Origin of the sequence: Ralstonia edaphi (assembly GCF_958350185.1) — a bacterium.
Lineage (GTDB): Bacteria > Pseudomonadota > Gammaproteobacteria > Burkholderiales > Burkholderiaceae > Ralstonia > Ralstonia edaphi.
The window spans coordinates 510370-568040 of the sequence record NZ_CATWHI010000004.1; the positions used below are offsets into that span (position 1 = coordinate 510370).

Genomic DNA, 57671 nt, shown 5'->3' on the forward strand with positions numbered 1-57671 from the left:
ACCCCTTTGGAATGGAAGGCCCCGTTGCTGGGGTGTGGGCCTACAAATCGCAGAGCAACTACGTCATTTCCCATCTGGCAATGTGGGGGGCAAGCAGCATGGCGCTGTGGGCATTGCTGGCCGAGCGGACAAGCCTGGTTTCCAGGTGGCTGTGGTCCATACCGTTTTTAACGATCTGGGCGCTCAACGTATTCGAGGGGAGCCCATATTTGGAATAACAACGAACAAAAAGAAAACGGGGCACATGGCCCCGTTTCTTTTCGCCCATCGCCGCTTAGACGATTTCCCGCGTTTCCATGAACTGGATGTCCGGAAAGCGCTCCTGCGTCAGGCGCAGGTTCACCTGGCTCGGCGCCAGGTACACGTAGTCGCCGGCACCATCCAGCGCCACGTTGTGGCCGGCCTTGTCGATCAGCTTGTCGATATCTTCCTGCTTGCCGCGCAGCCAGCGGGCGGTGGAGCATTCGTGCGGTTCGAAGATGGCATCGACGCCGTACTCGTGCTCCAGGCGGTGCGCAACCACGTCGAACTGCAGGATACCGACAGCGCCCAGCACCAGGTCATTCGATGCCAGCGGGCGGAACATCTGCGTGGCGCCCTCTTCGGCCAGTTGCTGCAAACCCTTCTGCAGCTGCTTCAGGCGCAGCGGGTTGTTCAGGCGCGCGCGACGGAAGAACTCCGGCGCAAACGACGGGATACCCGTGAACTTCAGCGCCTCGCCTTCCGTGAAGGCATCGCCCAGCCGGATCGTGCCGTGGTTGGGCACGCCGATGATGTCGCCGGCGAAGGCCTCTTCCGTGGTGTTGCGGTCCTGCGCCATGAAGGTGATGGCGTTGTTGATGGCGACCGTCTTGCCCGTCGACACCTGCAGCAGCTTCATGCCGCGCTCGAAGCGGCCCGAGCACACGCGCACAAACGCGATGCGGTCACGGTGCTTCGGGTCCATGTTCGCCTGGATCTTGAAGACGAAGCCGGTGAACTTCTCTTCCATCGGCTTGACTTCGCGCGTTTCGGTGGGGCGTGGCAGCGGCTCGGGGGACTGGTCGACCAGTGCATCGAGCAGCGACTGCACGCCGAAGTTGTTCACCGCCGAACCGAAGTACACCGGGCACTGCTTGCCGGCCAGGAACGCCTCTTTGTCGAACGTGTGCGATGCGCCGCGCACGAGTTCGATGTCGATGCGCAGTTCTTCCGCCTGCGAGCCCAACACGCGATCCAGCTCCGGGTTGTCCAGACCTTGAATCAGGCCGGCCGTGGCGCCCTTCTCGCTGTCGGCGTTCGGGTCGAACAGCTGCACCGTGTCGTTAACGAGGTGATACACGCCCTTGAACGACTTGCCCATGCCGATCGGCCACGTCATCGGCGCGCACTGGATCTGCAGCACGCTTTCGATTTCATCGAGCAGCTCGATGGGCGCACGGCCTTCGCGGTCGAGCTTGTTGATGAACGTGAGGATGGGCGTGCTGCGCAGGCGGCAGACGTTGAGCAGCTTGATGGTCTGCGCTTCCACGCCGTTGACGGAGTCGATCACCATCACGGCGGAGTCGACGGCCGTGAGCGTGCGGTACGTGTCTTCCGAGAAGTCTTCGTGGCCCGGGGTGTCGAGCAGGTTGACGATGTAGTCGCCGCCTTCGTTCCGGTACGGAAACTGCATCACCGACGACGTGACCGAGATGCCGCGCTGCTTTTCCATCTCCATCCAGTCGGAGGTGGCGTGGCGGTTGGCTTTACGTGCGCGCACGGCGCCGGCCATCTGGATGGCGCCGCCGAACCACAGCAGTTTCTCGGTCAACGTGGTTTTACCCGCATCCGGGTGGGCAATGATGGCGAACGTCCGGCGGCGCCGGATCTCCTGCTGCAGCGTACTCACGGGCAAAAACCGAAAGGGAAGGAGTGAAAAATGCGGATGGTTGCGCACGTGGCAAGTGCGCTGGCTGCGGGGTCATCCCGGCGGCCGATGGACTGCCCGAGCGGCGTTGTCAATCCGGGGCAGCCGAGATTGTACGCGATCGGCGCCCTTGCTTAGGATCAACTGATCCGGGCCGCAAGCGCGGGAAACTCCCTAGGAACCGTCCCCCGGACGGAGGAGACCAACCCGTTGTGGGAATGCACTGACAACCCTTTCGGAGGCGGTGTTATCGAAGTTGTCATGAAGCTCCCGTATCGTGGAGTCCGTCGCGAAACCCGCCTTTGGGTACGCCGCGACATTGAAAGAAGCAAAGAAGCAAGGAGTCCAACATCGTGCGTAGTCGAATCCCTGTCGATCCGGCAGTGCAACGCATCATCGAGACCACCCGCAAGGCGTGGCAACTCGATGAACAAAGCGTGCGCGCGGCGCGTCAGCAGCGTGCCGCCAATCGCCGCAAGCGGATCAAGGCCCTGCCGCAGGACAGCCTGCAGGCACTCGCCGCATTGGCCCTGCAAGCTGAAATCTGGGCCGTGCGCAAGACCGTGGTGACGGTCGGCTAGCCGCGCAGTTCCTCACCGTGTCGAGGGCCACAGTCGTGGCCCTTTTCTATTGGCGGCGCGCAACGATCGGGGCATGACGGTTGCTTGTGACTGACTGACACGACCCAGCTCAGGAGGCCGATATGACCGAACTGTCCCCCAAGCCGCCCACCACCAGCAATGGCACCAACGGTACGAACGGCGCCAACGGCGCGACCGTCACCACGCTGCATCCGCAGATCGACCACACCGCGCAGCGCGTGAAAGATGCCACGGCCGAGGGCATCGATCGGCTGGCGAGCGTCCTCTCCACGGCGCTCACGCAATTCGACAAGCGCACCGAACAGTTGAAAAACCTGCATGCCAATGTCTCGGAGCAGGCGAGCGGCTCCGTACGTCAGCACCCGGTTATTACCATCGGTCTGGCATTTGTGGCGGGGATGCTGCTGGAGCAACTGACACGCGATTGATGCGGGTGTCTTAGCGGCTGTTGCGGGCTGCGCTTGCGTGGCCCCCGGCAACCCCATTGGAGAGCGTGGCCGCGATCGCCGGGTTCAGCAACGCCGCTTGCGCGGCAGCCCCGGCACCTGACGCTTCGTGCTGGCGGCTGCCGAATCGCAGCGCATATTGCCGGGTGACCAGCGCGCCAAAGAAGAAGATCTGCGCCGAGTAGTAAATCCACAGCATCAGCGCCACGACCGAGCCCGCTGCCCCGTAGGACGACGCGACGGCGCTGTTGCCCAGATACAGGCCGATGAGGTGTTTGCCCAGCGTGAAGAGCAGCGCCGTCACGATGGCGCCCAGGGCAACGTCGCGCCAGGCCACGCGCGTTTCGGGCAGCATCTTGAAGATGGTGCCAAACAGCAGCGCCACGACCGCAAACGAAAACGCCGACGACAGCGCCTCGGCCACCAGCAGCGCAATGCCCGAAGTGGAGCCCGACCACAAGGCGCCCCAGAAACGCTCCACCACCGCCAGCGCCGCGTTGATGGTGAGCGACACCAGCAGCAGAAACGCCAGCACGAGGATCAGGCTGAACGACAGCAACCGCGAGCGCAGCAAGCCCCACAGCCCGGGCTGCTGGCGCGGCGGCACCTCCCAGAGTTCGTCGAGGCTGTCCTTGAGTTCGGAGAAGGCCGTGGTGGCGCCCACCAATAACAGGACGACGGCGGTGACCGCCGCGAACAGGCCGTTGCCGGAGCGCCGCGTTGCCGCAAGCACGGCTTCCACCGCAGAAGCGCCCTGCGTGCCGACCAGCCCTTCGATCTGCCCGAAGATTTCGCCGCGTGCGGCCTGTTCGCCAAAGAACAAGCCGGCAATGGAGATGACGAGCACCAGCACCGGCGCCATCGAGAACAGCGTGTAGAACGACAACGCCGCGCCCTTGCTCGCGGCGCGATGCGCAGACCACTGCTGCACAGCCCCGATCAACACCTGGGCGGAACGCTTGAGCAGGGCCCGGTCGAAGTAGGCAGCCAGGCGCATGGAGATTCCTTGCAAAGCGACGAGGCCAGCGCGGTGCCGGCCTCAACCTTGACCTTGAGCCTAGTCAGCACACGGCACACGCGCAAGCGCGGCCGTGGCTGGCAGTAAAACGCGAGGGTCTGAGCCCTCAGTCGTTGCTGCTCCCCAGCAGGCGGCTGATGAGAAACCCTGCGCCGAACGCCAGACCGATCGTCGCAAGCGGATGCGACCGCATGCATTCGGCCGCATCGCTCATAAGCCGCTGCTGTGAAGCGCGCAGTTGTTCGCGCTTGGCGGCGGCCTCGTCGAGTGCGGTGGCCGCAGCGTCGGCGGTGCGGTCGATGGCCTGTGCCGTGGTCGCCTTCACACGTTCGGCGGCTTGTGCGACGTCGCCGCGGATGAGGTTGCCGTTGGCATCGGATTTGGGAAAAGGATTGGTTTGAGACGGTTCCATCAGTCAGCGCTCCTGGAGTTGCATGGCATCGCGAGGGCCGGGTTGAAAGCTGTGCGCTTCATCCCGGCGTCATCCTCTGCCCGCGACCAGGCCCCAGATGAGGCTGACCACAAACAGCACCACAAAAATCATGAACAGGATCTTGGCGATGCTCGCTGCGCCGGCAGCGATGCCGCCAAACCCGAGCACGGCCGCAATCAGGGCGATGATGAAAAAGACGACTGCATAACGCAGCATGGTGACCTCCTGTGCAGTTGAGTGAGCTTGCCGCCATGGGGCGGATACCCCCCCGGGATCAGCAAGCCGCGTACCGCACGAGGAAGTCGGGTTATGCCTCGGTGGCATGCGCGCGGCCGGAACCGGCGCTGTTGCCCTCGCCGCCGTCCTCGCCGCCGCTGTTGCCATATTCCTCAAGCCGGTTGTAAAGCGTCTTCAGGCTGATACCAAGCAGCTCGGCCGCACGCTTCTTCACACCCCCGCATTGCTCGAGCGTGGCAAGAATGAGCTTCTTGTCGGCGCTCGCCAGTGACGTTCCGACCGAAATCGTCAACGTGGAACCGGACGAAACCTGCGTGCTCGACACTTGCAGCGGTACGTTGGCCGTATCGATGCCGGCGTCGTCCGACAGGATGTACGCGCGCTGCACGTAGTTGCGCAATTCGCGCACATTGCCCGGCCAGTGATAGCCGCGCAGCGTCTCCATGGCCGAAGGCAGGAATGCCTTCTTGGTGTTGCTTTGCGCGTTGAGCTGATCGAGGAAATGCTGTGCCAGCAGCTCGACATCCTTGCCGCGCTCGCGCAGCGGCGGCAATTGCAGCGGAAACACGTTCAGGCGGTGATACAGGTCGGCACGCAGCTTGCCGTCTGCCACGGCTTCTTCGGGGTCGCGGTTGGTGGCGGCAATCACGCGCACGTCGGAATCGATCTCGCGGTTGGTGCCCACGCGCATGAACACGCCGGTTTCCAGCACGCGCAGCAGTTTCACCTGCAGCTCGATCGGCATCTCGGTAATTTCATCGAGGAACAGCGTGCCGCCGTTGGCGCGTTCGAAGTAGCCCTTGTGCTGGCGATCGGCGCCCGTGAAGCTGCCGCGCTCGTGGCCGAACATTTCCGACTCGATCAGGTTGGGCGAAATGGCGCCGCAGTTGACCGGCAGGAACGGCTGCTTGCGACGCAGGCTCAGGTCGTGGATGGTCTGTGCGGCCAGTTCCTTGCCTGTGCCCGATTCGCCGATCAACAGCACGGTCGCCTCGGTGGGCGCCACGCGGCTGACCTGGTCATACAACGTCTGCATCACCGCGGAGTTGCCGAGCATCTGGCCGAACAGGCCCAGGCGCCGCAACTCACCGCGCAGGTTGCCGATCTCGGCTTTGAGATCGCCCGGGCGTGGAATCCGCGCCAGGACCGATTTCAACCGTTGGAAGTTGACCGGCTTGACGAGGTAGTCGGCCGCGCCCATGCGCAGCGCCTCGACGGCGGTTTCCACGCTGGCGTGGCCCGTCATGACGATGATCTCGGTGCCGGAGTGCGGCGCGATGTCTTCCATCAGATCCATGCCATTGCCGTCGGGCAGGACAAGATCGATGAGCACGGCATCGGGGCTGTGACGCGACATCTGAATGCGCGCATCGCGCAGCGACCCGGCCAGCGCGGTGGTGAAGCCTTCGGCACCCACCAGCTCACCTAGAGCAGCGCGTGCGTTGGCATCGTCTTCGACAATCAGGATATGTGGCATCTCGATTTGGTTGGATGAGCCGGCATGTGCCGGCAATCATGCATGGCGCAACGGTGCGCTTGGCGGCAGAACCGGCGGCAGGTGCAAAAAGTATTCCATCCAATACAACCTCCTCCAGGGCGCGCCAAACCCATCTCGGCGAGAAGGGTGCCGGTAATTTTTACACGCACGCATGCAAGAAATGGATCGAATACATCACACCGGGCGAACCTGCCCGTACTACGCAGCAGTCAGCATAGTTGAGAAGGTCAGCGCTTCGCCACCTGCGGGACGAAATGGACACGTTACGCCGCTTGGTAATGTGAAACCCGCGCTGCATCTGCATCTCAGGCCCGATTCTTGTCAGCGTTTGGCCGACAGGATGGAAGAAACGTCAGCGCACGACCGACATACAACGCGCTTGGGCGGCGCTGATAATGGCTCAACTTTTCAACACAATGTGACGGGATGACGACGTACCCTGCCTTCGGAAGACTGCATCGCTGACGATGCAGCCACTCGCCAGGACGTCCCCGTCGCAACCAACCACGAGGGAGCCATGTCCTTGAGCGAAGCCTTCGCCGACGAACGTGCAGTGACCGTTGGGCGCCTGAGCTATCCCCCTGCCCTGGCCGACTTTGACGACACCGACCGCGTGCCGTCGGACGCAGAATCATCCCCCGCCCAATCGATTGCCGAGCCGGATTTCGGCCACCTCTACGGCCGCTCGTCCGTGATGCGGGCGCTGTACGACCAGATCGGCAAGGTGTCAGGCACGCTGGCCACCGTGTTGATCATGGGCGAATCGGGTACCGGCAAGGAGCTGATTGCGCGCACCGTGCATGACATGAGCCCGCGCGCAGACCAGGCCTTCATCGCCGTGAACTGCGGCGCCATTTCGCCCAACCTGATCGAATCCGAACTGTTCGGCCACGAAAAGGGCAGCTTTACCGGGGCCGCCCAGCGCCATATCGGCTACTTCGAACACGCCTGCGGCGGCACGATCTTTCTCGATGAAATCACGGAAATGCCGGTCGAGATGCAGGTCAAGCTGCTGCGTGTGCTGGAGACCGGCGTGTTCATGCGCGTGGGCGGTACCGAGCCCATCCAGACGCGCGCGCGCATCATCGCGGCCACGAACCGCAACCTGCTGGAAGCGGTGAAGGAAGGCGCCTTCCGCGAAGATCTGATGTATCGCCTGGCTGTGGTGCCGCTGCAGGTTCCGCCGCTGCGCGATCGTGGCGACGACATCGAAGAGCTGGCCCTGCACTTCCTTGCGCAGTTCAACGCGGCCCACCAGACCGACAAGGTGTTTTCGCGCCAGTCCCTGGCGGCGCTGCGCAGCCAGCCGTGGCCCGGCAATGTGCGCGAGTTGCGCAACGCCGTGCAACGCGGGTACATCCTCGGCGAGAAAACGGTCGAACTGGCTGCGCCCCTGGCACCGGCCCGCGGCCCCGCACGTCCGACCGTCAAGGAAGGCGTGCTGAGCCTGACCGTGGGCGTGACGCTGGCCGACGCACAGCGCGCAATGATCCTGGCCACGCTGGAGCATTTTCATGGCGACAAGCGCCAAGCCGCGAAGACGCTCGGCGTGAGCCTGAAAACGCTGTATAACCGCCTCGACCTTTACCAAAGCACCGCCGCCGCCGCCATGGCGGCCTGACAGCGGCGCGTCCCACTCTGTGAATCCCGCAGCATCCCCGCTGACGTTTTAGCGCGGATGCGCGTGCGCACGCTCGCCCGGATGCTCGTGGCGGCGGCGTTCCTGCGGTTCGGGCGCAGGCCGGCGCGGTGCCGGTTCGGTTTCCGCGCGGGCGCGCGGGCCCGTGCGGACGGCGGTGGTGAGTGTCATCGGCATGGCGAGCCCTTTCCTTTCAACGTTACTGACCTTGCTTGGAACTGCCGGGGTAGGAATTACCGGTCGTCGTGGCGGCGTCGTTGCCGCCGGCCTGCACGCCCGAGTGCGACATGTCGCCCGCGCTGTTCGTGCCGCCCGGCACGGTCGAGCCGGACTTCTTGTGATGGCGATGCTTCTTGTGCGCCGGCTTGCTGGTATCGCTGCCGCCCGCCGCCGGCGCCGCCTCGCTGCCGGCCATCGGTGTATTGGCCGTGCGATCGGCCGTCGACGACGGCGGATCGGTGCGCTTGCCCGGCGCCTTGGTCGGGTTGCTCGACTCCTGGTTGTCGACCGGCGCGGTCGTCGTCTGGGCCACGGCGGCACCCATACCGAGGCTAAAGATCGCGCTGACAAGCGCAGCGCTCAGGAAACGTGTTCGCATGTGGTTTCTCCTGGAATGTGATGCTCGATAAGAAGGCGATGGAAGCGCACTGCGGCGCGTCTCCCGCCTCCTCCCGCAGCAACGCATGTACCTGCGGTGCCACCCATCCACGTATGCCGACGCCGTCCGCAACCGCCGGCAGCGCTGTCATGTGCCGGCAACAATGGGCATATAAAAACGACATGACCATGTAGAAACGGCGTGCCAGCCGCCCGTAAAGCCTTGCGGCGACTGGCTTTGCTGACATGGCATACCCTTTGCATCGATGCGGTGACCGGTCGACGGAAATGTCGACGCCCACTCACCAAAGGAGGCAAGGCGAATGGTCAAGGCCGCTCTGGAAATGCGTGCGAAGCAGCATCTCGCGCTGACGCCGCGACTGCAGCAATCCGTCAAGCTGCTGCAGTTGTCTGCAACCGAATTTGCGCAGGAAATGCAAGAAGCGCTCGCAAGCAATCCATTCCTGGAAGAAGTCGAGCAAGAAGCAGGTGCGCAGCCTGACGTCGCGCGCACCGGCGACATTGCCGCCTCTGCCGATCTGGACGGCGCCGCGGCCGACCACGCACCTGTCGACGATGCTCCGCTGGAAACCACCACCAGCGCCATCGAAACCGACGCAACGCTGGCCGCATCGGAAGACTTCCCCACCGACTTCAGCACCTACTACAGCCACGGCGGCGCCCACCACGGCGACGGTGAAGACAGCGACATCGGCGAATGGGTGCACTCCACGCCGAGCCTGCGCGAGCATCTGCATCAGGAGCTGCGCAGCTACCGCCTGTCTGAGCGCGACTGCCTGCTCGCACAGACGCTGATCGAAGCGCTCGACGACGACGGCTACCTGCGCCAGCTGCTTTCCGAACTGATCCCGCTGGCGCCCGTGGAACCGCCGCCGACCGAGAAGGAAATGCAGATTGCGCTGGCGCTCGTGCAGAGCCTCGATCCGCCCGGCGTGGCCGCGCGCGACCTTGCCGAATGCCTGCGCCTGCAGATCGAAGCGCGCCCCGCTGACACCGAAGCTGAGGAGCGCATCCAGGAGATCGCACAGGACATCGTGCGCAGCCACCTGCCGCGTCTGGCCAAGCGCGAATTCACGCAGATGCGTCGTGCGCTGGGCTGTACGGAAGACGAGCTGCGCGATGCCTGCGCGCTGATCCGCATGCTGGACCCGCGCCCGGGGCTGCGCTTCTCGCAGGCGCATGCCGGCTACATCGTGCCGGACGTGATCGTCACCAAGATCAAGGGCAAGTGGATTGCGCTGACGAACCCGGCGGTGGCGCCATGCGCACGGATCAACAAGGTCTACGCGGAACTGTTTGCGCAGACGCGCGGCCACCACCGCACGCCGCTGGCGCATCAGCTGCAGGAGGCGCGCTGGCTGATCCGCAACGCGCAGCAACGCTTTGCCACCATCCAGCGCGTGGCCGAGGCGATCGTCGCGCACCAGAAGCACTTCCTCGAATACGGCGAGGTCGCCATGAAGCCGCTGGTGCTGCGCGACGTGGCCGAAGAACTGGGCCTGCATGAATCGACCATCTCCCGCGCCACAGGCAACAAGTACATGGCCACGCCGCGCGGCATCTTCGAGTTCAAGTATTTCTTCTCGCGCCAGTTGGCGACGGACACGGGTGGTGCATGCTCGGCGGCTTCCGTGCGGGCGCTGCTCAAGGAAATGATCGAAGCCGAAGATGCGGACGCACCGCTCTCCGATGTCTCGCTCGCGAAGATGCTGGCCGAGCAGGGCGTGATCGTTGCGCGACGCACCGTCGCCAAGTACCGCGGGCTGATGCGCATTGCACCCGCCGAAATGCGGCGCCAGGTCTGACCGCCGTGCGCAAGCTGCCCACCGATCGCTACCCGCATCGCCACGACGGCGATGCCACGGCCGCCTCGTTGCATCTGGCGGACGTGACGATGTTCTGGGCGGCGGAAAGCGGTGGCGTCAAACGCTACCTGCGCGCCAAGCACGACTTTCTGCGCTCAACACACTGGCGGCACACGCTGGTCGTGCCGGGCACGGCCGACGACGCGAGCAACGAGATCGCCGTGGTGCCGGGCGTGCCGCTGCCGCTCTCACACGGCTACCGCGTTCCGCTGCGGACCGGGCCTGCGGTCCGTGCACTGTGTGCGCTGTCGCCGGACCTGATCGAAGCGGGCGACCCTTATCGGCTGTCATGGGCGGCGGTGCAGGCGGGCGCGCGGCTGAACGTGCCGGTGGCGGCGTTCTATCACTCCGATCTGCCAGCGTTTTTCCGCCGGCTGGGCGGGCCGCCTGCCGAGCTGGCAGCTGCGGCGTACGCTCGCAAGCTGTATCCACACTTCGATACGGTCTTCGTGCCGAGCCGCTACATCGCGCAGAAGGTGGCCGACCTGGGCGTGCAGCGCATTGAACTGCAGCCGCTGGGCGTCGACACGCGCCTGTTCCACCCAGCGCGGCGCTCGCTGCGCTGGCGCGAGCAGCTGGACCTGCCGCGCGATGCCCGCGTGCTGCTCTACGTCGGGCGCTATGCGCCGGAGAAAAACCTGCACGTGCTGTGCGACGCGGTGGACAAGCTCGACGACGGCAGCGTGCTCGTCACCATCGGCTCGGGCCCGACGCCTCCGCGTGGCAAGAACGTTCGCGCGCTCGCTTATGAAGGCGACGCGCAGCACCTGGCTGCCGCCATGGCAAGCGCAGACGTGTTTGTGCATGCAGGCGATCAGGAAACGTTCGGCCTCGTCGCGTTGGAAGCGATGGCCAGTGGCGTGCCCGTCGTCACGTGCGCAGCCGGCGGCTTGAGCGAGCTGGTGGATGAGCACGTCGGGTATGCCGTGCCACGTTGCGTCGCTGACGATTTTGCGCAGGCGCTCCAGGCGCTGCGCCAACGGGACCCGGTGACACTCGCGCACGCCGCGCGCCGCCACGCCATGCAATACGACTGGCGGGCGGTGCTGCCGCAACTGCTGCAACGCTATCTCGCTCTGCTCGGCCGTCAAACCGGCATCGCCGCGGAAACAACACTCCCGCCGGCTCGCGAACGCGTGCGTGCGTCGCGCGGCCGGTAGTCCAGACCGATCTGTCCATCATGTCGCGCTATCTCATCCTTGCCATGCACGATGTCACGCCGGCCACCTGGCCTGCGTGCAAGGTATTGCTCTCCGCATTGGATGAAGTGGCGCGCGTACCCAAGTCGCTGCTCGTCATTCCGAACTTCTATCGCGGCCCGACCGCACGCAACAGCGAACGCTTTTGCCGCGTGATGAGCGAATGCCTGGCCGAAGGCGATGAACTTGTGCTGCACGGCTATGCGCATCTGGACGACCAGCCCCCTGGCGGCCTGATCCAGCAGCTGATCCGCACGCGCTATACCGCCGGTGAAGGCGAGTTCTCTGCGATTCCGCTGGCGGCGGCGCGTGCGCGCATCGAAGCCGGTGCCGCGTGGTTTGCCGCAAACGGCTGGCCGCTGCATGGCTTCGTCGCTCCGGCCTGGCTGATGAACCCGGCCACCTGGGAAGCGCTCGACGGGCTGCCGCTGCGCTACACGACCACGCTGCAGCGCTTTTATCTGCTGCACCCGCGCCGCCCGCTCAAGGCACCTTGCCTGACGTATAGCGTTCGCTCGCCGGCGCGCCGGCTGGTGTCGCGGTATTACCTGCGCTGGCTGGCGCAGCGGCACGCCGAGGCACCGCTGCTGCGCCTGGGCCTGCATCCGGCTGACGCGGCGCATCCCGATGTCATCCGCCATTGGCAGGAACTGCTCGCCACATGCCTGGAGACGCGCACGCCCGTCACCAAGAATGGCTTTGCGCAGGTGTTGGCGCAGGCCTGGATGGGCGGCCCGGAGACGACCGTCACCGGGCAGGCGCAAACGTCGTACTGAGCGCGGGCGTTAAAACAGCCACACCGACAATCCGCCGATCAGCATCCCAAGCCCGGCGCCTGCGAGCACGTCGCTCGGGTAATGCAGGCCGAGCACGACGCGAGAGAGGGCGACCATGAGCGTGAATGGCACCAGCGCCAGCGCCATGCGCGGGTAGTACGCCGCCATCACGATGCTGAACGACACCGCATGCAGCGTGTGGCCCGACGGAAAGCTGAACTGGTCGAGCACGCGCCCGCACAGGTGGATCTCTTCGCAGGAAAGGTACGGTCGCGGCCGGCACACACCACGCTTGAGCACGATGTAGATGATGAGCGAGAGCAGCCCCGTAAGGCCCATCTGCTTGGCGCATTCCCAACCGGTGTCACCGCCGACCACGGGCAGCGCCGCCATCAATGCGTACCACAGCATGCCGTCGCCCAGGCGGCTCACACCGCGATAGAAGCGCATGGCGGACGCATTGCCCGCTACATGGTTGAGCGCCACGGCGAGCTGCCGATCACGCTCGCGCCAGCGCTTCCAGTCAGGCCAGACGTGCGTCGCCATGGTACGCCTCCCCGTTGGTGGCGGCATCGTGCACGGCGATGAGCGCAGCTTCAAAGCGTTCTAGCACGCGCGGCCAATCCAGGCTCTGCGCCGTCAGCCGCGCTGCCTGGCCCAGCCGCTGCCGCAGGCCGGCGTCAGTGGCGAGCGCGACGGCCGCCTGCGTGAACGATGCAGCGTCCCCGACGGGCGCAAGCCAGCCGTTCTCGCGGCTGCGCACGTGCATGCCGGCAGCGGCGGTATCGAACGCCACCACGGGCAAGCCGCTGGCCATGGCCTCGACCACCACGTTGCCGAAGGTCTCCGTCAAGCTGGGAAAGAGAAACAGGTCCGCAGATGCGTAGTGCGCCGCCAGTGCTTCGCCATGCTGGGTGCCGGCAAAGATGGCATCGGGGCAGCGCCTGCGCAGTGCGTTGCGCTGCGGGCCATCGCCCACCATGACGAGACGCGTATCTGGCACGCGCTCCCGCACGGCAGCGAACGCATCGAGCGCGACACCCAGGTTCTTTTCCAATGCCAGACGTCCGACCGTCAGGACCACCGGTGTATCTGCCGCGACGCCCCATTGCGCGCGCAACGCTTCGCTGCGGGCCTGCGGCGTGAATCGGTGTGCATCGACGCCGCGCGTGCTGACGGTCAGGCGTTCGAAATCGAGTTCGCTCAACTGCCGCTGCAGTTCGCGCGTGGGAACGAAGGTGCGGTCGGTGCGATTGTGAAACGCGCGCAGATACGCGCGCACCAACGTCACGGCGCCCTCCCACGCGTAGTGGCGGCCGTATTCGTCAAAGCGGGTTCTGAAATCCGACGTGACCGGCAGGCCGAGTTGGCGCGCGGCCCGAATAGCAGACCAGCCAAGTGGTCCCTCCGTCGCGACATGCACGAGGTCGGGCCGATAGACGCCCCACGCGCGAAGCAGCCGTCGGCGTGCGGGCAAGCCCATGCGCAAATCCGGATACAACGGAATCGGCACGCCGGGCACGCGCAACGTGTCGTCCGCCAATGCGGGCTTGCCGGCGTCGATGGCGCTTTGGCGCGGGCGCACCAGCATCACGTCGTGCCCGCGCGTCTGCAGGAACGCCACGGTGCGTGCAGCCGTGAGCGACACGCCGTTCAGTTCCGGCGGCCAGGTTTCGGTCACATAAGCAATGCGCATGGATCGATCAACCTTTGTTTTCGTCGCGGCGGTGCGAGGGGGCGCTCGTCTGCCCCCGCTTGTGCGCGAGGTCGTCTGCGCTGCGGTGAGCGACCTGGCGATCGCCATCATCGCGATTGGCCGGATGGCGGTCGCGCACGACGCGCTCTACCCCAGGGGTGTCGTGCAGATCGGTGTCGAGCTGCCCGCTTTCGATGTCGCGCGCGGCCTGTTTGGCACTGCTGCGCGGTTCGGAATGCTGCTCTTCAAGATGCTGGTCGCGCTCGTGCGGCAGCCGCTCGGCCGCGCTCGACGCGGGCTCGTCGTGCTCGGCGTCGCCATGCATCTTGTCGATGCTTTGGAAGTTTTGGCCCGCGCCGGGCGCACGCGGCGGGGTCGTGCCCGCGGGACGTTCGCCGCGCTGATGGGGGCCGCATAAGGCGGGGCGGAGTCGGTTCATGGCGCTCTCCTGCGAACGTGATCTGGTTGCCTTGCGCACCGCAACCGACGTGCCCACCGCACCCGTCTCCGCCATCCAGCCGACAAGACCTGCACCACCACTGCACCGCAACGCGGCGCAAACGAGGCGGGGTAGCAATGCCTCTGCTCCCGCCGTGGCGCGGTCGTTGCGTAAGGGTTACACGCGCTTGTAACGCTTGCTGCGCAAGGTGACCCAGGCGTCGTCAGCGGGGGTGGTGCGCACGTTCGCGCCGCCGCGTGGGACGGCCGCGCAGTCGGTCCAGCAGACGCTGCGACACGCCGGCCGGCGCATCGGCGGTGCCGAGCAGCGTGCCGAGCGGGCGGAGGCGCTCGACGTGATCACATACCACCTTGATCATCGCCGTGATGGACGTGCCCAGCAGCAAGCCCCACAGGCCCCACAGCCAGCCCCACAGCAGCAGGCCGATGTAGACCACGCACGGGTCGAGCTTGGACGCCCGGCTTTGCAGCCATGTCACGAGCAGCGTGCCGACCAGCGTGGCAAGCAGCAGCGTCACCCCTGCCACGACAAGCGCATCCGACCACGCGCCCATCTGCAGGTATGCCCCGATACCACTGGCCACGGCAATGACCACCGAACCCAGATACGGCACGAAATGCAGCACGGCGGTCGCCAGACCCCAGACCGCCGCGTCCTCCATGCCGAGCAGCACAAAGGCCACCGTGGTGAGGATGCCCAGCACGATGTTGGTCGCGAACAGCACCAGCAGGGAATACTGGATCTGCGTGCCGATGACCGCCATCATGCGCACCGCGCGCTTCTTCTCGCTCAGCGTGTTGCCCACTGCGCGCACCCATTTGCGCTTGAGCGCCTGACCCGATGCAAGCAGGAAGTAGACGAGAAACGAGACCACCACGAGCTGCCCGGCAAGCGCGAAGAGATTGGCGGAGCCGGTCCATAGAAACTCGCGCACCGGCAGCACCGGCTGCGCGGAAGCTGCCTCGGCAGGCGCCGCGGCCGCAGGCGAACGCTTGGCAGGCGCTGGCGCCGGCTTGCCCTGCACGCCTTCGGCGGCGTGCTCAAGCGCGACGGTCACATCGCGCATCTTGTCGAACGCGCCGCCCATGTGCCCGCGCATTCCGTCGATGGCCTGTGCCATGCGCTCCGCGGCGACCGGCAACCGGTTCGCCATGGCCGAGACGCCGTCTTGCATCCCGAACGCCAGTACCGCACCGGCGATCCACAAGCCGAGCACGACGATAGCGGCAGCAATCGGGCGCGGGACATAGCAGCGCCGCAACCACACCACCACCGGGTTCAAGGCAAACGCGAGTACCACGCCGAGGGTGAACGGCACCAGAAACGCTCGCGCCCATTGCAGAAACACCAACGTGCCGCCAATGGCCACCAGCACCATCGCCACGCGCCAAGCCGGCTGCCGCAGCCCATCGAGGAGGCTGCCGTGCAAGGGTTCGGGCGGCGAGGTGGAGGGAGTGGGTTCGGCTGGCATGACAGAGAAAGTGGTTCAACCTTCTCTGCGCAAAACTCGTGCCCTCGCCGACTAGGTTGGTGCGGAGACCCGCATGGCAAGCGTGCGCAACGCGCGCACCAGATCGTACGGCGACACAGGCTTGATCAGATGTTCCTGAAAGCCCGTGGCCAGCGCCCGAGCGCGATCGTGCGGCTGCGCAAATGCGGTCAGCGCGATGGCGGCCATGGGCGTAGCCCCGGCGGGCAGGTGCTCGCGTTCCCACGTGCGGATTCTCTGCAGGATTGCGTAGCCGTCCTCATCGGGCAGCGCGATGTCGCACACCACGGCCTGCGGGTGGCCCGCTTCGCCCCGTGCACCCCAGACGTCGAGCAGCGCCATCGTCTCGTGGCCCGAGCCCACGCTGCCGACTTCCGCGCCGACCTGCGTCAGCAACGTCGCCAGCGCGTCGCGCGCGTCCTGCTGATCGTCGACCAGCAGTACGCGCAGTCCTGCCAGTGAAGGCAGCGGCCCGGTGCGTTCCGGATCTTCCGCCAGCGGCGTGATCAGATCAGCCCCGGCATGCAACGGCAGGTACACGGTAAACGTGGCGCCATGCTGGTCGCCTTCGCTGCGCGCATACACGCGCCCGCCGTGCAACTCGGTCAGACGCTTGACCAGCGCCAGCCCAAGCCCCAGGCCACCCGTGCGCCGCGTGTGCGCGCCGTCAGCCTGGCGGAATGGATCAAACAGATACGGCAGGAATGCCGGTGCAATGCCGCGGCCGTTGTCGCGCACGACAATGCGCGCCACCTCGCCCAACAGATCGGCCGACAGCCAGACATCGCCGCCTTCCTGCGTGAACTTGATGGCGTTGGTCAGCAGGTTCCAGACGATCTGCTCGACGCGATCGGCATCGCCGTCGATCTCGTGATCGTTCAGGTCGATGGTGGTATGCAGGGCGACGCGGCGTTCCGTAGCCAGGGTGTGCACGCTGTTGAGCGCGCGTTCCAGCGCCGTGCGCAGCACGAACGGTTCGCGCGTCAGGCGCAGCTTGCCGCTCATCACGCGCGTGGCGTCCAGGAGGTCTTCGATCAGGCGTACCTGCTGCTCGACGCCGGTCTTGATGCCCGCCAGCGCGCGCTGCATGAGCGGCGCCCCGCCGGCCACCTGGCTCTCCAATACGTACGCCCAGTTCTGGATGCCATTGAGCGGCGACCGCAGTTCGTGCGACACCACCGCCAGGAACTGATCGCGGGCCAGCGCTGCAGCCTCCGCCTGTGCACGCGCGGCTTGTTCGCGCAGCAACAACGCATCGCGCTCGCGCTCGGCCTCCGTGCGCTCAGTCACGTCGTAAATGATCAGCAGCGCCGATTCGATGGCGCCATTCCGGTCCGCTTCCGGAATGACGCGCGCGTTGTAGTGGGCCCCGCGCGGGCGACCGTCCTGCACGTCGAGATGCAACGTCAGCGTCTGTTCTGCGCCAAGGTCGAACGCGCGGCGCGCAGCGTCCTCCAGCGGCTCCGTGACCTCGACGGAAAGGGGCGATGCCACCAGCGTCTTGCCAATCATCACGGCGGGGGCCACCCCAAACGCGTCGTTCACCGCGCGGTTCACATACACGCAGCGCAGTTCGCGATCGAGCCGTGCGATCACGTCGGGCGCGTTTTCCACCAGCGTGACGAATTCGCGCTGATGTCGAAAACGCTCGTGCTCGGCCGCCTTGCGCTCGGTGATGTCTTCGACCACGCACACGAGCGCCTGCACTTGGCCGTCCGACCCGTGCTGCGGCGAATACGCAGCGTGCACGAACCGGCGGCCAACGCCGGCCGGGTACTGCAGTTCCATTTCAAACTCGACGCGTTGCCCCGCGAATGCATCGTTCAGATGCGACAGGACCCGCGCATAGGCGGCCTCGCCCATCAGTTCACGCAGATGGCGCCCGAGCACGTCCTCGTGCCGAAAGCCCAAGCGCTGCGCGTACGCGCGGTTGGCGAAGCGCACGCGGTGCTGCGGGTCGATCTGTACCAGCGGAAACGGCACGCTTTCGGTCAGCCATTGCAACTGGAATTCCGACTCGGTGAGCGCGGCAAGGGTCTGATGGCCGTGCGTCACGTCTTCGACCACGCCCACGGCGTGCGCCGATGCACCGTCGACGCTTGGCATGAGGTAGCCCCGTTCGCGAACGCGATATTCGCGGGCTTCGCCGTGGTCATCTCCGAGCCATCGGTATTCGAGCACGAACTCCTGCCCCCGTGCCAAGCCGTCCCAGGCAGCACGCAATGCCATGTGATCATCTGGATGCACATGGGCGAGCCAGCGGTCGCGAGCGCCGCACAGGGAATCGGGCTGCACGCCCCACGTCTGCGCTCCGGCGCTTACGTGCAGACGCGTGCCCGTCAAAGGATCGTCTACCCAGAACACGTCAGCCTGCTTCCTGACGGCCGGTGCAGCACGCGCCGCGCACGGTGCGCGCACGGCTGCCGACCAGCCCGTTACGGATTCACTCATTGCGCCCTTCGTTAGCAGTTTTCATTCCCGGCACGCCCTCAAAAAAAATGCGGTGCCGCAGCACCGCATCATAGGGCGTGAAGCCGGCTTACTGCGAGGGCAGCTCAGAAGCCGTCTGCGAAGCGCCGTTGGCCTGTGCCACCAGCACGCGAATCGCGTTCGGTGTGACGGCGCCCACGCCGCCCGCGGGCAGCGTGGTAATCAGCCAGTCGGCGTTGTTGGCCAGGCTGAACGGCTGCGACGTGAAGATGACGTTCTTCGTACCCGCCGTCGCCACCCGCACCTGGTACGTGCCGCCGTCGACGTAGATCGAATCCTGGGTGCTGGCCGGCGCCGCGCCGCCGTACGATGCACCGCTCATGGTCGGCGCGATGGCAGCCAGGTCCACATTGGGCGCGGTCACATACACGTCCACATTCGGAGCGTTGTACGAAGCGTTGAAGGTCCGCACGCGCGCCTTGTCTGACAGGATCGACTTGTTATACGGGTCATCGATCAGCGCCAGGCTCGTCGCCGAACCGTTGGCGCCCACGATGGCCAGCGCGGTATAGCGGTGGCCGTTTGCCGGCGTGAACCCCGTCGAGGCGAGCGGCGTGCTGCTGCCCGTGTTGGACACGGTGGCCGTGCTGGCCGTGGCGTCAATGCCGAAGTAGTTGCTGACGTTCTTGAAACCAACATTGCTGATCTTCGTGGTGCCGTTCACACCAAAGTCAACGTTGCCGATGAATGGGTTGGCGTGCACCGTGCGGTACTGCGGCGAACTGGTGCCGATGATCTGCCCGATGTCGTCGTCACCGCCGCCGCATCCAGCGATCACGCCCAACGAACCCAGCGCCAGCACGGCGACGATCTTCCTGATCTGTATCTTCATCTTCCACCTCGGAGGGAGAGTCCTGTCATGAACCGGGCCGCATGCATCGCGGGCCCATGTACGTTGTTGTCGACTTGTGGAGCCGAAGATAAACGCGCACATTCGGCGCGCCTATCGAACCGGTTCCGATCGTTTTGTCGGAAGCGTCCGACATACGAAGCGACGTTCCCGCATTGAGCATGGCGCGTGCCCATCGCACTTGAATGCGGCCTCCAATCGCTGCAGGCTGCGGGGCGTGAATGCAGATCGCTATACTTGCGCGATCCGTTTTGTCTTCGTGTTCCACACACGCTCCGCATGCTTGAACCGCGCCCGGCCGACGCCGTGCCCCTTCCCGATAACGCCGCTTCCGAGGCCGATTTGCAGGCCTTCGCACACGAGCGCGAACGCGTGCAGGCGTGGCTCGCCGCGCGCGCTTCCGGCGCTCGTGCGGTGAGCGCTTCCACGCTGTCGCAGTACCGCGTGGAAGCCGAGCGCGTGTGCTGGTACGCGCGCACCTTCGGTAAGCCGATCGCAAGCTGGCAGCGCGACGACGCGTCGACCTATCTGCGCTTTTTGCAAGAACCGCCTGCATGGGCGATCAGTGCGCGCGGCATCGAACGCAACGATGCGAACTGGACGCCGCTGCGCGGCCCGCTTTCGGCACGCTCCACACGCCAGAGCAGCATCATCGCGGCGAACCTCTGCGGCTGGCTGCTGCGCATGGGCTATCTGCGCGCGAACCCGTTTCTCGATGACGATGCGATTGTCATTACCGTGCCGGCGCCGGGCACGCCCGCGCCCCGGTCCGTCGCAGCGGCCGAACCGGACACCGCACTGGGCGCGTCCGACATGGCATTGATCATCGATGCCGTGCGGGCGCGCGTCGCGCTCGGCCGGGAGGCTCGCCTGCGTCAGGCGCGTGACCACTTTCTCGCCGTGCTGCTCGCCCAGGCGGGCATGCGCGTATCGGAGCTGATGTGCGCGCGAATGGGCGACGTGGCGCTGCACGCCGTTCCGGCCTCGCACGCAACAGCCGACGCACAGCTGCCGGCATCGGTCTGGCTGCTGGAGGTCGGCACAGGCCGTTCGCAGCGCTGGCTGCCCTGCGATGCGCTGATGTCTGCGCTGCGCGAGTACCGCACGGCCTTCGGCCTCTCGCCGCTGCCCCTGCCGAATGAAGCCACGCCGCTGCTGCTGTCGGTGCGCAAGCGCTCGCCGCGACGCGCAGACGGCACCATCATCGACTCACCCGCCCTGCGCCGCGATTTCGGCGAGCGCAAGGGCATCGCCTCGCGCTCGCAACTGCTGCTCATCGTCAAGGCCATGCTCGGCGAAGCCGCTGAATACGCTCGCGCCATCGGCCACGCCGACGCTGCCGTACGCCTCGCGAATGCCTCATTGCGCGGCCTACGCGGCGCCCATCTGCGCGAGCGGCTTGCCACCGGTGAGCCGGCAGCCGACGTTGCCCACGCGCTTGGCCTGGCTGCCCTGCCGAGCGCCGCCGTGCGGGCGCGCGAAGCCGATCTGGCCGCCAGCATTGCCGACGCCGCACGCAGACTGGCCCTGCCCTCCGCCTGACATTCCTCCACACATCGCGCAGAAACGGGTACGCCCCGCCTGCGTGGATGCCATATCAACGCATTGTCGAAACCAATTGTCGGCGCGATTTGCGCGACAGTTGTCGCTTACCTCGTCCGCAGAATTGGGTACGCTTTGCCGTTGAATCGTCGACGGCAGTACGCAGAAACGGGTACGCTCGTCTGCGCAATCGCACGCAGAAATGGGTACGCTTCGGCGCAAATGCTCCAAAGAAAAACGCGGACCCGAAAGTCCGCGTTCGTTGTGATCCGCTTGAAGACCCTGGCGCTCAATGCCCGCCGGACAGATAGAAGAAGCGGAACAGGAACACCGCCGAGATGATCCACACGATGATCGGCACCTCGCGCATGCGGCCCGTGAACAGCTTCAGCCCAGCGTAGGTGATGAAGCCGAACGCGACGCCGTTGGCGATCGAATACGTGAACGGCATCATCAGCGCCGTCAGCACCGCCGGCACGGCCTCGGTGGTGTCTTCCCAGTTCAGGTCGACCAGCTCGCGCAACATCAGGCATGACACATACAGCAGCGCGGGCGCCGTCGCGTACGCCGGCACCACGCCCGCCAGCGGCGAGAAGAACAGGCACAGCAGGAAGAGCGCGGCCACCGTCAGCGCAGTCAGCCCCGTTCGGCCGCCCGCCTGCACGCCCGAAGCGCTCTCGATATAGGCGGTGGTCGACGACGTCCCCAGCAGCGAGCCCGCCATGATGGCCGTGCTGTCGGCCAGCAGTGCCTTGTTCAAACGATCCATCTTGCCTTGCTTGAGCAGGCCCGCGCGGTTCGCCACGCCCATCAGCGTGCCGGTCGCGTCAAACAGCTCCACCAGGAAAAACACCAGCACGACGTTCAGGATGCCGACCGACAGCGCGCCCATGATGTCGAGCTGCATCAGCGTGGGCGCAAGCGACGGCGGCATCGACACCACGCCGTGGAAGGTGTTGCCCGCAAAGAAGAAGCTCGCTGCCGTCACGGCCAGAATGCCGATCAGGATGGCGCCCTTCACGCGCAGGTGGTCCAGCGCGACGATCACGAAGAAGCCGATCACCGCCAGGATGACCGAGGGCTGGTGCACATCGCCCAGCGTCACGAGCGTCGCCGGATTCCCGACGATCAGCCCCGCGCCCCGCAGCGACACGATGCCCAGGAACAGCCCGATGCCGGCCGTGATCGCCACGCGAATCGAATGCGGAATCCCGTTGACGATCATCTCGCGGATGCGAAACACGCTCACCAGCAGGAACAGGCAGCCGGAAATGAACACCGCGCCCAGCGCCGCCTGCCACGTAAAGCCCATGCCTTTGACCACCGCGTACGCAAAGTAGGCGTTCAGGCCCATGCCCGGCGCCATCGCGATGGGGTAGTTCGCGTACATCCCCATGATGATGGTGCCGATCGCCGCGGCAATGCAGGTGGCGACAAACACTGCGTCGTGCGGCATGCCGGCATCGGCCAGGATGTTCGGGTTGACGAAGATGATGTACGCCATCGTCAGGAACGTCGTCAGTCCGGCGAGCACTTCCGTGCGAACGTCGGTCTGATGTTCCTCGAGCTTGAAGGTGCGCGCGAGCCAAGTCATTCAGGTTGTCTCCTCTTGTTGTGAAGTGTCATCGTCGGCCGGCGCTGTCCTGCGCGTGGCTCCCCCAATGCACGCCCACCATGGGGCGAGGCTACTCTTAGCAAGATTCCGGCGCCACGAGGCGGCGCGGTCCAAATACTGTTCATGCGAATCGGATGATGGAGAACGCGCCGGCCATAGGGTCGGGCCAGCGCGCGGGATGCGCATGATGCCCGAAACGCATGACGTGTGCACCCACGGGACAAGACTCGCCACGTCGGCGGCGAAGGCTGCCCGGATCTTCCATAAACCGTACCCGTTTCTGCGAAAACCAGATGCCACGCGGCGTACGTAGCGATTGACGTACCCATTTCTGCGCGTGGCTCCGCAGAAACGGGTACGTACATCTCCAAAGGACGGCATGCGCAACCACAACGCAGATGCGTACCCGTTTCTGCGGGCCATGAAGGGCGAAACCGTACCCGTTTCTGCGCATGCTCGCGCGTCACCTCTGTCTCAAAGCGAACCTGTTTCTGCGAGTGGGGCCCGAATCGGGCGTACCTGTTTCTGCGCGGGCTTTCGCAGAAACAGGTACGCCTGGTTTGCAAGGCGTCACGCCAAGCCTTTGGCCAATAAGGCTTTTTACCCGCAGAAACAGGTACGGTGGCCAGCGGCCGGAGCCGGGAGGTATCAGCAAACCGCGCCCTTCCCCGAAGGTTTCAGCGATGAAAGTTCGGAATTCGAGCATCAGGACAAAACGTTCGATGGTGCGCGATCACGTCTGCCCGAGAACCGCCGCGCAGAAACGGGTACGCACGTAACGCAGCCACACTGTGTAGAGCGTGTGCTCGCTTTCATAGGAAGCGTTTAACAGACCGGACTCGAAAAATCACAGCGATCCGTACACGCGCAGATTTGGGTACGGTGATCGCGCCGACCCAACCCATATCCCCGCAGAAACGGGTACGCATCTCCAGCTGTCAGGTCGAGGGCTTGCCAAAAGAACGCCGAATCGGCCGCAGAAACGGGTACGCACAGACAAAAACAGCCCGGATCACGCTGCCCAGCCTCTGTTTTCTGTGGATAACACTGTGGACAACATGATGTTATCCCCGCAGATTCCGGTACGCCCAATGCGCAGAAGCGGGTACGGTTTCGCGCAGAAGCGGGTACGCCATCGCGCAGAATCTGGTTCGGGCAGTCGCAGAATCTGGTTCGGTTTACCCCCCTGAACCTAATACCGGCAAGGCTTTGCGGGCCGCGTATACGGTTTACCTGTAGTAAACGTAGAAGGTATATATGGCTTGTAGTGAGGAAAGGTCTTCCGTGGACAACCTTGACGGTTGCCCACCGATGCCCTTCCCGCGACAACGAGCAAAAATAAGAAAACGTACCCAATTCTGCGTGACAAGGCGAAGGCGTTTTAGTACAAAGGCTCTGAACAATTCTTGCCCACCATGGTCACCAAACGCCTCACACCCAATGGGAAACCGGACGACAATGCGTCCGGCCGCATCATCGTCCCCTCGGGAGGGCAAGTCATTGCCGCGCCGGAGAAGTTTCAGCGCCTGTTCGATGAAGCGCAGGCGATGGAACGCGAAGACGCCTGGCAAAGCGGCGAGGTCGGCTTCCTCAGCCGCGCCAGCGTCCAGGTCACGCTCCCCTATCGTGCTCCCAAGGGCGCGCCGCCGGTCTGGACACGCTCCAGCGGCAACATTTCGTTGATGATCCAGCCGGGCTACTTCACGCAGCAGCGTTCGGAGCGGGCCAGCAATGGGCGCCAGCGCATCGTTTCGGAGACGGTCTCTTTCGGCTATCCGTATGGTTCGTATCCGCGCCTGATGCTCGCCTGGATCGGCAAGGAGATCATGGCGAAGAAGAAGCGCGGCGAATTCCAGGGCACAGTGGAAGACCGGCGCATTTCGCTGGGCAACTCGTTGTCCGAGTTCATGTACAACCTGGGCATCCCGATGGCCACGGGCGGCAAGCGGGGCACCATGACGCTGGTGCGCCAGCAGATGATTCGCCTGTTCTCGGCCACGATCGCCATCGTGCAGAACAAGTCGGCGCCGAGCAGCCAGAATCAGAACCAGGAGCCGCTCTCGATCGATCGCATTGGTTACTTGCTGGCGGACCAGCTGTCGACCTGGTGGGATCCGATGCAGCCGGGCCAGGGCTCGATGTTCGAGAGCTTCGTGGTGCTGTCCGAACCGTTCTTCAACGAACTTGTAAATCGGCCGGTGCCGGTGGATATGCGCGCATTGAAAGCACTCAAACAATCGCCGTTCGCGCTGGATGTGTATTCCTGGCTTACATACCGCTTCTTCACGATCCAAAAGCGTACAGAGATCCCCTGGGAAGCGCTGCAGATGCAGTTCGGAACTGAAACCGAAAGCGAGCGGAAATTCCGCGCGTTGTTCCGCAAGGCGCTGAAGGACGTACTGGTCGTCTATCCGGACGCGAAGGTGGACGCAGACTCTTCCAAGGCGCTGATTCTGCAGCCCTCGCGTACCAGTGTACGGAAGCTGGCCTGAAATCAAGCGAAAGCGTCGGGCAAAAAAGAAAGGGGAGCAGATGCTCCCCTTTTCTCATCTCAGGCGATCAGCCCGAAACTTATTCCGGCTTGATCGCCGAGGCTTGCAGACCCTTCGGGCCTTGCTTCACCTCGAAGGTGACCTTCTGGCCGTCCTTCAGGGTCTTGAAGCCCGAACCCTGAATTTCGGAGAAGTGCGCGAACAGATCTGCGCCGCCGCCGTCCGGAGTGATGAAGCCGAAGCCTTTGGTTTCGTTAAACCATTTGACAGTACCCGTGGCCATGCAAAAATTCCTTTAAAAAACAAAAAACACGTCGTCCAGCCGATCCGGACATCGCACGAAGAACCGGCTGATTCCGAATCTTGCGTAGACAAAGTCTTCAGACGACTGTCTAAGCATCATAACCAGTTTGGAGCAGAGTGTCGATGGGCGGCATTTTTCCCAAATGTCGCTTTTATGCACCTCACTGGTAAACACCTAGGAAGCTCGTAAATACAAGGCTGAACGCCTATCGTTATGCGCTAAAGACCGCATTTAGATCTCAATTTAGGTGAATTGAAAACCCAGTCTTTTCCGGCCTTTGGCGTGCCCGCGATGAGGCCCATCGGTGAAATTTATATGAATTGAATTTTATCGATCTTGTGTTTTTTGTCGGTCTTCCCTAAGATGAGCGCTGCTGACTTTCAGCGCTGAAAGTGGAGGGCCAGTGAGCGCCAAGATCGTAACGGTATTCAATCAGAAAGGCGGCTGCGGCAAGACGACGGTCAGCATGCACATCGCCGGAACCCTTGGTTTGCGGGGAAGCAAAACGCTGCTCGTCGATATGGACGAGCAGGGCACGGCCACGCGATGGGCCGCTCAAGCACCGGAAGACAAGCCCTTTCCTGCCTCTGTGATCGGTTTGGCACCGTCTGGCGGTGCCATGCACCGCGAGGTCCGCAAGTTTGTGGCGGACTACGACTACATCGTGGTCGATTGCCCTCCGGCGGTTCACTCGCCGTCGTCATCGAGCGCGCTACTGATCTCCGACATTGCCTTGATCCCTGTCGTGCCGTCCCCGCCCGATCTGTGGGCTGCGGTCGCTGCCAAGGCTCTCGCTCAGCAGGCTCAGGTGACGAACGAAACGCTCCGTATTCGTGTGCTCGCGAATATGGTTCAGCGACGCGTCTCGCTCGCTAAACAAGCAATTGAGATTCTTGGTGATGATGGAGATATTCCTTTGATGGATTCCATGATCGGCTCGCGCTCTGCGTTTCGTGAGTGCCAGGCGATTGGAGCGACGGTGCACGGCGTGTCGGGCGCCCGGGAAGCCATCAGTGAAGTCGACATCTTGATCGACGAGGTGTTGCAGTTGTTGCAGGAGGAACGTGTATGAGCGCGAAGTTGAAATCGCTCAAAGACGGCATGCTGGCCGGCATTGCCGCAGAGAAGACCAAGGCAATACCGGTCGATCGTTTTGCTTTGGCAGAGAAAGCGATTACGTCGCACCCCCGCGGGCTGCTCGGCCAACCGGCTTCCGCCTCCGCTTTCAGCGCTGAAAGTCCCACGCCTGCGAATAGTTCCGAACGGCGCGTTATCAAGGTCCCGCTGGACCGACTGCAGGAAAATCCGCTCAATGCCCGCCGCATTTACGATCCGCAGATCGTCCAGGAGCGGGCCGCATCCATCGCTACGCATGGTCAGCAGACGCCTGGGTTGGCGGCACCAGACCCGGCACGGCCCGGCTGGTATGTCCTGATCGATGGCCACTACCGCAAGCGTGCCTTGGCTGCCGCTGGGAAGGCCGAGATGGACTGCTTCATCGAAGACGGGCTCTCAGATATCGATTTCTACCGTCTGTCGTTCGTCTTGAACGAGCAGCGTTCCGGCCAATCGGTGCTGGACAATGCCATCGCCTGGCGGCAGCTACTTGACGAAGGAAAAGTAAAAAAAGAAGAAGATATTTGTGAAATTACCGGCGTCTCTGCGGGAACGGTCAACAAGACCCTGGCGCTGTTGAAGTTGCCGGAGTCTGTCCTCGAAGTGATGAAGGAGCGGCCGGCGGGCATCGGTATCGCGACCGGATATGAGTTGACGTTGTACTTCAAGAGCGCCGGCGAAGACCGCACACGGGAGCTGGTGCATCGTGTGCTGGAAGAAGGGCTCTCCAGCCGCGACGTCGAACAGATCCGCAAGGTGGCTCAGGAGGGGCGTACCCGCAAGGTCAAGGAAGTCAGCCGGCAGTACAAAATTCGAAGCGCTGAAGGTGATCTTCTCGGCACAATCAAGGAGTGGGATTCCGGCCGCGTGATGCTCGATGTGAAGCTGGCAGATCGTGGCGCGCGGGAATCGCTGGTCGAGGCACTGAAAAGCCGATTTGGCCTAGACGTTGCGCTGCTGTAGTCTGGCCCCCGTTCTACCTGCCAAGAGCGCCCGATAGGGCGCTTTTTTTTGCGTCGATTCCGCGTTGCTCAAACGTCCTCGCCTTGCTTTGCGTACCCGTTTCTGCGTATCCGATTTGCTTGGTTGTGCGTCCAACACGGCTGCCGTCGGCGGCAAACGTGCGCCGAAACAGGCAGATTCGGTGTTTGGGACGGGACTCAACGGCTCGGAATGCGACTGCAACAAAAATCGAATAAATAAAAAATAATGAACGCTACACTGGAGATATTGAGGTTTCTAACCCTTTCTGTACACTATAAGGACATTCCACAGCCCCTATGGCACGCCCCGGTCTCTATTTCTCGCCTGAACAGCAACAGCGGATCGTCGAAGCGATCCGGAGGCTGGATATCGCCTTCCCGCACGACAACGCAGTGTTCCTGGATGAGGTGATCGAAGCCGTTCACACCGTGACGCGCCGTGTTTATGGCGTTCGGCGCTACGTGCAGTGGTTGGCGGACGCTGGAGTGCGCCGACGTCCGAGCAATACGACGCTGCAAAAGGCAGTCGATCGAGCGCAGGGGCGTGGGACTGCGGCAAGCGGCGTTGTCGCGGATGCCGTTGAACCGTGGCCGATCCCGTCGGCGCACGCAGAAACGGGTACGCTTTCGCCGGGTGAGGAGCGCAACCGTATCGCCTCGCGTGCGATTGGCGCGCCGGGGGCGGGCGCCGAGTGGATGGAAGCGCGCATTCGGGCCGAAGTGGCGGAGCGCGCGCTGGAACATGAGGCCGCGCGCAACCGGCAATTGCAGGCCGCGATGGCGGACCTGGAGCGCCGTCTTGGCGAGGCGCTAGCGACTGCGCCTGCTGTGCCTCCAAAGTTGACCGACGCGACCCTCGAGCGCCTGGAACAGACCATGGAAACGGTGTCCCGGCTTGAGGGCGCGGCGAACGCGCTGGCCGGTACGGAGCGCTTTCTCCGCCTGCAGAACGACGCGGTGCGCCAGCAGACGCAAAACGAAGCCGATCAACTCCGGCAGCGCATCCGCACCCTCGAAGCTGAGGTCGCGCAACTGAACGCGCAGATTGACGCCTACCGGCGCGCGCCCGAGCGCACCACGCCGGTCTCCCGCGGCTGGGTCAAGCCATCCTCCTGAATTCCTGAATTCCTGAAGACGCCGTCAGCGGATGCCGACCGTTCCGGCGTGCACACAGGCGGCGCGACCAGTACGCAGAATTGGGTACGCTTTTCAACTTTCGGCGCTGAAAGTCGCGGCGACGGAGTTGCAACCGGTTGTAGGAAAAACGCCAAGACGGTCGCCGTGACAATACGGAGGGCACCCCAGATGGCGCTCCATCAAAGGGTCGACCCCCTTGGCTTTGTGCTGGCATATGACTTGCTCATGACGCTACGTCTCACCAATGGAGCTGTCATGAACGAGAAGATCACCAAGGCCGTGTTTCCCGTGGCGGGGCTCGGTACACGTTTCCTACCAGCCACCAAGGCCAGCCCGAAAGAGATGCTGCCGATCGTCGATAAGCCGCTGATCCAATATGCGGTGGAAGAGGCTGCCGCCGCGGGTATCACGGAGATGATCTTCATCACGGGCCGCGCCAAGCGGGCGATCGAAGATCATTTCGACAAGGCGTACGAACTTGAAACTGAGCTGGCCGCCAAGAACAAGCAGGCGTTGCTGGAGATGGTGCAGTCGATCAAGCCGTCCGGCGTCGAGTGCTTTTACGTGCGCCAGCCGGAGACGCTGGGCCTTGGTCACGCGGTGCTGTGCGCGCAGAAACTGGTACGCGACGAACCCTTCGCCGTGATCCTGGCCGATGACCTGCTGGATAACCAGCCGCCCGTCATGCAGCAGATGACGGAGCTTTATGATCACTACCGCTGCTCCATCGTGGGCGTCGAAACGATTGCGCCGGAAGCTTCGCGTTCGTACGGCGTGGTGGCCGGCCGCGAATGGGATGATCGCCTCGTCAAGCTCGACGGCATCGTCGAGAAGCCGGCGCCGAAGGACGCACCGTCCAACCTGGGCGTGGTCGGCCGCTACATCCTGACACCGCGCATCTTCGATCACCTGCGCAATCTGAAGCCGGGCGCCGGCGGCGAGCTGCAATTGACGGATGCCATCCAGAGCCTGCTGGCCGAAGAGCAGATCCTGGCTTATCGCTACCGTGGTCAGCGTTTCGATTGCGGCAGCAAGTTCGGTTACCTGCAGGCGACCGTCGAGTTTGCCCTGCGCCATCCGGAAGTGCGTGCTGACTTTGAGGCGTACCTGCATGACCGCCTGGGCCTGGCCCAAACACATCAGGATGCTTCTGCCGAGATGGATTCGTTGGTTCGCGACACCATTCCACTGAGCGTGGCCGCCTGAGCCTCGCCTCTCCCTTTCTCAGAATCGGTCGTGCGGGTTTCCGCACAGGTCGCCCCGGCCGATTCTGAGAAACCGCACACTTCCCCTGCCTCCCGCCGTTCCATCGATTTCCCGCAAAGCCTTGTGTCATGGGCATTTGCGGCGGATCGGCGCCTGTGCATTTCGCATGGAATGCTTCTTGAGTAAGAGCGACCACCCATAAACCGGCGGACCGCTCGGACGTCGCGCACGCAGCCAAGTGTGCCGACATGTCACCAGCAAAGGCCGCCGCCAACGCTCCAAGGAGACACCATGACGCAGCCTCAGGCTGGCGCGGTCACGGGCGACTTTTCGCCCGCGCAGGCCCCCACCAAAGACACTCCCGCAGATGTTCGCCGTCGTCTGCGATCCATCTTCTCCGGTTCGATCGGCAACCTGGTCGAGTGGTACGACTGGTACGTCTACTCGGCGTTTGCGCTGTACTTTGCCAAATCGTTCTTCCCCAAGGGTGACCAGACCGCGCAGCTGCTCAACACGGCGGCGGTGTTTGCGGTGGGCTTCCTGGCGCGTCCGGTGGGCGGCTGGCTGATGGGCATCTATGCCGATCGATACGGCCGCAAGCGCGCGCTGTTCTTCTCGGTGGTGCTCATGTGCGCGGGCTCGCTGATCATTGCGCTCACCCCGAGCTACGCGACGATCGGCGTGGCGGCCCCGGCGTTGCTTGTGCTGGCGCGGCTGCTGCAGGGGCTGTCGGTTGGCGGGGAATACGGCACCTCCGCCACGTATCTGAGCGAAGTCGCCAACAAGGAAAACCGCGGCTTCTATTCGAGCTTCCAGTACGTCACGCTCATCGCCGGCCAACTGACGGCGCTGGCGCTGCTGATCGTGCTGCAGCAGTTCGTGCTGTCGCCGGCGCAGCTTGAGGCGTGGGGCTGGCGCATTCCGTTCTTCATCGGCGCGCTGTGTGCGCTGGTGGCGATGGCGATGCGCTCGCACATGGAGGAAACGCAGTCCTTTACCGCAGCGAAAGCCAACAAGAAGCGCGGTACGCTGTCGGAGCTCGCCAAACATCCACGCGCCGTTGCGACGGTCGTGGGCCTGACGATGGGCGGTACGGTGGCGTTCTACACGTACTCGATCTACATGCAGAAGTTCCTGGCGAACACGGTGGGTCTGTCGAAGGACCAGGCGACGCTGGTGTCCGGCGCCACGCTGCTGCTCTTCGCCATGTTGCAGCCGATCGTGGGCGGGTTGTCTGACCGCATCGGCCGCCGTCCGATCCTGATTGCGTTTGGCGTGCTGGGTACGCTGTTCACCGTGCCGATCATGACCGGCATCAGCCAGACCACCAACGTGTGGACGGCGTTCTTCCTGATCATGGCCGCGCTGGTGATCGTCTCGGGCTACACGTCGATCAACGCGGTGGTGAAGGCCGAGCTGTTCCCCGCGGAGGTCCGTGCGCTGGGCGTGGGTCTGCCGTATGCGCTTACGGTGTCGATCTTTGGCGGCACGGCTGAGTACATCGCGCTGTGGCTCAAGCAGGCGGGTCATGAGTCGCTGTTCTACTGGTATGTGACAGGGGCCATCTTCCTGTCGCTGTTGGTGTACGTGTTCATGCGCGATACTCGCGAGCATTCCCGCATCGAACATTGACCCATGTCGCTAACCGACGGCCACGCCGACCTTGCCCCACCCGCACGCGGGCGAGGGTGGCGCGTGGCCGTCGCACTGGCCATGGCGGCGTGCTGCGCGGCGGCGGGGTGGGGCGCTTACGCCATCGCCCTGCAGCGCTACGTTGCCACCCGTGCCGAAGAGGCCGGCCAGCGCACGACCTTCTACGCGCAGAATCTGCGCAGCACGCTGGCGCGCTATGAATCGTTGCCGAGGCTGGCTGCGTTGGAGCACGTGCTGCACGTCGCGCTTCTGGAGAACCCCGAGGCCAGCGACGCCGTTCCGCGCCGTGCAGCCAACGCCTATCTGAAAGAAGTCCAGGCGGCCACCGATCTGGCCGCCGCTCACCTGATCAATAAGACGGGTCTCACGATTGCCGCCAGCAACTGGGACTTGCCGACCTCGTTCGTCGGCCAGAACTACGCATTCCGCCCGTACTTTGTCGAAGCCATGCGCGAAGGGCTCGGTCGCTTCTACGGCGTCGGCAACACCACGGGCGAGACCGGCTATTTCGTTGCCGCGCCCGTGCGCGAAGGCAACACGCCGATCGGCGTGGTGGTGGTCAAGGTCAACCTCGATGCGTTCGAGGCGACGTTGTCGCGCAGCGGCGATACGGTGCTGCTGGTGGATCGCCACGGGGTGATCTTCCTGTCGTCCGTACCCGAATGGAAATACCGCACGCTCGGCACCTTGAACGCGGACCAGCGCGCCGCACTCGATGCGACGCGCCAATACGCGCCGCACATCCTCACGCCGCTCGGCATGAACGACGGGCAAGGCGCGAGCGTACCCTTTTCTGCGGACGAACCGCCGCAGACTGTGCGCGTGGCGTTGCCCGGAAAATCGGTATCGACACTGCGTGTGCAGTACCGCCCGGTGGGCCTGCTCGGCTGGCAGGTCGCCGTGCTGATCGACCCGCGCGACGAGCAGCGCACTGCGCTCGTGGCCGGGGCGAGCGCCGCGTTTGCGATGGCGCTCATCTTCGCCGTGCTCGTCGCTTTGCGTTTGCGCCAGCGCCGGCGCGAAGAGCAGCACCGTGCGCGCGCCGCGCTGCGCGAAGTCCAGCGCGACCTGGAAGCGCGCATTGCCCAGCGCACTGCCGAGTTGACGTCGGCCAACACGGCGCTCGCCGGCAAGGTCGAGGCGCTCGACGCTGCGCAACGCATCCTGCGCGAAACGCGCGATGCCGCCGTGCAGGCCGGCAAGCTCGCCGTGCTTGGCCAGATGGCCGCCGGCATCACGCACGAACTCAACCAGCCGCTCACCGCGCTCACCACGCTGTCCGACAACGCCAACCAGCTTGCCGAGCGCGGCCGCATCGACGAGGTGCGCGGCAACCTCACGCACATCAGCCAGCTTGCCGAACGCATGGGCCGCATCGTTTCACACATCAAGGCGTTCTCGCGCAAGGGCGATGCGGCGCGCGCAGCGGTGTCGGTGGACGAAGCCATCCGCCAGGCGCTGATGCTGATCGAGACGCGTCGCCGCCAGGCCGGCGTAACGGTAATGACGGACTCGCTGCCGACGGATCTTGCGGTCTGGGCCAATGCCGTGCGGCTCGAGCAAGTGCTCGTCAACCTGATCCGCAACGCCATCGACGCCACCGCCGAGGCGCCCGCAGCCGAATCGGCGATCGTGCGCGTGAGTGTCGAGCCCATCGAGAAATGGGTACGCATCACCGTGCGCGACTTCGGCCCGGGCATTCCCGCCGATGTGCTGCCGCGTCTGTTTGAGCCGTTCTTCACCACCAAGGACGATGGTCAGGGCCTAGGGCTCGGGCTGGCGATTTCGCTGGCGATCATCGAAGACTTTGGCGGCCGGCTCGAAGGTCGCAATGCCCGCGACGGCACGCCGGGCGCAGAATTCATCATCGAGCTTGAACGCGTTGTGAAACCCACATGACTGAACACGGCACGCCGGACCCTTCTCCTATCGACCACGCGCCCGTCTTCCTGATCGAAGACGATGACGTCGTGCGGCTTGGCTGCGAGCAGGCCCTCTCGCTGGCCGATGTGCCGGTGCAGTCCTTTGCCGATGCCGAAAGCGCCCTGGCCGCACTCGCCACGCAAACGCCGGCCGTAGTCGTCACCGACGTGCGCCTGCCTGGCCGCGACGGCCTGGCCGTGCTGCGCGAGATGCTGCAGCACGACCGCCAGTTGCCGGTCATCCTCATCACCGGTCATGGCGATGTGACGATGGCGGTGGCTGCCATGCGCGCCGGCGCCTACGACTTCATGGAGAAGCCGTTCCACTCCGAGCGCCTCGTCGACGTGGTGCGGCGCGCGTTGGAAAAACGCCGGCTCACGTCCGAAAACCTGCGTCTGCGCGAAGCGCTGCAGGGCCGGCAGGCGTACCCGTTGATCGGCCAGAGCGCCGTCATGCAGAACGTGCGCCGGCTCGTCACCGCACTGGCACCGACCGATGCAGACATCCTCGTCACGGGCGAGACCGGCTCGGGCAAGGAGGTGCTCGCGCGCGCCATTCACGAAGGCAGCCGACGTCGCGGCCCGTTCGTGGCACTCAACTGCGCGGCCTTGCCCGAATCCGTGTTCGAGAGCGAGATGTTCGGCCACGAAGCCGGCGCTTTCACGGGGGCCAACCGCCGCCGCATCGGCAAGATGGAATACGCGGATGGCGGCACGCTGTTTCTGGATGAAATTGAATCGATGCCGCTGGCACTGCAGGCCAAGCTGCTGCGCGCGCTGCAGGAACGCAGCATCGAACGGCTGGGCAGCAACGCCAGCGTGCCGGTCAACTGCCGAGTGGTCGCCGCTGCGAAGGTCGATTTGAAGGAGGCATCCGATCACGGCCAGTTCCGTGCGGACCTGTATTACCGCTTGAATGTGGTGTCGATTGCGCTGCCGGCGCTGCGTCAGCGTGCCGAAGACATTCCGCTGCTGATGGCGCATTTTCTGCAGCAGGCTGCGGTGCGTTACGAGCGCCCCGCGCCTGATTGGTCTGCCCAGGACATGATGCGCTGGCAGCATCACGACTGGCCCGGCAACGTGCGTGAACTGAAGAACGTGGCCGAGCGTTTTTGCCTCGGGTTGGACGATGGCCTGGTGGTGTCCGAAGCGAGCCAGCATTCCCTGGCCGGACGCATGATGGCAGTCGAACGCGCCACCATCGAAGAAGCGCTGCGCGCGACAGAGGGCAACGTTGCCCGCGCGGCGGATTTGCTCGCCGTGCCGCGCAAGACGCTGTACGACAAGCTCAACCGGCACGGCATCGAGCCGGACCGGTTCCGCAGCAGTTAGCGCAGCGAAGATTCGCCGATCTTGCGGCCGCCCTGTGGCGGCCAGCACGTTGCTGCCAGCAGCACGGCCGCCACCGCGTAGATCGCTTCGGTCACGGCCAGGGGCAGCACATGCACCTGGTACAGCGCAGCCGGCAGGTCCGCCAGCGCATGCAGCAGGACCGCCAGCACGACAATCACAAAACGCCGCTGGCGCACCGCGTGCCACACCACCAGCGTGAGCGTGAACTGGATCAGCATCGCCGCAACGCGTTCGCTGATCGCACCGAGCGCGAGCCACGGCGAAAGCTGCGCGAGCATGGCGTGAATCGTCCCGGCCATGGCTTCGGCGCCGCTGGCGGCGAGACGCGACTCCAGCTCGCCCCGATTGGCGGCAATGCCGAACATCACCATCTGCGCCTGCGATGCCGCACCGACCAGCCAGGCCTCGATGCCAGCGTGCCCGAGCGCGTACGCGACCGGTGTGGCGGCGTCGCCGGGCGTGCGCACGAGAAAGCGCAGGCCGAGCCAGCGGCCGCTTTCTTCGAACAAGCCAGCCATCAGCGCGCCGTAGATGACGAACAGCGCAGGCATGCGCAGCCAATGCGCCGTCGTCGGATTGAGTTGCAGCAGATACAGGTGCAGCGTGCGCTCCAGGACCAGCGCAAACACGACAAACACCGCAGCGCCCACACCGATATCACGCCACGCCAGGTCAAAGCGCCGCCGCAGCCAAAACCACGCCACAACGGGCACGCTTGCAATGAGCAAGGCTGCGATGGCGTGGGCAACGAGGGCAGACGGAGCGACGGTGGGCATGGCGGATGTGGAAGTCGGTGCGATCGAGTTGGCGGCATGCTACCTGAGCGCTCAGGCGCAAGTCTTGCGGGCCGATTGTTACAATATGTGGCTGCGGCACCAGTGCCGCTTCTTGGCTTCTTGATATGGCAGGACGGACGGTCGTGAAACGCATGCTGTGGCGGTGGATCTGGATATGCGCTGTCGGCGCTGGCGCCTTCGGCGTGGCGGTGCCTGCCCAGGCCGAACGTTGGCACCAATACCTGACGACGACGTCCGTCGCGGCATCCATCGACCGCACGTCGCTGCGCTCGAGCCGTACCGGCCACAAGACCTTTCTGGCGCGCACCGTGCTCAAGCGCAGCGAACGCCGCGCCCACGGGGCGCACTACCGGCCCGGCACGGTGATTCTTTCGCGCCAGGAGATTGACTGCCATCGCCATCGCATCCGCCTGGTGGACTACGTGGTGCGCGGCCCCGACGGCGCCACCCTCGATACCGATACCGCGGCAGGCGCGCACTGGATGCGCATCCGCTCCGGTACGCTCGCGGCGCGCTCTGCTGCCTACGTCTGCGGCCGCCGCTAGCGCCGCGGCGGCTCGACAATGACGGGCGGGCATAGCACTATGGTGGCTGCCCTCCCACTACAGCAAGACACCGGCCGCGAGGGGTGCCGGTGCCAGCCGACGGTCCGATGAAACTGACCCTGAAGTCGCAGGCGGCCATCATGGCGACCGTCATCAGCGTGGCGGTGGTGAGCGTGTTCGGCTGGTCGCAACGCGAGCCCATCCGCCGCGAGGTGATGGCGCAGATCAAGGTGCAGCAGGCGGCCCTGGTCAAGCAATCGGCGGAAGATCTCAAACAGCGGCTGGACACCTATCTGGGCGTGCTCGAACGCACTGCCCAGCAGATGCGCAGCGTGCGGTTCGACACGCCCGCGCAGGAAGCCGCGTTCTACCAGTCCATCCAGCCGGCCAGCGGCCTGTTCGACGGCGTGTTCCTGGCCTCGGCCGACGGCAAGGTGACAACGACCTCGACGCGCCGCGCAAGCGTGGTCGGCATCGACATTTCGGATCGGGACTACTTCCGGCAAGTCCTGGTGGTCGACCAGCCGACCATCTCCGCGCCGCTGCGCAACCGCGTGGGTGGTGAGCCCATCGTCATCATGGCGGCGCCTGTGCATGACCAGGACGGCAATCTCGTGGGGCTGATCGGCGCCTCGCTGTACCTGCTCAAGCCGAACTTTCTGGGCGACCTGCGCGACATGCGCGTAGGCCAGACGGGCCATGTCTACCTGGCCACGCGAGGTGAGAACCCGGTCTATATCGTTCACCCCGAGGCCGACAAGACGCTCGCGCCGCTTGACGCCGATCCGGCGGCAGCCTCGGCCTTCCGCGCGGATCCCGATGCGCTGCCCGAGCGCGGCGGCGACGTGGTCACCACGCAAGACATCATCGCGGCCGGCTGGACGCTCGCTGCCGTGTTGCCCGGCGCCGAGGCCAACCGGCAGCTCTTCCTCATGCGCCAGCGCTTCCGCTGGTCGCTCCTGGTGCTCGCGGCGCTGATCGGCGGATCGGTGTGGGCGGCGATGCTGTGGCTGCTGCGCCCGCTTGGCCGGCTGCACGCCGCCATGACGCAGCTCTCTGCCACGGACTTGCGCAATGCGCCGCCGCTTGAACTGGGCGGTGCCTCGGCGGAAATCGATGCGGTGTCGACAGCGTTCCACAAGCTGATGGGCGAGGTCGTCCGCCAGCGCGCCGAACTGGAAGCGGTGAACGATGCCTCGCCGCTGGGGTTGTTCCGTTCGGATGCGGACGGCCGGACCGTCTATACCAACGAGGCGTATCGCCGCCTGCTCGGCGCCACGCCCGAGGAGGCGCTGGCCGACGTGTGGCTTGCGCGCCTGCATCCGGACGACCGCGATGCCACCATGGCCGGTTGGCGCGACGCCCTCGCGCGCGGCGCCGGCTACAGCGCCGAGCAGCGCGTGATCGTGCCGGGCATCGGCGAGCGGTTGCTGGTCGTCACCACGGCACCCGTGCGGGTGGACGACGAGGTAGTCGGCCACGTTGGGGTCATGGAAGACATCACCGTGCGGGCGCGGGCCCAACAGGCGTCGCGCGTGCTGACCAAGATCCTCGACTCCACCACCGACTTTGTCGCGCAGAGCGACATCCAGGGCAACGTCACCTACATGAATCCGGCCGGCCGCCGCTTCGCTGGGATCCCGCTGGACGCCAATCTCCAAGGCCTGACCGTTGCCGATTTCTACCCGCCAGAGACGATGGGCTGGCTGCGCGAGGTGGCCGTGCCCGCAGCCGCGCGCGATGGTGTATGGATTGGCGAAACCACTGTGCGTGGGGCCGAAGGTCAGGTTGTGCCGATCAACCACATGATCATCGCGCACCGCGATCCTGCCGGGCATATGGAGTACTTCTCGTCCGTCATGCGCGACATCACGCAGGACAGGGCGGCCAAGGAAGCGCTGCAGCGCAGCCGCGAAACGCTGCAGACCGTGACGGATGCGCTGCCTGCGCTGGTGGCCTTCATCGACACCGACGAGCGCTTCCGCTTCCTGAATGCCGCCTACGAGAAGGCGTACGGACGCTCAGCCGCCAGCATGCTCGGACAGACGCTGCGTGAAGTCGTGGGTGACGATGCTTACAGCATTCTTCGTGATGCGTTGCGGCGCGCGCTGGGCGGCGAGACGATGGTCTTCGAGCGCGAACTTCGCGGGCGCGATCTGTACCGTGCCGAAGAGGTCAGCTACCTTCCGCAGTTCGACGCGCAAGGCCGCGTGGCCGGTGTGCATTCGGTCACGCTCGACATCACGGAGCGCAAGAAGCAGGAGCTGCGCCTGCGCGCGCTGACGACCACCGACCACCTCACCGGCCTGGCCAACCGAGCCGGCTTTGAAGAGCGTTTGCTGGCGGCCCTCGACCAAGCGCGCGTGAACGGATCCACCGGCGCGCTGCTGCTGGTCGACCTCGACGGCTTCAAGGTCGTCAACGACACGCACGGACATGCCGTTGGCGATGCGCTGCTGCGGACCTTCGCGCAACGCCTGGCACGCGCCGTGCGGCCGTACGACGGCGTTGCACGTTTTGGCGGTGACGAGTTCGCCGTCATCCTCGAACATCTGTCGCATCCGGACGACGCGAAGACTGTCGCCACCAACATCCTTGCCGCATGCAACAAGCCGTTTCGCTTGCGCGAGGCGATGGTGCAGGTCGGTGCGAGCATCGGGATCGCGACTTTCGACGCGCGCACGTTGGCGCAGAGCGCCGTCTTCGAAGCCGCCGATGAGGCGCTGTATGAAGCCAAATCGCGCGGCAAGGGCCTGTTTGTCAGCGCCGACGAACTGTCGGCGGGCTGATTTCGCAGCGCCGCACGGCACGCAGAAACGGGTACGCTCCGCGCCGATCCATCGGTATTGCGCAGGCAATATTGCGCCGCAATATCGGCCCCCCAGGCCGGGCGGCGGACAATCCCCTATCGCACGGTCGTGCGCTTTCCGGTAAAGTCCCGCGACTGACTGCACGCGCCGGCCACCCCGGCGCGTCGCACAAGAGCGCTGCACCCATGGCGCCTTCGCTTCACACTCCGACGCACTTCCGGTGCGCGCATGCCCGATCCGGCATCGCTCGCCCGGCAGGTCTTCCGCTATTTCGCCAACGTGGTCATGCGTGGCGCGAAACCGGCAGGCGAGCGTCCGGACGCGATGCAGGGCGCATGCGGGGGAGCGACGGTGTTGGGCCAGCGCATCTTCGAGACGCATCGCATTCAAGTAATCGCGACGGACAAACAAGGAGCAGGTTCGCATGCAAAAAATGATCAAACGGCTGCTGTTGACGGCAGTGGCTGCGGGGGCGGCAATCGCAACGGGCACGACATTCGCGGCCCAGGACATCAAGATCGGTGTGGCAGAAGCGCTGTCGGGCGGTGCAGCCCAATACGGCGTGGCCATCCGCAACGGCTTCCAGCTGGCGGCTGATGAGATCAACGCTGCAGGCGGCATCAACGGCAGCAAGATCGCGCTGGTGATCGAAGACGAGCAGGGCAAGAAGGAAGAGGCCATCAACGTCTTCAAGAAGCTGATCTTCCAGGACAAGGTGGCCATGGTGTTCGGCCCCACGCTGTCCAACTCGGCCCAGGCGGCTGACCCGATCGCGCAGGCTGCCAAGACGGTGGCCTTCGGCACCTCCAACACCGCAGACGGCATCACCAGCATCGGCGATTTCGTCTTCCGCAATTCCGTGACCGAAGCCGATGTGCTGCCGGCCACCATCCAGACCGTTGTGAAGAAGGCCGGCGTGAAGAAGGTTGCCGTGCTGTACGGCAACGACGACGTCTTCACCAAGAGCGGCTACGACAACTTCAAGAAGGCCCTCGAAGACCTGAAGATTCCGGTCACGACGACGGAGACCTTCGCCAAGGGCGACGTGGACTTCAAGGCCCAGCTCACCAAGATCAAGGCGACGAATCCGGATGCGATCGTGCTGTCGGCGCTGATTGCCGAAGGCGGTCCGATCATGGTGCAGGCGCGCCAGCTTGGCCTGAATGTGCCGGTCATCGGCGGCAACGGCATGAACTCGGTCAAGGTGTTCGATCTCGCTAAGGACAAGTCCGACAACCTGTGGGTGGGCAGCCCGTGGTCGATCGAGAACCACACGCCCGAGAACAGCAAGTTCATCACTGCCTACACCGCCAAGTACAAGGCAGCGCCGGACCAGTTTGCGGCGCAGGCGTATGACGCCATGTACATCGCGAGCAAGGCGCTGAAGACGGTCAAGTTCAGCGGCAACCTCGAAGCCGACCGCAAGGCGATCCGCGATGCATTGCCGGCAGTCAAGCACACCGGCGCGACGGGCGCGTTTGCCTTCCGTCAGGTCACCGCACGTGGCAAGCCGGCCGGCTACGATGCCGTGCAGACGCCGATCGTGAGCGTGACCAAGAACGGCAAGTACACGATCGAGAAGTAATCTTCGGTTCTCGTTGAAACCCTTTGAACGAGACAGGCGGGGCGTAGCTAAACCTACGCCCCATCGCTTTTTTTGTGGCTGCGTCGTGACTGCTTCGGTCACGTTCGGCCGCACCTCACTCTGATTCATCATGCTGGAACAGCAACTCGTCAATGCGCTGTCGCTCGGGTGCGTGTATGCGTTGTTCGCCCTGGGGTTCACGCTGGTTTTCGGCATCCTGGGCGTGATCAACCTGTCGCACGGCGCGGTCTTCATGCTCGGTGCCTATGCGGCGCTGCAGGTCGTTCTCCATTTCGAGCTGCCGCTGTGGGCGGCACTGGCCGTGGGCTTTGTCGTGAGCGGCGTCGCCGGTCTCATCATCGATGTGTTGCTGCTGCGCCCGCTGCGCCGCCGCAACGCGCCGCACCTGATTCCGATGATTGCCACCATCGGCGCGGGCATCGCCATCAACAACGCCATGCAGGGCGTGTTCGGGGCGGAAAACCTGCGCTTCCCGGCCGGGCTCGTCTCGGATGCCTCGCTGGACCTGGGCGGCATCCACCTCACCCCGCTGGAGCTGAGCATCATCGTGCTGTCGTTCGCGCTGATGGCCGCGCTCATGCTGCTGCTCAAGCGTACGCAACTCGGCCGCGCGCTGCGCGCGATCGCGGAGTCGCCGAAAGCCGCCGCGCTGCTGGGCATCAATGTCGAAGGCCTGTTCCTGCTGACCTCGTTTGCCGCCGCTGCGCTGGGCGGCTTGTCGGGCGTGCTGATCGGCCTGTACTCCAACGCGGTCTTCCCGTTGATGGGTCAGCCGATGCTGCACAAGGGCATCGCGGTCATCATCCTCGGCGGCCTGGGCGATATTCGCGGCGCGATGCTCGGCGGGCTGTTCCTCGGCTTTGCCGAAGTGCTGTCGGTGGCCTACATCGGCTCGACCATGCGCGACGCGGTGGCGTTCGGTCTGCTGTTCCTGATCCTGCTGGTGCGGCCGCAAGGGCTGTTCGGCAAGGTGCTGGAACGCAAGGCATAAGGAGACCGACATGGAATGGTTCGACAACTTCTGGTCGGTCTACAGCAACCTGGTGCTGACGCTCGGCATCAATGCGCTGCTGGCGCTGTCCATTTACCTGACGCTGTCGTGCGGTCTGCTGGCGATGGCAAATGCGGCCTTCATGGGCATTGGCGCCTACACGGCGGCGCTGTTGACGATGAACGCCGAGATGCCGTTTTCCGTTGCGCTGCTCGGCGGTATGGCGGCGCCGGCCGTGGTGGCCGTGGTCATCGGGCGGCCGACGCTGCGTCTTTCGGGCGTGTATCTGGCCATGGCCACGCTGGGTTTCGGTGAGGTCGTGCGCGTGCTGATCCTGAACACCGAGAACTGGACCGGCGGCGCGCTGGGCCTGAACGGCATTCCGCAATTGACCGAGTGGTGGCATGTGGCGGTGGCCGTGTTGGCGACGCTGTTCGTGCTGGCGCGCATGCGTCGCTCGAAGGTGGGCCGCGCATTCGAGGCCATCAAGGAAGACGAAACCGCTGCGGGCCTCATGGGCATCAACGTGGCCGGCACCAAGCTGCTGGCGTTCACGCTGGGTGCGGCCATCGCCGGGTTGGCTGGTGCACTGAATGCGCATCTGACGTTCTTCATCGGCCCGAACGAATTCGGCTTCGACCGCGGCGTCGAAATTCTGACGATGACGATCCTGGGCGGCACGAATGGCCTGACGGGCCCGGTGCTCGGCAGCCTGATCCTGTCGCTGCTGCCGGAGTTGCTGCGTGCGTTCAAGGATTTCCGCCTGGTCGTCAACGGCGTGATCCTGATGGTGATCGTGCTGTTCCTGCCCAAGGGCATCTGGGACCCGTCGCGTTTCGCGCGCTGGTTCGGCATCAAGCGCGGCAGCACCATGCCTGGCACGGGCAACTCCCCGGCTGCTTCCAATGAATCGCACTGAGGCCGCCATGCTGAAACTCACCTCCATTTCCAAGCGCTTTGGCGGCCTGTCGGTCTTGCAGGACGTCAACATTGAAGTGCCGCAAGGCAGCATCTTTGGCTTGATCGGCCCGAACGGCGCCGGCAAGACGACGGTGTTCAATCTGATCACGGGCCTGCTGGCGCCCACCGGCGGCTCGCTCACGTTCAACGGCGAAAACCTGGTCGGCAAGAAGCCGCACGAGATCACGCAGATGGGCATCGCACGCACGTTCCAGAACATCCGCATCTTCAAGGAGATGACGCTGCTGGAGAACGTCGTGGTGGGCATGCACCGGCATCTGGATTACGGCGCGCCGGGCCTGCTGCTGTCGCTGCCCAAGTACCGTGCGGCCGAGCGCCGTGCGCGCGACCGTGCGCTCGAGCTGCTCTCGTGGGTGAAGCTCGACCACAAGGCGCATGACATTGCCGACAACCTCTCGTACGGCGACCAGCGCAAGCTCGAACTGGCGCGTGCCCTGGCGACCGAGCCCAAGCTGCTGCTGCTCGACGAGCCCGTCGCCGGCATGAACACCGGTGAGAAGGTCGACCTGATGGCCGAGATCGAAAACATCAAGGCGCGCGGCTACACGATCTTCATGATCGAGCACGACATGCGCTTTGTGATGGGCCTGTGCGAGCGCATTGCGGTGCTGAACTTCGGCCGCATCATCGCTGAAGGGCCGCCCGAGGCCATCCGCAACGATCCGCAAGTCATCGAGGCGTACCTGGGCCGCGATGACGACGATGACGCGAACGGCAATGCCGCGCAGAAGGAGACGGCATGACCACGTTGCTGGAAGTCAAAGGGCTGGACGTGTCGTACGGGCACATCGCAGCCGTGAAGGGCATCGACTTTGCGTTGAAGGCCGGCGAGATCACCTCGCTGGTGGGCGCAAACGGTGCGGGCAAATCGACCACGCTGCTGGCGCTTTCGGGCTTGATCCCGAAGTCGCAGGGTGATGTGCGCGGCCAGATCCTGTTCGAAGGCGAAGACGTTACGCAGTGGTCTGCCCACAAGCGTGTGGAACGCGGCATCGTGCAGGTGGCCGAAGGGCGCGCCACGCTCACCACGATGACCGTGCGCGAAAACCTGGAGCTGGGCGCCTATACGCGCAAGGACAAGGGCCAGATCGCCTCCGACCTGGAGCGCGTATTCCACCTGTTCCCACGCCTGAAGGAGCGCATCGACGGTCTGGCCGGCAACCTGTCGGGCGGCGAGCAGCAGATGCTGGCCATCGGCCGCGCGCTGATGGCGCGCCCGCGCGTGCTGCTGTTGGATGAACCGTCGATGGGCCTCGCGCCGATCATCGTGCAGGAGATCTTCCGCATCCTGCGCACCATCAATGCCGAGGGCCTGACGATTTTCCTGGTCGAGCAGAACGTGCGCCAGGCGCTGAAGATCGCGCAACACGGCTACGTATTGGAAACCGGCGAGATCGTGCTGGCCGACAGCGGCAAAAACCTGTTGGGCAATCCGCGCGTGCTCGAAGCCTACCTGGGCGGCTGAGTGTTTCGAATGCGCCTCGGCATGCAATATTGCCGAGGTGCAAGAACCGCATATCCATTGGGTTTGCGGTTCATTTTCATCCAAAAGCGTACCCGTTTCTGCGTACGTTCAAATCCCCGCCAAAACGTGTCGCTGTGCCTCGAACAGCGCGATCAATGCGTCGGCTACGGCCCGCACGCGCGGTGATCGTCGAACGTCGGGATGGATCACCAACCAGATTTCTCGATGCAACGCCGGGTCATCGACGGGCAATCGGCGTAAAAGCGTACCCGTTTCTGCGGGCGCGCCGAGCAGGTGCGGCAGCGCCGCGACACCCAGTCCGGCCAGCGCCGCCTGGTGCATCGCGGCCAGATCGCTGCAGCGTAAAACCACGCGACGTTCGCCTGCGTAGTTGTCCAGCCAGCGCTGCTGCGGCACGTGACGCAGGTTTTCGTCGTAGCCGATGAATTCCCATTCGGATTCTGGGCGTGCGAGCACTTCCGCGGTGGCGTACAGACCGTAGCCGAGGTCGCCCAGCGGCCGTGTCGCCAGGGCCGATGAGGTTGGGCGCGACAAGCGCACTGCCAGGTCGGCTTCGTGCGCCATCAGGTTGGCGTTGCGTTTTTCACCCAGCAGCACGAGGTCGATGCCCGGCCATTGACGGCGCAGCGTCGCCAGGTTGGGCGCGATGATGTGGCTGGCCACCGTGGGCGGCGCCGAGATGCGAACCGTCCCGCGCAAACTGCCCGCGCCTGCTGCGGCACGAGCAAAGCCGGCCGCTTCCTGCTCCATGCGTTCAGCGCGCTCGGCCAGCGCGTTGCCTTCGGCGGTCAGGCGCCAGCCGCGCGGCAGGCGGTCGAACAGGCGCACGCCCAGCGATTGCTCCAGTGCGTCTGCGCGCCGCGCCACCGTGGTGTGTTCCACCGCCAGTCGCCGCGCAGCAGCCGACAGGCTGCCCTCGCGCGCGAGCACGAGAAAGTAGCGCACGTCATCCCACTGCAACGAAGAAGAAGGTTCGGCCGCTGCCGCACGCGCCAAGGCACGCGCATTTTTTGGCCGACCCGGGCTTTTTTGCACAGAAGCTGATCGGTTTTTGTGAATTCCCGGGTGATTCTGAACGGATTACGCTTGTTTCACAACGTGACGAACGCAGTACCCGTCGACACCAAAACCGGAAAGCGTACCCATTTCTGCGAGGACTTTTGCCATGTATGCCAAGGTGATCCAACTCCGTGAACCCGGACCGGCATTGGGTTTGCAGCCCGCCAACCTGATGTTGCCGCCACCCGCGCCGAACGCGTTGACGGTGCGGCACACGGCCATCGGCGTGAACTTTGTCGACGTGTATCACCGTACTGGCTTGTATCCAGTGGCGGCGTTTCCGGCGGTGCTTGGAGTGGAAGGCGTCGGCGTCGTGGAAGCTTTGGGTCCGGATGTGCGCGGCTTTGTGGTGGGCCAGCGCGTGGCCTGGGCTGGCCTGATGAACGGCGCGCCCGGCGGCTACGCCAGCCACCGCAACATCCCCGCGGAGCGGGCGATTGCCTTGCCTGATGCGCTGGATGACGAAACCGTGGCAGCCACGTTGGTCCGCGGCATCACCGCGCATATGCTGCTGACGCGGGTACGGCAGGTGCGCGCCGGCGATACGCTGCTGGTGCATGCAGCGGCCGGTGGCCTGGGCGCGTTGCTGGTGCAGTGGGCCAAACGTCAGGGGGCGCGCGTGATCGGCACGGTGGGCAGCGAAGCCAAGGCCGCCATCGCCATCGGCCACGGCGCGGACCACGTCGTGCTGCATCGCCAGCAAGATGTGCGCGAAGCCGTGCTCCAGCTCACCGGCGGGGAAGGCGTCGACTACGTGATCGACGGCATCGGCGGTGCCATGCTGCAGACCTCGCTAGCGGTGACGCGGCCCTTCGGCATGGTGGCGAGCATCGGTCAGGCGGGCGATGTCAGCAACGCCCAGACAAATGCCGTCGATCTTGCAGCGCTCGGGCCATCGCGATCCATTGCGTTGGCGCGGCCGGGGGTCATCCGATACATGGCCGATCTGTCGAACTATCGGACCGGTGCGCAGGCCGCGCTGCAACGCATGCTCGATGGTGTGCGCGTGCCGGTTGGCGGTACCTATGCACTCGAAGACGCCGCTGCCGCACACACCGCGCTGGAGGCCGGACAGACCGTCGGGGCGTTGCTCTTGCGCCCTTGAGAGCCCCGCGCGGCGAAAGGGTTTCCGCGCAAAGCGTACCCATTTCTGCGGGACACTGAGCGTGGTTGTTTCACGCTGCCGGGTCTCGCGTTTCGAAGGTGTTACCTCATCCCATAAGGAGCCATCGCATGCTGTACCTGATTCTTTTCAACTACACCGCACCGCTCGAAGCACTTGATCGTGTGCTGCCTGCGCACCGCGAGCATCTGGACGCCCACTATGCGAGCGGCCACTTCCTGATGTCGGGGCCGTTCTTCCCGCGTGAGGGCGGCGGGATCCTTGCGCGTGCCGAATCCCGTGAAGAGATCGACGCCATCGTCGCGCGCGACCCTTTCGTGATCGAAAACCTCGTGCAGGCGCGCGTCATTACGTGGGGCCCGAATCGTCGCAGCGCAGACACACCGCAGGCGTGGTTGCCAGACGCCGTGGTCGCGACATCGACTTAAAACGGCCGCGGCGCCGTCGCTATCATGTCGACCTGTCCTTGCGCGAATCGACATGACCGACACGCCGCCGCCTCAACCTGATGTGCCGCGCCAGCCATGGTGGCGGCGCGCGATTGCCCGACTGCCGTTTGGTCGCGAGCATCTGGTGTTCGTGATTGCCGGGGTCATCGGCTGCGCGGGCGCCTTGTCGACGATCCTGTTTCGCGAATGCCTGCGTCAACTGCAATGGTGGCTTTCGGGTACGGACCAAGGTTTGGTGGCCACGGCGCGGGCGCTGCCGTGGTGGGCGCGCCTGCTGGTGCCGACGGTGGGTGGACTGCTGGCCGGCATCACCTTGCAGGTGGGCCTCAAGTGGATTCCGCGAAAAGGCTCCGAAGACTATATGGAGGCCATTGCCGTGGGCGATGGCGTGCTCAGCGCGCGGCAGAGTCTGGTACGCAGCGCGTCGTCGTTGTGCTCGGTGGCCAGCGGCGCATCGATCGGGCGCGAAGGGCCGATGGTGCAGCTGGCCGCAATGTGCGGCTCGCTGGTCGGCCGTGTGCTGCGGCACTGGACCGCCGTGCCCGTCGAGCAATTGCGCCTGCTGGTCGCATGCGGTGCGGCTGCCGGTATCACGTCTGCCTACAACGCGCCCATCTCGGGCGCCGTGTTCGTCTGCGAAATCGTGTTTGGTGTCATCACCACGGCGACGCTCGGGCCGCTGCTCGTGGCGGCGGTCACCGCCGATATCGTCGTGCGCCAATTCTTCGGCTACGGGGCCGTCTACGAGATGCCCCACTTCGATTTCGTTTCCGGCTGGGAAGTGCTGACGTATCTGGGCCTGGGTCTGGCCGCGGGGATGGCGGGGCCGCTGCTGCTCGGTTTGATCGACCGCGCGCGCGATGCGTTTGCACGCACCAAGCTGCCGCTCACGTTGCGGTTGGCTGCCGGCGGGTTGATCGTCGGTGCGCTTTCCACGGGCGTGCCCGAGGTCTGGGGTAACGGCTACAGCGTGGTCAACGCGTTCCTGCACGAGCCGTGGCTGTGGCAGACGGTGGCGCTGGTGCTGATCTGCAAGGTGGTGGCGACGGCGTCGAGCGCAGGGTCGGGCGCCGTCGGCGGTGTGTTTACGCCCACGCTGTTCTGCGGCGCCGCATTAGGTTTGCTGTATGGCACAGGCATGCACGCGCTGCTGCCGGATGCGGCGCCGGTGCCGGTCAGTTACGCGGTGGTTGGCATGGGCGCGCTGCTGGCCGCCACCACGCACGCGCCGCTCATGTCGATCCTGATGATCTTCGAGATGACGCTGTCGTACCAAGTGGTGCTGCCGCTCATGCTGGCCTGCATTACCGGCTATGTGACGGCCCATGCAGCGGGCGCGCCGTCCGTGTATGCGCGTGCGCTGGCGCGCAATCGCGAGGACACGGGCGACGATGCCGCGCACCCTCCAGCGCCATCAGACGGCGCGCAGAAATAGGTACGCTTTAACGCTGTTCGATCGCCCCGTCATAAATATTCCGACGCGACAAGCTTGCCTTGTCAGCTAAATCGAAGCAAAAGCGATCGTTAGATTGCTTTTTCGTGTGCGTTTTCGGGAACTTTTTGGAGATACTGCGACAATTTGTTGCTGTTGCGAATCGTTATCATTTATATTTGCGTCCGCAATACGTAGTGCGCTCTCGTGCACGGCGGCACGGGCGCAGGAGGGCGTTCCGGAGCGGCTGGCACTCAACAGAAGAGCGCCGCCGGAGAAACCACGCAATGAACCGCCGCACGCCCGTCGCCAGCGCCCTGTTGGCCCTGTTTGCCACGCCCACCGTCGCACTTGCCCAGCAGGCCACGCTTGCGCAGGCACCCGCCACCGCCACGTTGCCGGAAGCCGTTGTAAAGGGCGCTGCCCCGCGCGACGACTACAACGCCGCCAAAAGCTCCATTTCCAAGCTGCCCGAGAACCTGCGCGATGTGCCGCAATCGGTGACGGTCGTGCCCAAGGCGCTGACCGACGCGCAAGGCGGCAGCTCGCTGGCCGATGCGTTGCGCAACGTGCCGGGCATCACCATTGGTGCGGCCGAAGGCGGGCAGATCGGCAACAACATCAACCTGAACGGTTTCTCTGCGCGTACCGACATCTACCTCGACGGCTTCCGGGATCGCGGCCAGTACTACCGCGACCTGTTCGCCCTCGATTCGGTGGAAGTGCTGATGGGTCCGTCGTCGATGCTGTTCGGCCGCGGTTCGACGGGCGGCGTCATCAACCAGGTGACGAAGAAGCCGAAGCTGAAGGCCGCCATGGAAATCACCGGTTCGGTCACCACCAATGGCCTGGTGCGCGCCACCGCCGACGTCAACACGCCGACGTCCAACACCTCGGCCTTCCGCATCGCCGCGATGGCGCAGAACGGCAAGACGAGCACGCGCGACGAGATGACCGCGCAGGATTTCGGCGTCGCCCCGTCGTGGCGTTTCGGCATCGGCACGCCGACCGAGGTGACGCTGTCCGCGCTGCTGCAGCACAACCGCGACATGCCCGATTACGGCCTGCCGAACCTCAACGGCCACCCGGTCAACGTCAGCCCCAAGACGTACTACGGCTACACCGACGACCGCACCACGCAGGACGTGGCGTCGTTCTCGGCCAATATCGATCACAAGTTCTCGCCCAACCTGCGGCTGCGCAACCAGACGCAGTTCAACTACGTGCAGACCGATGCGCGCGAGACGGCGCCCAACGCGGTGGGTACGGTCAATTCGTCGGGCGTGTTCACGGCGCTGACCAACAGCAATCTGCCGCTTTCGGCCTTGTCGGTGCGCCTGCAAAGCCACGACCGCCGCATCCGTGATTACTCGCTGTTCAACCAGACCGAGCTGACGGCCAAGTTCGATACGGGTTCGGTCAAGCACACGCTGCTGGTCGGCACCGAGTTCGGCCACGACGGCTACGACAACCAGAATTACTATCGCAACGGTTCGTGCAACGGCACGCCGCTGGCGCAGTCGAGCATGACGAGCGGCTTTGTCTCGTGCGAACCGCTGGTCAGCCCGAGCTACACCACGTCGCCGGCGAGCACGCCGTCGAGCCTGGGCAACCTGCAGGGCGGCTCGGCCAACACGGTAGCGGCGTACTTCAACGATTCGGTCGAATTCAACAAGCAATGGAAGGCCGTCGCCGGCCTGCGCTATGACCGCTATATCGCGAGCATTTCGAACTCGCTGAATTCGGCGAACACGCCGGCGTCGGCCAAGATCACCGCGCTGCCGTACGCGCAGCAGACCGTGAACTTTGTCAGCACGCGCCTCGGCGGGATCTGGCAGCCGACGGACTGGCAGTCGTACTACGTGTCGTACGGCACGTCGTTCAACCCGTCATTGGAACAACTCGTCGGCACCACGGGCCAGCAGGGGCTGGACCCGGAGAAGAACAAGTCGTACGAGGCCGGCGGCAAGTGGGATCTGCTCAACGGCGACCTGTCGGTCAGCTCGGCGCTGTTCCAGATCACCAAGGACAACGCCCGCACGCAGATCGACAGCACGACGTACACCTCGGCAGGCAAGATTCGCGTGCGCGGTGCGCGCCTGGGTGCCACGGGCCACGTCACCGACAAGCTGCAGATCTTCGCGGGCTATACGTACCTGGATGCGCAGATCGTCAACGGCATCGCCGCGGGCACGCAGGGCATGACGCCGGCCAACACGCCCAAGCACGCCGCGACGGTGTGGACGAGCTACGCCGTCCTGCCGAACTGGGAAGTGGGCGCAGGCGCGTTCTACATGTCGCAGCGCTACGCCAACAACACAGACACGGTGCAGGTGGGCGGCTTCGTGCGCTGGGATGCGATGCTGGCCTACCACCAACCGAAATACGACGTGCGTCTGAACCTGTTCAACGTGTTCAACAAGACGTATTACGATGCGCTGATTCCGTCCGATGGCGGCCGCGCCGTGCCGGGCACCGGCCGTGCGGCGATGCTGTCGGTGGTGTATCGGATGTAATGGCTGGGGGATGGGCCCTCGGCTGCATCCCCGTTTTCTTCGAGCGCCATGCTGGTCTGCATTCCGAACGTCTTCAACGCCGCGCAGGTGGCTGCGCTGCGCGATCTGCTCGACAACGCGGGCGACGCCTGGGTGGATGGCCGCGTGTCGGCCGGATATTCGGGGGCGCCGGTCAAGGTCAACCAGCAGATCGACGAGGGCGCGGAAGTGGCCCTGCAGTGCCAGCAGCTCATCCTGAGCGTGCTGGAGCGGCACCCGCGCTTCATCAGCGCGGCGTTGCCCAACGTGGTGTACCCGCCGATGTTCAACCGCTACGGCGAGGGCATGACTTTCGGCGCGCACGTCGATGGCAGCGTGCGCATCCACCCGCACAACGGTACGAAGCTACGTACCGATATCTCGGCCACGCTGTTTCTGTCAGACCCCGCCAGCTACGACGGCGGTGAACTGCAGATCGAAGACACCTATGGCATGCACAGCGTCAAGCTCAATGCCGGCGACCTGGTCGTCTATCCGGCAACGAGCCTGCATCAGGTCACGCCCATCACGCGCGGGGTGCGCGTAGCGAGTTTCTTCTGGATCCAGAGCCTGATTCGCGACGACGCGCAGCGCGCCATGCTGTTCGACCTGGACAACGCCATCCAGACGCTCAACCAGACCGACGCCGATGCCACTGCGCGCCGCACGCTGATCGGCGTGTATCACAACCTGATGCGGCAGTGGAGCGAGACCTGATCTGCGTCTGAGCACGCAGTGCCGCACCGGCGATGGCGGCGCCCTATTTGCGCGTGCTGTGCGATTTGGCTTAGTGGCCCGAACGACGATACAGCTCGGCCATCATGCCGCAGCTTTCCACGTGCAGCGCGACGGCGCGGCTGGCTTCACGGCGCACGATCTGCCAGAAACGGGCGAAACGCGAGGTGCGGGCGGCTTTGAGAGCGACGGTGTTCATGGCGATTCCTTCTGAGGACTGATTTAGGGATAACCCTAGTAGGGAATACCCGAATGTTAGTCCGAATATTGCGGCGCAGCAAACCGCATTTACCAGTGTCGCCTCGTGACCACATGTGGGTGGCTAACCGGCCACTTTGCTGACCGTGCCGGCGTTGCCATCCACGCGGATCGTCTCGCCGTCTTTCAACCGGGCCCGGATGCCCGGCAGGTTCACCACCGCCGGAATCCCGAACTCGCGCGCCACGATGGCGCCGTGCGACAGGTAGCCGCCGGTTTCCATGACGAGCGCGCCGGCCTTCAGGAACAGCGGCGTCCACGCCGGATCGGTGCTAGGCGCGACCAGGATGTCGCCCGCTTGCAACGCCGTGCCGGCGGCAGCGTGGTCGACCAGCCGTGCCAGCCCCTGTGCCGAGCCTGCGCCGACGGCGGTGCCGGTCCAGGTATCTCCAGCCAGGGCGATTGGCGCAGCGGCCGCGACCGCCGCCTCGCCATGTTCGGTAACGATGTCCGGCTCCTGCCGGGCGGCCCAATCGCTCAACTGCTGGCAGCGTGCGCGCGCACCCAGGGCGGCAAAGCGCAGCGGCAACGCGCCGGTGCCCGCGGCCACGCATTCGTCCAGCGTCAGGTTGAAGATGTCTTCGGGCGCATCGAGCCCTTCGTCGCCGGTCAGCCTGTCAGCCAGCTTCAGCAGGCCGGTGCGCAACGCCTCCAGATACGCCACCAGCGCGCTGCGTGCCGCTTCGCGTTGGTTGCTGTCGCGCACGGCGCTCTTGAGCATGCCGCGCACGATCGGTCGCAGCCAGAACGGCAGGCGCGCCCACGCGCGCTCAGACGCCGCCTGCTGCCGTTGCCGCACGGCGCGCGCATCGCTGCCGATCAGTCCGGCCACGAGGTCCAGCAAGTAGTCCGGCTGCTCGCGCCAGCGCGGGTGGCGGAAGTAGCTTTCTTCAATGGCGCGATGGCCGTAGCGCTCCAGAAACGCACTGAAATGCTGGCGGAACGGGCTGTGCGGCGGCAGCTGCTGCGCCCATTGCGCGCCGATACGCTTCTCGGCGCGAAGCCAGGGGAGCGCTTCGATGTCGGCGGCGGCCGTTTGTGCCAGCGCCATCAGGTCGTAGCTCTGCTGCGCGGTGACGCTGGGTTCTGCACCGGCCATGAGCGCGGCGGCCAGCGCGTGGCCCTCGCCGGGGCACTGTTTTTCGATCACGTCAACCAGCCCCGAAACGGCGCCGCCCGCCGAGCCCTGCAGGAAGAACAGGCTGTCTGCGCGGCGGGTAATGTTGAAGCGCTCGCGCAGGCAGGTGGCCAGCTCGGCGGTTGTTTCTGGCCATGCGTCTTCACGCCATTGCGCGGCTTGCTTGCGGGCCCGGTTCAGATCGCTCTGCGCATGGCGGCGCGCCGCGCCTGCTCTCAATAGATATCGCACGAGCCGTGCGCCGCGCGCCAGCCGCTGCGGCCATGTGGTGCGGGGCAGCGCAATCTCGGGCTGCGTGCCGCCCAGCATGCGGTTGATGGCATCGGGCGCAATGCCGAACGCGTCAAACGCCTCCCACTGCATCAACGAAACATCGAGATACACGTGGCCGCCGAAGAGCCTGGCGCGCTCCAGGCCCGGCAGCAGCGCGTAGCCCGCCAGCGAGTACGCCAGCGTCAGCATCCGGTTGGCCGCATGGCCGTACAGCGACCAGTCGATGGCCGACAGCGGCGCGGGGAACACCTCGCGCGTGTTGCCGCGCGTCCAGAACGTCGGCTGGGTTTGCAGGGCGGGGTAGGTGGAGCGCGCGGCCGTGGTGATCGGGCGCGCCTGCACGATCCAGAAGCGATGTCCGTCCCACACCCATTCGATGTCGTAGCGGGGCCGGGCAAAGTCGAGCGCGCGGGCCGTGTCGCGTGCAACCGTGGCCAAGGCGGTGAGCTGCGCGGCGTCCAGCACGGCGCGGCGGGCGTCTTCTGTCGCGGTGTCGGCGAGTGCCGTGCCGCCTTCGGTCAGCGCGCACGTCACGTGGCGCTTCGTGCCGATCTGGCGTTCAACCACGCGCAGCGTGTCGTCTTGCGGCGCGACTTCGAGCCGGTCGACGTCGCCATCGGCCTGGCCGCCCACCAGCGCTTCGCCCAGGCCCCAGTGCGCGTTGATGACGATGTGGTCGTCGCGGCCTGTGAGCGGGTCGCCCGTGAAGGCGATTCCTGCGGCCACCGCCGGCAGCATCGGCAGGATGACTACGGCCATCGCCAGATCAGTGGTGTCGATGCCGAAGCGCTCGCGGTATGCCAGCGCCTGCGGTGCGTGCGCGGAGTCCCACACGGCGCGCACCGCGTCCGCCAGCGCCTGCGCCCCGATGACGTTCAGGCGTGTCTCATGAATGCCCGCGAACGAGCGTTGCGCGGAATCCTCCTGCGGCGCGGACGAACGCACAGCCAGCGGCGTGTTCTGCCAGCCGCGCGCCGTCAGCGCTTCGGTGATGGCAGCCAGCACGGCGTCGGGCACCGCATCTCCGCGACTACGCCCCCGGCTGGCATCTGCGGCCAGCACGAAACCATCGGGCACCGGCACGCCGAGCATCGCCATCCGGCCAAGCTGCCAGCCCTTGCCGCCCACCACTGCGGCGCCGGCCGCCGCCGCAGCCGGCCAATCGAGCACGAGCGGGTTCATCACGCCTCCTTGCGGGCCATGCCGTGCAGGAACAGGTCGATGACGGCGGAGAAACCCGCGTGCAGGTCGGTGTCCGGACGTGCAAGCCAGCGCATCAGCGCGCCGAGATACAAGTACTCGAAGAGCGCCGCGAGGTGCTCCGCATCGAGCCGCGTGTCGAGTTCCCCTGAGCGCTGCGCTGTGTCGATGAGTGCCATGAACACCGCTTCGAGCCCGCTGCGCTTGTCTGCGTCACGGTTGCGGGCGGCCAGGTCGGCGCTGGCAAAGCGGTAGCGGAAATACGCGGCCAAATAGGGCCGGCGCACGGTGCACCAATCGGCCGAGGCGGAGAGCAGCACCGCCAGGCGCGACGCGAAATCCGGCTGAGCCTCGATCTGCGTACGCAATTGCGCGCCGCCCGCCGCAAGCTCGGCGTGGAACTGGTGTGCCAGCAGGGCTTCCTTGACTGGAAAGTGGTTGTACAGCGTGCCCTTGGACACATCGGCCTGCGCGGCAATCTGCTCCATCGTCACGGCGTCGTAACCGTACTGTTCGAACAGGGAAAAGGCCGTGGCCGCCAGGTGGTCCAGCGTCTGGTTGCGCTTGCGTTCGCGGCGGCCGGCTTCGATGGGGGACGGACTGGACGACATGGTGGGCTCGCTATCATTAAACGACGTGCAATTTTATACGTCGTTCAAAAATATGTGCAAGCGGAAACCCGTCTGTAGAATCAGCCCATTCTCCCGGCAACCTTTCGACAGGACCGACCATGTCTGCACTGCGCACGCTGTATCCCCCAATCGAACCATATGAAACCGGCATGCTGGACGTGGGCGATGGCCACACGATCTATTACGAGCGCGTCGGCACGCCCGGTGCCAAGCCGGCGGTGTTCCTGCACGGCGGGCCGGGCGGTGGTGTTTCGGCAGACCACCGCCGCGTGTTCGATCCGGCACGCTACGACGTGATGCTGTTCGACCAGCGTGGCTGCGGGCGATCAACGCCGCATGCGGGCCTGGAGGCCAACACGACGTGGCACCTTGTGGCCGATATCGAACGCCTGCGCGCCATTGCCGGTGCGGAACGTTGGCTCGTCTTCGGCGGCTCGTGGGGCTCGACGTTGGCGCTCGCTTACGCGCAGAAGTATCCGCAGCATGTGAGCGAACTGGTGCTGCGTGGTATCTACACGGTCACGCAGGCCGAGCTGCGCTGGTATTACCAGTACGGCGTGTCGGAGATGTTTCCCGAGAAATGGGCACGCTTCCAGGCGCCCATTCCCGAGGCCGAGCGCGGCGACATGATTGCCGCCTATCGCAAGGTGCTGACCGGCAACGACACCGCCAGGCAGATCGAAGCCGCCCGCGCGTGGAGCGTGTGGGAAGGCGAGACCATCACGCTGCTGCCCGACCCCGCCAACAGCGCGAAGCACGCCGACGACCATTTCGCCCTGGCCTTCGCGCGGCTGGAGAACCACTACTTCACGCACCAATGCTGGCTCGAAGAAGGCCAGCTGCTGCGCGAGGCGCACCGGCTGGCGGGCATTCCTGGCGTGATCGTGCATGGCCGCTACGACATGCCATGCCCCGCGCGCTATGCCTATGCGCTGCATCAGGCGTGGCCGGATTCGGACTTCCACCTGATCGAAGGGGCCGGCCATGCGTGGTCCGAACCGGGCATTCTCGATCAGCTGCTGGCCGCAACGGACCGCTTTGCCGGTAAGTAATTCATGACGGATTCCGCCGACCTGCGTTTCCTGCTCGCCATCCAGGACAACGGCAGCCTGGTGGCGACGGCGCGCGCGTTGGATCTGACGCCGTCGGCCGTGTCGCAGCGCTTGCAGCAGCTGGAGAAAAAGCTGGGCACACGGCTGGTCGATCGCACCGCGCGCAGCCTGCGCTTTACGCAAGAGGGCGCGCTGCTGTGCGAGCGTGGGGCGGAGCTGATCCGTCAGCTCGACGCGCTGTCGGAGGATTTGCACACACGCCGGGGCGGCCTGGTCGGTACGCTCAAGGTGAATGCCCCGCTGGGGTTTGGGCGACGCTACGTGGCGCCCGTCATTGCGGATTTTCAGCAGCAACATCCTGATGTCGACATCGAATTGGCGCTCTCCGATGCGCCTCTTGTCGAAGCGGCGGACCGCTTTGATGTGGTGGTGCATATCGGCGCATTGCAGGTGTCGAACCTGGTCGGCCATGCGATTGCGCCGAACGCGCGCTTTGTCTGCGCGTCACCCGCTTTTGTGAAGCGCTTCGGCTTGCCGGAAACGCCCGATGACCTTGCCGCGCTGCCCTGCATCGTGCTGCGCGAGAACAAGGAAGACGTGTCGCTCTGGCACTTCAGCAAGGGCCGCACGAGCCGCAGCGTGCGCGTGCCCAGGCAGCTCATCTGCAACGACGGCGATGTCATCCGCCAGTGGGCGTGCGAAGGGCGCGGCGTGATCCTGCGCTCGGAATGGGATGTCGCCGACGACCTGCGCGCAGGCCGCCTCGTGCGATTGCTCCCCGCCTGGAAGGCGCCGGACGCCAACGTGATCGCCCTCACGCACAACCGCGCGGGGTTGCCGCAACGTACGCGTCACTTCATGCAGGCGTTGCAGAGCCGTTTCAAGCCGCAGCCACCCTGGCGTGCTTGATGTGGCGGCACTGAATCTTTGATTCAAGCTGGCTTCACCGAAAGCCGGTGCGCGGTGCCTACAATCGGTTGCATCGATGTCCACCGATTTGCAGGTCACCAGCGTGAACGCTTCCACCGCCTCTACCGTTTCTCCCGACTCCGGCTATCCCAAGGCCATCCTCTTCGATCTGCTGACCGCGTTGCTCGATTCGTGGTCGCTGTGGAACCGCGCCGCCGGTTCCGAGCAGGCGGGCCGCACATGGCGTGCCGAGTATCTCCGGCTCACGTACGGCTGCGGCGCGTACGTTCCTTACGAAGCGATGGTGCGGCAGGCCGCGCAGAACGTCGGCTTGCCGGCTTCCGCGCCCGAAGCGCTGGAAGCCAATTGGCTGCAGCTCACACCGTGGAGCGGTGCTGCGCAAGCGCTGGCTGAACTCCAGCCGCACTGCAAGCTGGCCGTGGTCACCAACTGCTCGGAGCGGCTGGGCCGGCAAGCCGCCGCGCTGTTGCCCGTCACCTGGGATGTCGTCATCACGGCTGAGCAGGCCGGTGTGTACAAGCCTGACCCGAAGCCATATCGCATGGCGCTCGAACAGCTTGGCGTGGACGCAGCCGACGCGGCGTTTGTTGCCGGCTCCAGCTACGACATGTTCGGCACGGCGGTGGTCGGCCTGCGCACGTACTGGCACAACCGAATCGGGCTGACGCCGGTGGAGGGAGCACAACTGCCGGAAATCACCTCACCCACGCTGGACGACCTGCTGCCCTGGGCCCGCCGTTTTGCCGCATGAGGATGCAACCATGACCCCCGACACGTACACACTGGAAACCATCGACACGCCCGCAGCGTTGATCGACCTGCCGCGCATGCAGCACAACATCGCCCGCATGCAGCACCGCATGAACGCGCTGGGCGTGAAATTCCGCCCGCATGTGAAGACCACCAAGTGCCTCGATGTGGTTCGCGCCCAGCTGGCGGCCGGCGCGCAGGGCATTACCGTCTCCACGCTGAAGGAGGCCGAGGCCTTCTTTGCCGCCGGCATCAAGGACATCCTCTACGCGGTGGGCATTGTGGCCACCAAGTTGCCGCGCGCGATGGCGCTGCGCAAGCGCGGCTGCGATCTCAAGCTTGTGGTCGACAACGCAGAGGCGG

At 64.9% G+C, this 57671-nt stretch carries 52 protein-coding genes (2 of these 52 only partly in view); 33 read left to right on the forward strand and 19 right to left on the reverse strand.

Annotation, left to right across the window (positions count from 1 at the left end; genetic code table 11):
* Positions 1-218, forward strand: partial view of a hypothetical protein gene (locus tag R2669_RS17185; RefSeq protein WP_316890443.1) — the 3' portion only. The gene continues 58 nt to the left of window position 1, outside the view; the window shows 218 of its 276 coding nt (coding positions 59-276); its start codon lies beyond the left edge, outside the window; its stop codon occupies positions 216-218.
* 56 nt (positions 219-274) lie between these two features.
* Here the strand turns inward: R2669_RS17185 and R2669_RS17190 are convergent, their stop codons facing one another.
* On the reverse strand, positions 275-1870 hold the full coding sequence (locus R2669_RS17190) for a peptide chain release factor 3 (RefSeq protein WP_316875747.1): 1596 nt from the start codon (positions 1868-1870) through the stop codon (positions 275-277).
* A 371-nt stretch (positions 1871-2241) separates the two neighbouring features.
* Here R2669_RS17190 and R2669_RS17195 point away from each other — a divergent pair, with 371 nt between their 5' ends.
* Positions 2242-2469: a hypothetical protein gene (locus tag R2669_RS17195; protein ID WP_004632457.1), complete on the forward strand. Its 228-nt coding sequence runs from the start codon at positions 2242-2244 to the stop codon at positions 2467-2469.
* A gap of 122 nt (positions 2470-2591) precedes the next feature.
* Positions 2592-2918, forward strand: a complete 327-nt coding sequence (locus R2669_RS17200; RefSeq protein ID WP_316890442.1) for a hypothetical protein — start codon at positions 2592-2594, stop codon at positions 2916-2918.
* Positions 2919-2928: 10 nt separating this feature from the next.
* Here the strand turns inward: R2669_RS17200 and R2669_RS17205 are convergent, their stop codons facing one another.
* The 4 genes from R2669_RS17205 to R2669_RS17220 form a co-directional block, all read right to left on the reverse strand.
* Complete coding sequence (locus tag R2669_RS17205) at positions 2929-3933, reverse strand: YihY/virulence factor BrkB family protein (RefSeq protein WP_316901430.1); 1005 nt, start codon at positions 3931-3933, stop codon at positions 2929-2931.
* Between the two features lie 127 nt (positions 3934-4060).
* Positions 4061-4366 carry a hypothetical protein gene (locus R2669_RS17210; protein WP_316875742.1) on the reverse strand — a complete coding sequence of 102 codons (306 nt, stop codon included), beginning with the start codon at positions 4364-4366 and terminating at the stop codon, positions 4061-4063.
* 69 nt (positions 4367-4435) lie between these two features.
* Positions 4436-4603, reverse strand: a complete 168-nt coding sequence (locus tag R2669_RS17215) for a DUF1328 domain-containing protein (protein ID WP_004632450.1) — start codon at positions 4601-4603, stop codon at positions 4436-4438.
* 91 nt (positions 4604-4694) lie between these two features.
* Positions 4695-6101, reverse strand: a complete 1407-nt coding sequence (locus tag R2669_RS17220; RefSeq protein ID WP_316890438.1) for a sigma-54-dependent transcriptional regulator — start codon at positions 6099-6101, stop codon at positions 4695-4697.
* Positions 6102-6639: 538 nt separating this feature from the next.
* On the opposite strand from R2669_RS17220, the gene R2669_RS17225 reads away from it, so the two are divergent.
* A complete protein-coding gene (locus tag R2669_RS17225) occupies positions 6640-7743 on the forward strand; it encodes a sigma-54 interaction domain-containing protein (protein ID WP_316901431.1) in 1104 nt (367 codons plus the stop codon).
* A gap of 48 nt (positions 7744-7791) precedes the next feature.
* Here R2669_RS17225 and R2669_RS17230 read toward each other — a convergent pair whose 3' ends face one another.
* Complete coding sequence (locus R2669_RS17230; RefSeq protein WP_180815215.1) at positions 7792-7938, reverse strand: hypothetical protein; 147 nt, start codon at positions 7936-7938, stop codon at positions 7792-7794.
* Positions 7939-7960: 22 nt separating this feature from the next.
* Positions 7961-8359, reverse strand: coding sequence for a hypothetical protein (locus tag R2669_RS17235; RefSeq protein WP_316901433.1), 399 nt, complete (start codon positions 8357-8359; stop codon positions 7961-7963).
* 322 nt (positions 8360-8681) lie between these two features.
* On the opposite strand from R2669_RS17235, the gene R2669_RS17240 reads away from it, so the two are divergent.
* From R2669_RS17240 to R2669_RS17250, 3 genes are read left to right on the forward strand one after another with little or no spacing between them, the layout of a single operon-like run.
* Positions 8682-10184 carry an RNA polymerase factor sigma-54 gene (locus tag R2669_RS17240; RefSeq protein WP_316901435.1) on the forward strand — a complete coding sequence of 501 codons (1503 nt, stop codon included), beginning with the start codon at positions 8682-8684 and terminating at the stop codon, positions 10182-10184.
* 5 nt (positions 10185-10189) lie between these two features.
* Complete coding sequence (locus tag R2669_RS17245) at positions 10190-11404, forward strand: glycosyltransferase family 4 protein (protein WP_316901437.1); 1215 nt, start codon at positions 10190-10192, stop codon at positions 11402-11404.
* Between the two features lie 20 nt (positions 11405-11424).
* Positions 11425-12219 carry a DUF2334 domain-containing protein gene (locus R2669_RS17250; RefSeq protein ID WP_316890432.1) on the forward strand — a complete coding sequence of 265 codons (795 nt, stop codon included), beginning with the start codon at positions 11425-11427 and terminating at the stop codon, positions 12217-12219.
* 9 nt (positions 12220-12228) lie between these two features.
* Here R2669_RS17250 and R2669_RS17255 read toward each other — a convergent pair whose 3' ends face one another.
* Positions 12229-12765: a phosphatase PAP2 family protein gene (locus R2669_RS17255; RefSeq protein ID WP_316890431.1), complete on the reverse strand. Its 537-nt coding sequence runs from the start codon at positions 12763-12765 to the stop codon at positions 12229-12231.
* Positions 12743-13915, reverse strand: coding sequence for a glycosyltransferase family 4 protein (locus R2669_RS17260; RefSeq protein ID WP_316901439.1), 1173 nt, complete (start codon positions 13913-13915; stop codon positions 12743-12745). The genes R2669_RS17255 and R2669_RS17260 overlap by 23 nt, the downstream gene beginning before the upstream one ends.
* On the opposite strand from R2669_RS17260, the gene R2669_RS17265 reads away from it, so the two are divergent.
* Positions 13914-14333 (forward strand): hypothetical protein, encoded by a 420-nt coding sequence (locus R2669_RS17265; RefSeq protein ID WP_316901441.1) that lies wholly within the window; start codon positions 13914-13916, stop codon positions 14331-14333. The two genes, R2669_RS17260 and R2669_RS17265, sit on opposite strands and share 2 nt — an antisense overlap.
* 244 nt (positions 14334-14577) lie before the next feature.
* Here R2669_RS17265 and R2669_RS17270 read toward each other — a convergent pair whose 3' ends face one another.
* From R2669_RS17270 to R2669_RS17280, 3 genes are all read right to left on the reverse strand, one after another.
* Positions 14578-15846, reverse strand: coding sequence for an AI-2E family transporter (locus R2669_RS17270; RefSeq protein ID WP_316901442.1), 1269 nt, complete (start codon positions 15844-15846; stop codon positions 14578-14580).
* A gap of 51 nt (positions 15847-15897) precedes the next feature.
* Positions 15898-18315 carry a hybrid sensor histidine kinase/response regulator gene (locus R2669_RS17275; RefSeq protein ID WP_316901443.1) on the reverse strand — a complete coding sequence of 806 codons (2418 nt, stop codon included), beginning with the start codon at positions 18313-18315 and terminating at the stop codon, positions 15898-15900.
* Between the two features lie 88 nt (positions 18316-18403).
* Positions 18404-19186, reverse strand: a complete 783-nt coding sequence (locus tag R2669_RS17280) for a DUF4397 domain-containing protein (protein ID WP_147214929.1) — start codon at positions 19184-19186, stop codon at positions 18404-18406.
* A 297-nt stretch (positions 19187-19483) separates the two neighbouring features.
* On the opposite strand from R2669_RS17280, the gene R2669_RS17285 reads away from it, so the two are divergent.
* Positions 19484-20746 carry an integrase gene (locus R2669_RS17285; RefSeq protein WP_316901445.1) on the forward strand — a complete coding sequence of 421 codons (1263 nt, stop codon included), beginning with the start codon at positions 19484-19486 and terminating at the stop codon, positions 20744-20746.
* Positions 20747-21035: 289 nt separating this feature from the next.
* Here the strand turns inward: R2669_RS17285 and R2669_RS17290 are convergent, their stop codons facing one another.
* Positions 21036-22340 carry an NCS2 family permease gene (locus tag R2669_RS17290; RefSeq protein WP_316901446.1) on the reverse strand — a complete coding sequence of 435 codons (1305 nt, stop codon included), beginning with the start codon at positions 22338-22340 and terminating at the stop codon, positions 21036-21038.
* Between the two features lie 1436 nt (positions 22341-23776).
* Here R2669_RS17290 and R2669_RS17295 point away from each other — a divergent pair.
* Positions 23777-24853 carry a replication protein RepA gene (locus R2669_RS17295; RefSeq protein ID WP_147214927.1) on the forward strand — a complete coding sequence of 359 codons (1077 nt, stop codon included), beginning with the start codon at positions 23777-23779 and terminating at the stop codon, positions 24851-24853.
* 79 nt (positions 24854-24932) lie between these two features.
* Here R2669_RS17295 and R2669_RS17300 read toward each other — a convergent pair whose 3' ends face one another.
* Positions 24933-25136, reverse strand: coding sequence for a cold-shock protein (locus R2669_RS17300; protein ID WP_004632415.1), 204 nt, complete (start codon positions 25134-25136; stop codon positions 24933-24935).
* 424 nt (positions 25137-25560) lie between these two features.
* Here R2669_RS17300 and R2669_RS17305 point away from each other — a divergent pair, with 424 nt between their 5' ends.
* The 7 genes from R2669_RS17305 (at position 25561) to R2669_RS17335 (ending at position 34506) form a co-directional block, all read left to right on the forward strand.
* Positions 25561-26229 (forward strand): ParA family protein, encoded by a 669-nt coding sequence (locus R2669_RS17305; RefSeq protein ID WP_316668838.1) that lies wholly within the window; start codon positions 25561-25563, stop codon positions 26227-26229.
* Complete coding sequence (locus R2669_RS17310; RefSeq protein WP_316901447.1) at positions 26226-27236, forward strand: ParB/RepB/Spo0J family partition protein; 1011 nt, start codon at positions 26226-26228, stop codon at positions 27234-27236. The genes R2669_RS17305 and R2669_RS17310 overlap by 4 nt, the downstream gene beginning before the upstream one ends.
* A gap of 317 nt (positions 27237-27553) precedes the next feature.
* Positions 27554-28372 carry a DNA-binding protein gene (locus R2669_RS17315; RefSeq protein ID WP_147214921.1) on the forward strand — a complete coding sequence of 273 codons (819 nt, stop codon included), beginning with the start codon at positions 27554-27556 and terminating at the stop codon, positions 28370-28372.
* 276 nt (positions 28373-28648) lie between these two features.
* Complete coding sequence (gene galU / locus R2669_RS17320; protein WP_316875723.1) at positions 28649-29599, forward strand: UTP--glucose-1-phosphate uridylyltransferase GalU; 951 nt, start codon at positions 28649-28651, stop codon at positions 29597-29599.
* A gap of 291 nt (positions 29600-29890) precedes the next feature.
* Positions 29891-31231, forward strand: a complete 1341-nt coding sequence (locus tag R2669_RS17325; RefSeq protein WP_147214917.1) for an MFS transporter — start codon at positions 29891-29893, stop codon at positions 31229-31231.
* A gap of 3 nt (positions 31232-31234) precedes the next feature.
* A complete protein-coding gene (locus R2669_RS17330) occupies positions 31235-33151 on the forward strand; it encodes a sensor histidine kinase (RefSeq protein WP_316901448.1) in 1917 nt (638 codons plus the stop codon).
* Entirely contained in the window at positions 33148-34506 is a 1359-nt protein-coding gene (locus R2669_RS17335; RefSeq protein ID WP_316875719.1) for a sigma-54-dependent transcriptional regulator, read from the forward strand. Before R2669_RS17330 ends, R2669_RS17335 begins: the two co-directional genes overlap by 4 nt.
* On the opposite strand, the gene R2669_RS17340 is transcribed toward R2669_RS17335, so the two are convergent.
* A complete protein-coding gene (locus R2669_RS17340; protein WP_147214914.1) occupies positions 34503-35303 on the reverse strand; it encodes a YhfC family intramembrane metalloprotease in 801 nt (266 codons plus the stop codon). The genes R2669_RS17335 and R2669_RS17340 overlap by 4 nt on opposite strands.
* Positions 35304-35428: 125 nt before the next feature.
* Here R2669_RS17340 and R2669_RS17345 point away from each other — a divergent pair, with 125 nt between their 5' ends.
* From R2669_RS17345 to R2669_RS17375, 7 genes are all read left to right on the forward strand, one after another.
* Entirely contained in the window at positions 35429-35869 is a 441-nt protein-coding gene (locus R2669_RS17345) for a surface-adhesin E family protein (RefSeq protein WP_316901449.1), read from the forward strand.
* A 107-nt stretch (positions 35870-35976) separates the two neighbouring features.
* Positions 35977-38658: a diguanylate cyclase domain-containing protein gene (locus R2669_RS17350; protein WP_316901450.1), complete on the forward strand. Its 2682-nt coding sequence runs from the start codon at positions 35977-35979 to the stop codon at positions 38656-38658.
* A 445-nt stretch (positions 38659-39103) separates the two neighbouring features.
* Positions 39104-40264, forward strand: coding sequence for an ABC transporter substrate-binding protein (locus tag R2669_RS17355; RefSeq protein WP_316875713.1), 1161 nt, complete (start codon positions 39104-39106; stop codon positions 40262-40264).
* A gap of 130 nt (positions 40265-40394) precedes the next feature.
* Positions 40395-41276: a branched-chain amino acid ABC transporter permease gene (locus R2669_RS17360; protein ID WP_009240220.1), complete on the forward strand. Its 882-nt coding sequence runs from the start codon at positions 40395-40397 to the stop codon at positions 41274-41276.
* Positions 41277-41286: 10 nt separating this feature from the next.
* Positions 41287-42195, forward strand: a complete 909-nt coding sequence (locus R2669_RS17365) for a branched-chain amino acid ABC transporter permease (RefSeq protein ID WP_316901452.1) — start codon at positions 41287-41289, stop codon at positions 42193-42195.
* Positions 42196-42202: 7 nt separating this feature from the next.
* The gene (locus tag R2669_RS17370) at positions 42203-43000 is read left to right on the forward strand and encodes an ABC transporter ATP-binding protein (RefSeq protein WP_147214905.1); all 798 of its coding nucleotides are present in this window, start codon (positions 42203-42205) and stop codon (positions 42998-43000) included.
* Complete coding sequence (locus R2669_RS17375) at positions 42997-43722, forward strand: ABC transporter ATP-binding protein (protein WP_004632384.1); 726 nt, start codon at positions 42997-42999, stop codon at positions 43720-43722. The genes R2669_RS17370 and R2669_RS17375 overlap by 4 nt, the downstream gene beginning before the upstream one ends.
* Positions 43723-43830: 108 nt before the next feature.
* On the opposite strand, the gene R2669_RS17380 is transcribed toward R2669_RS17375, so the two are convergent.
* Positions 43831-44703 carry a LysR family transcriptional regulator gene (locus R2669_RS17380; RefSeq protein ID WP_316875710.1) on the reverse strand — a complete coding sequence of 291 codons (873 nt, stop codon included), beginning with the start codon at positions 44701-44703 and terminating at the stop codon, positions 43831-43833.
* Positions 44704-44908: 205 nt separating this feature from the next.
* Here R2669_RS17380 and R2669_RS17385 point away from each other — a divergent pair, with 205 nt between their 5' ends.
* The 5 genes from R2669_RS17385 to R2669_RS17405 all read left to right on the forward strand — a co-directional run bounded on the left by R2669_RS17385 (position 44909) and on the right by R2669_RS17405 (position 51057).
* Positions 44909-45907: a quinone oxidoreductase family protein gene (locus R2669_RS17385; RefSeq protein WP_316901453.1), complete on the forward strand. Its 999-nt coding sequence runs from the start codon at positions 44909-44911 to the stop codon at positions 45905-45907.
* 128 nt (positions 45908-46035) lie between these two features.
* A complete protein-coding gene (locus R2669_RS17390; RefSeq protein WP_147214900.1) occupies positions 46036-46353 on the forward strand; it encodes a YciI family protein in 318 nt (105 codons plus the stop codon).
* A gap of 52 nt (positions 46354-46405) precedes the next feature.
* A complete protein-coding gene (locus R2669_RS17395; protein ID WP_316901455.1) occupies positions 46406-47809 on the forward strand; it encodes a ClcB-like voltage-gated chloride channel protein in 1404 nt (467 codons plus the stop codon).
* 284 nt (positions 47810-48093) lie between these two features.
* The gene (locus tag R2669_RS17400) at positions 48094-50322 is read left to right on the forward strand and encodes a TonB-dependent receptor (protein ID WP_316901456.1); all 2229 of its coding nucleotides are present in this window, start codon (positions 48094-48096) and stop codon (positions 50320-50322) included.
* A gap of 48 nt (positions 50323-50370) precedes the next feature.
* Complete coding sequence (locus tag R2669_RS17405; RefSeq protein ID WP_147214895.1) at positions 50371-51057, forward strand: Fe2+-dependent dioxygenase; 687 nt, start codon at positions 50371-50373, stop codon at positions 51055-51057.
* 70 nt (positions 51058-51127) lie between these two features.
* On the opposite strand, the gene R2669_RS17410 is transcribed toward R2669_RS17405, so the two are convergent.
* The 3 genes from R2669_RS17410 to R2669_RS17420 all read right to left on the reverse strand — a co-directional run bounded on the left by R2669_RS17410 (position 51128) and on the right by R2669_RS17420 (position 54555).
* Positions 51128-51274, reverse strand: a complete 147-nt coding sequence (locus R2669_RS17410) for a hypothetical protein (RefSeq protein ID WP_186829277.1) — start codon at positions 51272-51274, stop codon at positions 51128-51130.
* Between the two features lie 123 nt (positions 51275-51397).
* Entirely contained in the window at positions 51398-53926 is a 2529-nt protein-coding gene (locus R2669_RS17415) for a PEP/pyruvate-binding domain-containing protein (RefSeq protein ID WP_316901458.1), read from the reverse strand.
* Positions 53926-54555, reverse strand: coding sequence for a TetR/AcrR family transcriptional regulator (locus R2669_RS17420; RefSeq protein WP_316890399.1), 630 nt, complete (start codon positions 54553-54555; stop codon positions 53926-53928). Before R2669_RS17420 ends, R2669_RS17415 begins: the two co-directional genes overlap by 1 nt.
* A gap of 119 nt (positions 54556-54674) precedes the next feature.
* Between R2669_RS17420 and pip the strand changes: the two genes are divergently transcribed.
* The 4 genes from pip to R2669_RS17440 all read left to right on the forward strand — a co-directional run.
* Entirely contained in the window at positions 54675-55628 is a 954-nt protein-coding gene (gene pip / locus R2669_RS17425) for a prolyl aminopeptidase (protein ID WP_147214892.1), read from the forward strand.
* 3 nt (positions 55629-55631) lie between these two features.
* Positions 55632-56537 (forward strand): LysR family transcriptional regulator, encoded by a 906-nt coding sequence (locus R2669_RS17430; protein ID WP_316890397.1) that lies wholly within the window; start codon positions 55632-55634, stop codon positions 56535-56537.
* A gap of 76 nt (positions 56538-56613) precedes the next feature.
* Positions 56614-57309 (forward strand): HAD-IA family hydrolase, encoded by a 696-nt coding sequence (locus R2669_RS17435; protein WP_430708805.1) that lies wholly within the window; start codon positions 56614-56616, stop codon positions 57307-57309.
* A 10-nt stretch (positions 57310-57319) separates the two neighbouring features.
* On the forward strand, positions 57320-57671 hold the beginning of the coding sequence (locus tag R2669_RS17440) for a DSD1 family PLP-dependent enzyme (protein WP_316901460.1). Its footprint extends 797 nt past the window's final position; the window shows 352 of its 1149 coding nt (coding positions 1-352); its start codon is at positions 57320-57322; the stop codon falls past the right edge of the window.

Coding starts and splice junctions, on each gene's coding strand:
- R2669_RS17240 (WP_316901435.1), top strand. CDS start 8,682: ATGGTCAAGGCCGCTCTGGAAATGCGTGCGAAGCAGCATCTCGCGCTG.
- R2669_RS17285 (WP_316901445.1), top strand. CDS start 19,484: ATGCTTGAACCGCGCCCGGCCGACGCCGTGCCCCTTCCCGATAACGCC.
- R2669_RS17220 (WP_316890438.1), bottom strand. CDS start 6,101: ATGCCACATATCCTGATTGTCGAAGACGATGCCAACGCACGCGCTGCT.
- R2669_RS17205 (WP_316901430.1), bottom strand. CDS start 3,933: ATGCGCCTGGCTGCCTACTTCGACCGGGCCCTGCTCAAGCGTTCCGCC.
- R2669_RS17230 (WP_180815215.1), bottom strand. CDS start 7,938: ATGCCGATGACACTCACCACCGCCGTCCGCACGGGCCCGCGCGCCCGC.
- R2669_RS17400 (WP_316901456.1), top strand. CDS start 48,094: ATGAACCGCCGCACGCCCGTCGCCAGCGCCCTGTTGGCCCTGTTTGCC.
- R2669_RS17355 (WP_316875713.1), top strand. CDS start 39,104: ATGCAAAAAATGATCAAACGGCTGCTGTTGACGGCAGTGGCTGCGGGG.
- R2669_RS17340 (WP_147214914.1), bottom strand. CDS start 35,303: ATGCCCACCGTCGCTCCGTCTGCCCTCGTTGCCCACGCCATCGCAGCC.
- R2669_RS17420 (WP_316890399.1), bottom strand. CDS start 54,555: ATGTCGTCCAGTCCGTCCCCCATCGAAGCCGGCCGCCGCGAACGCAAG.
- R2669_RS17435 (WP_430708805.1), top strand. CDS start 56,614: ATGTCCACCGATTTGCAGGTCACCAGCGTGAACGCTTCCACCGCCTCT.
- R2669_RS17390 (WP_147214900.1), top strand. CDS start 46,036: ATGCTGTACCTGATTCTTTTCAACTACACCGCACCGCTCGAAGCACTT.
- R2669_RS17350 (WP_316901450.1), top strand. CDS start 35,977: ATGAAACTGACCCTGAAGTCGCAGGCGGCCATCATGGCGACCGTCATC.
- R2669_RS17300 (WP_004632415.1), bottom strand. CDS start 25,136: ATGGCCACGGGTACTGTCAAATGGTTTAACGAAACCAAAGGCTTCGGC.
- R2669_RS17325 (WP_147214917.1), top strand. CDS start 29,891: ATGACGCAGCCTCAGGCTGGCGCGGTCACGGGCGACTTTTCGCCCGCG.
- R2669_RS17415 (WP_316901458.1), bottom strand. CDS start 53,926: ATGAACCCGCTCGTGCTCGATTGGCCGGCTGCGGCGGCGGCCGGCGCC.
- R2669_RS17360 (WP_009240220.1), top strand. CDS start 40,395: ATGCTGGAACAGCAACTCGTCAATGCGCTGTCGCTCGGGTGCGTGTAT.
- R2669_RS17200 (WP_316890442.1), top strand. CDS start 2,592: ATGACCGAACTGTCCCCCAAGCCGCCCACCACCAGCAATGGCACCAAC.
- R2669_RS17335 (WP_316875719.1), top strand. CDS start 33,148: ATGACTGAACACGGCACGCCGGACCCTTCTCCTATCGACCACGCGCCC.
- R2669_RS17330 (WP_316901448.1), top strand. CDS start 31,235: ATGTCGCTAACCGACGGCCACGCCGACCTTGCCCCACCCGCACGCGGG.
- R2669_RS17410 (WP_186829277.1), bottom strand. CDS start 51,274: ATGAACACCGTCGCTCTCAAAGCCGCCCGCACCTCGCGTTTCGCCCGT.
- R2669_RS17250 (WP_316890432.1), top strand. CDS start 11,425: ATGTCGCGCTATCTCATCCTTGCCATGCACGATGTCACGCCGGCCACC.
- R2669_RS17295 (WP_147214927.1), top strand. CDS start 23,777: ATGGTCACCAAACGCCTCACACCCAATGGGAAACCGGACGACAATGCG.
- R2669_RS17395 (WP_316901455.1), top strand. CDS start 46,406: ATGACCGACACGCCGCCGCCTCAACCTGATGTGCCGCGCCAGCCATGG.
- R2669_RS17310 (WP_316901447.1), top strand. CDS start 26,226: ATGAGCGCGAAGTTGAAATCGCTCAAAGACGGCATGCTGGCCGGCATT.
- R2669_RS17375 (WP_004632384.1), top strand. CDS start 42,997: ATGACCACGTTGCTGGAAGTCAAAGGGCTGGACGTGTCGTACGGGCAC.
- R2669_RS17225 (WP_316901431.1), top strand. CDS start 6,640: ATGTCCTTGAGCGAAGCCTTCGCCGACGAACGTGCAGTGACCGTTGGG.
- R2669_RS17270 (WP_316901442.1), bottom strand. CDS start 15,846: ATGCCAGCCGAACCCACTCCCTCCACCTCGCCGCCCGAACCCTTGCAC.
- R2669_RS17405 (WP_147214895.1), top strand. CDS start 50,371: ATGCTGGTCTGCATTCCGAACGTCTTCAACGCCGCGCAGGTGGCTGCG.
- R2669_RS17265 (WP_316901441.1), top strand. CDS start 13,914: ATGGATCGATCAACCTTTGTTTTCGTCGCGGCGGTGCGAGGGGGCGCT.
- R2669_RS17280 (WP_147214929.1), bottom strand. CDS start 19,186: ATGAAGATACAGATCAGGAAGATCGTCGCCGTGCTGGCGCTGGGTTCG.
- R2669_RS17365 (WP_316901452.1), top strand. CDS start 41,287: ATGGAATGGTTCGACAACTTCTGGTCGGTCTACAGCAACCTGGTGCTG.
- R2669_RS17260 (WP_316901439.1), bottom strand. CDS start 13,915: ATGCGCATTGCTTATGTGACCGAAACCTGGCCGCCGGAACTGAACGGC.
- R2669_RS17430 (WP_316890397.1), top strand. CDS start 55,632: ATGACGGATTCCGCCGACCTGCGTTTCCTGCTCGCCATCCAGGACAAC.
- R2669_RS17210 (WP_316875742.1), bottom strand. CDS start 4,366: ATGGAACCGTCTCAAACCAATCCTTTTCCCAAATCCGATGCCAACGGC.
- R2669_RS17255 (WP_316890431.1), bottom strand. CDS start 12,765: ATGGCGACGCACGTCTGGCCTGACTGGAAGCGCTGGCGCGAGCGTGAT.
- R2669_RS17235 (WP_316901433.1), bottom strand. CDS start 8,359: ATGCGAACACGTTTCCTGAGCGCTGCGCTTGTCAGCGCGATCTTTAGC.
- galU (WP_316875723.1), top strand. CDS start 28,649: ATGAACGAGAAGATCACCAAGGCCGTGTTTCCCGTGGCGGGGCTCGGT.
- R2669_RS17370 (WP_147214905.1), top strand. CDS start 42,203: ATGCTGAAACTCACCTCCATTTCCAAGCGCTTTGGCGGCCTGTCGGTC.
- pip (WP_147214892.1), top strand. CDS start 54,675: ATGTCTGCACTGCGCACGCTGTATCCCCCAATCGAACCATATGAAACC.
- R2669_RS17290 (WP_316901446.1), bottom strand. CDS start 22,340: ATGACTTGGCTCGCGCGCACCTTCAAGCTCGAGGAACATCAGACCGAC.
- R2669_RS17345 (WP_316901449.1), top strand. CDS start 35,429: ATGGCAGGACGGACGGTCGTGAAACGCATGCTGTGGCGGTGGATCTGG.
- R2669_RS17215 (WP_004632450.1), bottom strand. CDS start 4,603: ATGCTGCGTTATGCAGTCGTCTTTTTCATCATCGCCCTGATTGCGGCC.
- R2669_RS17275 (WP_316901443.1), bottom strand. CDS start 18,315: ATGAGTGAATCCGTAACGGGCTGGTCGGCAGCCGTGCGCGCACCGTGC.
- R2669_RS17385 (WP_316901453.1), top strand. CDS start 44,909: ATGTATGCCAAGGTGATCCAACTCCGTGAACCCGGACCGGCATTGGGT.
- R2669_RS17315 (WP_147214921.1), top strand. CDS start 27,554: ATGGCACGCCCCGGTCTCTATTTCTCGCCTGAACAGCAACAGCGGATC.